This window comes from Pannonibacter sp. XCT-53 (assembly GCF_009915765.1).
GTDB lineage: Bacteria > Pseudomonadota > Alphaproteobacteria > Rhizobiales > Stappiaceae > Pannonibacter > Pannonibacter tanglangensis.
This window is the reverse complement of sequence record NZ_JAABLQ010000001.1, coordinates 1,815,012-1,871,068: the sequence shown is the minus strand read 5'-3', so window position 1 is coordinate 1,871,068 and position 56,057 is coordinate 1,815,012. Positions and strand designations below refer to the sequence as shown.

At 67.4% G+C, this 56,057-nt stretch carries 53 protein-coding genes (2 of these 53 cut by a window edge); 30 read left to right on the top strand and 23 right to left on the bottom strand.

The window, feature by feature from the left end:
* The 7 genes from pcaF to pcaD form a co-directional block, all read right to left on the bottom strand.
* Positions 1-799, bottom strand: partial view of a 3-oxoadipyl-CoA thiolase gene (gene pcaF / locus GWI72_RS08380; RefSeq protein WP_161673735.1) — the 5' portion only. Its footprint begins 407 nt before the window's first position; only the first 799 of its 1,206 coding nucleotides appear in the window; its start codon is at positions 797-799; its stop codon lies off the left edge, out of view.
* Complete coding sequence (locus GWI72_RS08375; RefSeq protein ID WP_161673733.1) at positions 792-1,571, bottom strand: CoA-transferase subunit beta; 780 nt, start codon at positions 1,569-1,571, stop codon at positions 792-794. The genes pcaF and GWI72_RS08375 overlap by 8 nt, the downstream gene beginning before the upstream one ends.
* Before the next feature lies 1 nt (position 1,572).
* Positions 1,573-2,436: a CoA transferase subunit A gene (locus tag GWI72_RS08370; protein WP_161708350.1), complete on the bottom strand. Its 864-nt coding sequence runs from the start codon at positions 2,434-2,436 to the stop codon at positions 1,573-1,575.
* Between the two features lie 87 nt (positions 2,437-2,523).
* Positions 2,524-3,150, bottom strand: coding sequence for a protocatechuate 3,4-dioxygenase subunit alpha (gene pcaG, locus GWI72_RS08365; protein WP_161708349.1), 627 nt, complete (start codon positions 3,148-3,150; stop codon positions 2,524-2,526).
* 2 nt (positions 3,151-3,152) lie between these two features.
* The gene (pcaH, locus tag GWI72_RS08360; protein ID WP_161708348.1) at positions 3,153-3,908 is read right to left on the bottom strand and encodes a protocatechuate 3,4-dioxygenase subunit beta; all 756 of its coding nucleotides are present in this window, start codon (positions 3,906-3,908) and stop codon (positions 3,153-3,155) included.
* Positions 3,905-4,318, bottom strand: a complete 414-nt coding sequence (pcaC, locus tag GWI72_RS08355; protein ID WP_244314303.1) for a 4-carboxymuconolactone decarboxylase — start codon at positions 4,316-4,318, stop codon at positions 3,905-3,907. The genes pcaH and pcaC overlap by 4 nt, the downstream gene beginning before the upstream one ends.
* 55 nt (positions 4,319-4,373) lie before the next feature.
* Positions 4,374-5,168, bottom strand: coding sequence for a 3-oxoadipate enol-lactonase (gene pcaD / locus GWI72_RS08350; RefSeq protein WP_179956039.1), 795 nt, complete (start codon positions 5,166-5,168; stop codon positions 4,374-4,376).
* A gap of 133 nt (positions 5,169-5,301) precedes the next feature.
* On the opposite strand from pcaD, the gene pcaQ reads away from it, so the two are divergent.
* The 6 genes from pcaQ to cysN all read left to right on the top strand — a co-directional run bounded on the left by pcaQ (position 5,302) and on the right by cysN (position 12,586).
* On the top strand, positions 5,302-6,228 hold the full coding sequence (pcaQ, locus tag GWI72_RS08345; RefSeq protein ID WP_161708346.1) for a pca operon transcription factor PcaQ: 927 nt from the start codon (positions 5,302-5,304) through the stop codon (positions 6,226-6,228).
* A 187-nt stretch (positions 6,229-6,415) separates the two neighbouring features.
* The gene (locus GWI72_RS08340) at positions 6,416-7,444 is read left to right on the top strand and encodes a TRAP transporter substrate-binding protein (protein ID WP_161708345.1); all 1,029 of its coding nucleotides are present in this window, start codon (positions 6,416-6,418) and stop codon (positions 7,442-7,444) included.
* 95 nt (positions 7,445-7,539) lie between these two features.
* Positions 7,540-8,037, top strand: a complete 498-nt coding sequence (locus GWI72_RS08335; RefSeq protein WP_161673717.1) for a TRAP transporter small permease — start codon at positions 7,540-7,542, stop codon at positions 8,035-8,037.
* Entirely contained in the window at positions 8,030-9,418 is a 1,389-nt protein-coding gene (locus tag GWI72_RS08330) for a TRAP transporter large permease (RefSeq protein ID WP_161708344.1), read from the top strand. The genes GWI72_RS08335 and GWI72_RS08330 overlap by 8 nt, the downstream gene beginning before the upstream one ends.
* 322 nt (positions 9,419-9,740) lie before the next feature.
* Positions 9,741-10,646: a sulfate adenylyltransferase subunit CysD gene (gene cysD, locus GWI72_RS08325; RefSeq protein ID WP_161673713.1), complete on the top strand. Its 906-nt coding sequence runs from the start codon at positions 9,741-9,743 to the stop codon at positions 10,644-10,646.
* Positions 10,647-10,648: 2 nt separating this feature from the next.
* On the top strand, positions 10,649-12,586 hold the full coding sequence (cysN, locus tag GWI72_RS08320) for a sulfate adenylyltransferase subunit CysN (protein WP_161708343.1): 1,938 nt from the start codon (positions 10,649-10,651) through the stop codon (positions 12,584-12,586).
* Positions 12,587-12,928: 342 nt separating this feature from the next.
* Here cysN and znuA read toward each other — a convergent pair whose 3' ends face one another.
* Positions 12,929-13,954 (bottom strand): zinc ABC transporter substrate-binding protein ZnuA, encoded by a 1,026-nt coding sequence (gene znuA / locus GWI72_RS08315; RefSeq protein ID WP_390806604.1) that lies wholly within the window; start codon positions 13,952-13,954, stop codon positions 12,929-12,931.
* Positions 13,955-14,102: 148 nt separating this feature from the next.
* Here znuA and GWI72_RS08310 point away from each other — a divergent pair, with 148 nt between their 5' ends.
* The 4 genes from GWI72_RS08310 (at position 14,103) to GWI72_RS08295 (ending at position 18,129) form a co-directional block, all read left to right on the top strand.
* Entirely contained in the window at positions 14,103-15,068 is a 966-nt protein-coding gene (locus tag GWI72_RS08310; RefSeq protein WP_209000073.1) for an ATP-binding cassette domain-containing protein, read from the top strand.
* Complete coding sequence (locus tag GWI72_RS08305) at positions 15,058-15,882, top strand: metal ABC transporter permease (RefSeq protein WP_161673707.1); 825 nt, start codon at positions 15,058-15,060, stop codon at positions 15,880-15,882. Before GWI72_RS08310 ends, GWI72_RS08305 begins: the two co-directional genes overlap by 11 nt.
* A gap of 15 nt (positions 15,883-15,897) precedes the next feature.
* The gene (locus GWI72_RS08300) at positions 15,898-16,380 is read left to right on the top strand and encodes a Fur family transcriptional regulator (RefSeq protein ID WP_161708341.1); all 483 of its coding nucleotides are present in this window, start codon (positions 15,898-15,900) and stop codon (positions 16,378-16,380) included.
* Between the two features lie 126 nt (positions 16,381-16,506).
* Complete coding sequence (locus GWI72_RS08295) at positions 16,507-18,129, top strand: MBL fold metallo-hydrolase RNA specificity domain-containing protein (protein WP_161708340.1); 1,623 nt, start codon at positions 16,507-16,509, stop codon at positions 18,127-18,129.
* On the opposite strand, the gene GWI72_RS08290 is transcribed toward GWI72_RS08295, so the two are convergent.
* From GWI72_RS08290 to GWI72_RS08270, 5 genes are read right to left on the bottom strand one after another with little or no spacing between them, the layout of a single operon-like run.
* Positions 18,126-18,896, bottom strand: coding sequence for a polysaccharide deacetylase family protein (locus GWI72_RS08290; protein WP_161708339.1), 771 nt, complete (start codon positions 18,894-18,896; stop codon positions 18,126-18,128). The genes GWI72_RS08295 and GWI72_RS08290 overlap by 4 nt on opposite strands.
* Positions 18,893-20,047 (bottom strand): glycosyltransferase family protein, encoded by a 1,155-nt coding sequence (locus tag GWI72_RS08285; RefSeq protein WP_161708338.1) that lies wholly within the window; start codon positions 20,045-20,047, stop codon positions 18,893-18,895. Before GWI72_RS08285 ends, GWI72_RS08290 begins: the two co-directional genes overlap by 4 nt.
* Positions 20,044-21,174 carry a glycosyltransferase family 4 protein gene (locus GWI72_RS08280; RefSeq protein ID WP_348272653.1) on the bottom strand — a complete coding sequence of 377 codons (1,131 nt, stop codon included), beginning with the start codon at positions 21,172-21,174 and terminating at the stop codon, positions 20,044-20,046. The genes GWI72_RS08285 and GWI72_RS08280 overlap by 4 nt, the downstream gene beginning before the upstream one ends.
* On the bottom strand, positions 21,171-22,391 hold the full coding sequence (locus GWI72_RS08275) for a glycosyltransferase family 4 protein (protein ID WP_161708337.1): 1,221 nt from the start codon (positions 22,389-22,391) through the stop codon (positions 21,171-21,173). Before GWI72_RS08275 ends, GWI72_RS08280 begins: the two co-directional genes overlap by 4 nt.
* 15 nt (positions 22,392-22,406) lie before the next feature.
* Entirely contained in the window at positions 22,407-23,621 is a 1,215-nt protein-coding gene (locus GWI72_RS08270; RefSeq protein ID WP_161673694.1) for a glycosyltransferase family protein, read from the bottom strand.
* Positions 23,622-23,810: 189 nt separating this feature from the next.
* Here GWI72_RS08270 and GWI72_RS08265 point away from each other — a divergent pair, with 189 nt between their 5' ends.
* From GWI72_RS08265 to GWI72_RS08250, 4 genes are all read left to right on the top strand, one after another.
* A complete protein-coding gene (locus GWI72_RS08265) occupies positions 23,811-26,426 on the top strand; it encodes an ATP-binding cassette domain-containing protein (RefSeq protein ID WP_161673692.1) in 2,616 nt (871 codons plus the stop codon).
* Between the two features lie 35 nt (positions 26,427-26,461).
* Positions 26,462-26,920, top strand: coding sequence for a cyclic nucleotide-binding domain-containing protein (locus tag GWI72_RS08260; protein ID WP_161673690.1), 459 nt, complete (start codon positions 26,462-26,464; stop codon positions 26,918-26,920).
* Between the two features lie 12 nt (positions 26,921-26,932).
* Complete coding sequence (locus GWI72_RS08255; RefSeq protein ID WP_161708336.1) at positions 26,933-27,757, top strand: MBL fold metallo-hydrolase; 825 nt, start codon at positions 26,933-26,935, stop codon at positions 27,755-27,757.
* Positions 27,758-28,095: 338 nt separating this feature from the next.
* A complete protein-coding gene (locus GWI72_RS08250; RefSeq protein WP_161708335.1) occupies positions 28,096-28,863 on the top strand; it encodes an SDR family NAD(P)-dependent oxidoreductase in 768 nt (255 codons plus the stop codon).
* Positions 28,864-29,066: 203 nt separating this feature from the next.
* Here the strand turns inward: GWI72_RS08250 and GWI72_RS08245 are convergent, their stop codons facing one another.
* Both GWI72_RS08245 and GWI72_RS08240 read right to left on the bottom strand, forming a co-directional pair.
* Positions 29,067-30,323, bottom strand: a complete 1,257-nt coding sequence (locus tag GWI72_RS08245) for a lytic murein transglycosylase (RefSeq protein WP_161708334.1) — start codon at positions 30,321-30,323, stop codon at positions 29,067-29,069.
* 113 nt (positions 30,324-30,436) lie between these two features.
* Positions 30,437-30,862 carry an organic hydroperoxide resistance protein gene (locus GWI72_RS08240; RefSeq protein WP_161673682.1) on the bottom strand — a complete coding sequence of 142 codons (426 nt, stop codon included), beginning with the start codon at positions 30,860-30,862 and terminating at the stop codon, positions 30,437-30,439.
* Positions 30,863-30,996: 134 nt separating this feature from the next.
* Between GWI72_RS08240 and GWI72_RS08235 the strand changes: the two genes are divergently transcribed.
* On the top strand, positions 30,997-31,524 hold the full coding sequence (locus GWI72_RS08235; RefSeq protein WP_161708333.1) for a MarR family winged helix-turn-helix transcriptional regulator: 528 nt from the start codon (positions 30,997-30,999) through the stop codon (positions 31,522-31,524).
* A gap of 87 nt (positions 31,525-31,611) precedes the next feature.
* Here GWI72_RS08235 and GWI72_RS08230 read toward each other — a convergent pair whose 3' ends face one another.
* Together GWI72_RS08230 and GWI72_RS08225 are read right to left on the bottom strand one after the other, a co-directional pair.
* Positions 31,612-32,136: a hypothetical protein gene (locus tag GWI72_RS08230; protein ID WP_161708332.1), complete on the bottom strand. Its 525-nt coding sequence runs from the start codon at positions 32,134-32,136 to the stop codon at positions 31,612-31,614.
* A 61-nt stretch (positions 32,137-32,197) separates the two neighbouring features.
* Positions 32,198-33,226, bottom strand: a complete 1,029-nt coding sequence (locus GWI72_RS08225) for an LLM class flavin-dependent oxidoreductase (RefSeq protein WP_161708331.1) — start codon at positions 33,224-33,226, stop codon at positions 32,198-32,200.
* A gap of 199 nt (positions 33,227-33,425) precedes the next feature.
* Between GWI72_RS08225 and GWI72_RS08220 the strand changes: the two genes are divergently transcribed.
* From GWI72_RS08220 to ilvD, 3 genes are all read left to right on the top strand, one after another.
* Entirely contained in the window at positions 33,426-34,040 is a 615-nt protein-coding gene (locus tag GWI72_RS08220) for a TetR/AcrR family transcriptional regulator (RefSeq protein WP_161708330.1), read from the top strand.
* Positions 34,041-34,113: 73 nt separating this feature from the next.
* Positions 34,114-35,214: an alkene reductase gene (locus GWI72_RS08215; RefSeq protein ID WP_161708329.1), complete on the top strand. Its 1,101-nt coding sequence runs from the start codon at positions 34,114-34,116 to the stop codon at positions 35,212-35,214.
* A 395-nt stretch (positions 35,215-35,609) separates the two neighbouring features.
* Entirely contained in the window at positions 35,610-37,445 is a 1,836-nt protein-coding gene (gene ilvD, locus GWI72_RS08210) for a dihydroxy-acid dehydratase (RefSeq protein WP_161673670.1), read from the top strand.
* Between the two features lie 123 nt (positions 37,446-37,568).
* Here ilvD and GWI72_RS08205 read toward each other — a convergent pair whose 3' ends face one another.
* Together GWI72_RS08205 and gstA are read right to left on the bottom strand one after the other, a co-directional pair.
* The gene (locus GWI72_RS08205; protein ID WP_161708328.1) at positions 37,569-37,943 is read right to left on the bottom strand and encodes a nuclear transport factor 2 family protein; all 375 of its coding nucleotides are present in this window, start codon (positions 37,941-37,943) and stop codon (positions 37,569-37,571) included.
* Positions 37,944-38,018: 75 nt separating this feature from the next.
* The gene (gene gstA / locus GWI72_RS08200) at positions 38,019-38,630 is read right to left on the bottom strand and encodes a glutathione transferase GstA (protein WP_161673666.1); all 612 of its coding nucleotides are present in this window, start codon (positions 38,628-38,630) and stop codon (positions 38,019-38,021) included.
* Positions 38,631-38,912: 282 nt separating this feature from the next.
* Here gstA and GWI72_RS08195 point away from each other — a divergent pair, with 282 nt between their 5' ends.
* Positions 38,913-39,419 (top strand): winged helix-turn-helix transcriptional regulator, encoded by a 507-nt coding sequence (locus GWI72_RS08195; RefSeq protein ID WP_161708327.1) that lies wholly within the window; start codon positions 38,913-38,915, stop codon positions 39,417-39,419.
* Positions 39,420-39,527: 108 nt separating this feature from the next.
* Here the strand turns inward: GWI72_RS08195 and GWI72_RS08190 are convergent, their stop codons facing one another.
* Both GWI72_RS08190 and rocF read right to left on the bottom strand, forming a co-directional pair.
* Complete coding sequence (locus tag GWI72_RS08190) at positions 39,528-40,598, bottom strand: ornithine cyclodeaminase (protein WP_161708326.1); 1,071 nt, start codon at positions 40,596-40,598, stop codon at positions 39,528-39,530.
* 2 nt (positions 40,599-40,600) lie between these two features.
* The gene (gene rocF / locus GWI72_RS08185) at positions 40,601-41,530 is read right to left on the bottom strand and encodes an arginase (RefSeq protein ID WP_280116581.1); all 930 of its coding nucleotides are present in this window, start codon (positions 41,528-41,530) and stop codon (positions 40,601-40,603) included.
* 136 nt (positions 41,531-41,666) lie between these two features.
* Between rocF and GWI72_RS08180 the strand changes: the two genes are divergently transcribed.
* On the top strand, positions 41,667-42,101 hold the full coding sequence (locus GWI72_RS08180) for an Lrp/AsnC family transcriptional regulator (RefSeq protein WP_161708324.1): 435 nt from the start codon (positions 41,667-41,669) through the stop codon (positions 42,099-42,101).
* A gap of 49 nt (positions 42,102-42,150) precedes the next feature.
* Here the strand turns inward: GWI72_RS08180 and GWI72_RS08175 are convergent, their stop codons facing one another.
* Positions 42,151-43,353 carry a trypsin-like serine peptidase gene (locus GWI72_RS08175; protein WP_161708323.1) on the bottom strand — a complete coding sequence of 401 codons (1,203 nt, stop codon included), beginning with the start codon at positions 43,351-43,353 and terminating at the stop codon, positions 42,151-42,153.
* A gap of 415 nt (positions 43,354-43,768) precedes the next feature.
* On the opposite strand from GWI72_RS08175, the gene GWI72_RS08170 reads away from it, so the two are divergent.
* Positions 43,769-44,800 (top strand): hypothetical protein, encoded by a 1,032-nt coding sequence (locus GWI72_RS08170; RefSeq protein ID WP_161708322.1) that lies wholly within the window; start codon positions 43,769-43,771, stop codon positions 44,798-44,800.
* A 147-nt stretch (positions 44,801-44,947) separates the two neighbouring features.
* The gene (locus tag GWI72_RS08165) at positions 44,948-46,042 is read left to right on the top strand and encodes a metal-dependent hydrolase (protein WP_161708321.1); all 1,095 of its coding nucleotides are present in this window, start codon (positions 44,948-44,950) and stop codon (positions 46,040-46,042) included.
* Positions 46,043-46,093: 51 nt separating this feature from the next.
* Here the strand turns inward: GWI72_RS08165 and GWI72_RS08160 are convergent, their stop codons facing one another.
* Positions 46,094-48,262, bottom strand: coding sequence for an anthranilate synthase component I (locus tag GWI72_RS08160; RefSeq protein ID WP_161708320.1), 2,169 nt, complete (start codon positions 48,260-48,262; stop codon positions 46,094-46,096).
* 574 nt (positions 48,263-48,836) lie between these two features.
* Here GWI72_RS08160 and GWI72_RS08155 point away from each other — a divergent pair.
* The 8 genes from GWI72_RS08155 to GWI72_RS08120 all read left to right on the top strand — a co-directional run.
* Positions 48,837-51,122 (top strand): bifunctional salicylyl-CoA 5-hydroxylase/oxidoreductase, encoded by a 2,286-nt coding sequence (locus GWI72_RS08155; protein ID WP_161673648.1) that lies wholly within the window; start codon positions 48,837-48,839, stop codon positions 51,120-51,122.
* The gene (locus GWI72_RS08150) at positions 51,119-51,871 is read left to right on the top strand and encodes an SDR family NAD(P)-dependent oxidoreductase (protein WP_161708319.1); all 753 of its coding nucleotides are present in this window, start codon (positions 51,119-51,121) and stop codon (positions 51,869-51,871) included. The genes GWI72_RS08155 and GWI72_RS08150 overlap by 4 nt, the downstream gene beginning before the upstream one ends.
* The gene (locus GWI72_RS08145; RefSeq protein ID WP_161673644.1) at positions 51,868-52,341 is read left to right on the top strand and encodes a MarR family winged helix-turn-helix transcriptional regulator; all 474 of its coding nucleotides are present in this window, start codon (positions 51,868-51,870) and stop codon (positions 52,339-52,341) included. Before GWI72_RS08150 ends, GWI72_RS08145 begins: the two co-directional genes overlap by 4 nt.
* Positions 52,338-53,150: an enoyl-CoA hydratase family protein gene (locus GWI72_RS08140; protein WP_161673642.1), complete on the top strand. Its 813-nt coding sequence runs from the start codon at positions 52,338-52,340 to the stop codon at positions 53,148-53,150. Before GWI72_RS08145 ends, GWI72_RS08140 begins: the two co-directional genes overlap by 4 nt.
* A gap of 1 nt (position 53,151) precedes the next feature.
* On the top strand, positions 53,152-54,300 hold the full coding sequence (locus GWI72_RS08135) for an acyl-CoA dehydrogenase family protein (protein WP_161708318.1): 1,149 nt from the start codon (positions 53,152-53,154) through the stop codon (positions 54,298-54,300).
* The gene (locus GWI72_RS08130) at positions 54,297-54,716 is read left to right on the top strand and encodes an acyl-CoA thioesterase (RefSeq protein WP_161673638.1); all 420 of its coding nucleotides are present in this window, start codon (positions 54,297-54,299) and stop codon (positions 54,714-54,716) included. The genes GWI72_RS08135 and GWI72_RS08130 overlap by 4 nt, the downstream gene beginning before the upstream one ends.
* A complete protein-coding gene (locus tag GWI72_RS08125; RefSeq protein ID WP_161708317.1) occupies positions 54,713-55,165 on the top strand; it encodes a RidA family protein in 453 nt (150 codons plus the stop codon). The genes GWI72_RS08130 and GWI72_RS08125 overlap by 4 nt, the downstream gene beginning before the upstream one ends.
* Positions 55,166-55,290: 125 nt before the next feature.
* Positions 55,291-56,057: the start of an AMP-binding protein gene (locus GWI72_RS08120; RefSeq protein ID WP_161708316.1), read on the top strand. Its footprint extends 868 nt past the window's final position; 767 of the gene's 1,635 nt are visible here — the first part of the coding sequence; its start codon is at positions 55,291-55,293; the stop codon falls past the right edge of the window.

Here is a 56,057-nt window from a genome sequence, read left to right as displayed (position 1 = left end):
AGGCGAGGATCAGCGCCGCCGAGCCGTCGTTGACGCCGGACGCATTGCCGGCCGTCACCGAGCCGCCCTCGCGGAACGGCGCCTTCAGCTTGGCAAGGCCGTCCAGCGTGGTGTCGGCGCGCGGGTGCTCGTCCTTGTCGATCAGGATCGGATCGCCCTTGCGCTGGCTGATCGAGACGGGGACGATTTCCCTGGCGAGGCGGCCGTTCTCCTGGGCGGCGACGGCCTTCTGCTGGCTCCGGAGCGCAAAGGCGTCCTGGTCGGCGCGGGAGATGTTGAATTCGGTGGCGACGTTCTCGGCCGTCTCGGGCATCGAGTCGATGCCATACTGCTTCTTCATCAAGGGGTTGACGAAGCGCCAGCCGATCGTGGTGTCGTGGATCTCGGCATGGCGCGAAAAGGCGGTGTCGGCCTTCGGCATGACGAAGGGCGCGCGCGACATGCTTTCCACGCCGCCGGCGATCATGATCTCCGCCTCGCCGCACTTGATGGCGCGGGCCGCGGTGATCACCGCATCCATGCCGGAGCCGCAGAGCCGGTTCATGGTGGTGCCCGGCACGGTGTCGGGCAGGCCAGCGAGCAGGGCGGCCATGCGGGCGACGTTGCGGTTGTCCTCGCCCGCCTGGTTGGCGCAGCCGTAGATCACCTCGTCCAGCACCGCCCAGTCCACATCCGGATTGCGCGCCATCAGCGCGGCGATCGGCACGGCCGCCAGATCGTCGGCACGCACGCCGGACAGGCTGCCGCCAAACCGGCCGATCGGGCTGCGCACATAGTCGCAGATGAAGACATCACGCATCAGAACCTCCTCCATGGGCAGCCTTGGTGCGCGCATGCAGGTCGCGCAGCACTTCAAGCTCCTCTTGCGTTGGGGCAGGGGTCTCGCCCACCTCCGCCGCGAATCTGGCTTTCCAGCCGACCGTATCCGCGACCATGTCGCGGGTCACGCCCGGATGAAGCGAGGTGACGGTGAATTCTTTCGTTTCGGCGTCCGGTTGCCAGATGGCCAAATCGGTGATCAGCCGGGTCGGGCCCTTGGTGGTCACGCCATGGTCGGCCCGGTCGCTGCCGCCCTTGCCGTGGCCCAGCGAGGTGACGAAGTCGAGCTTCTCGACGAAGCCCCGGTTCGACTGTTTCATGGTGATGAAGATCTCGCGGCAGGAGATCGCGATCTCCGGCGCCCCGCCGCCACCGGGCAGGCGCACCTTCGGCTTCTCGTAGCTGCCGACGACGGTGGTGTTGAGGTTGCCGAAGCGGTCGATCTGCGCCCCGCCGAGGAAGCCGATGGTGATCCGCCCGCCCTGCAGCCAGTAGCGGAACATCTCCGGCACCGACACGGTGCAGAGCGCCGTCTCGCAGAGTTCGCCGTCGCCGATGGACAGGGGCAGCACGTTCGGCGCGGTGCCGATGGTGCCGCTCTCGTAGATGAGGGTGATGTCCGGCGCATGGGTCAGCCGGGCAAGGTTGCAGGCGGCCGAGGGCGCACCGATGCCGACGAAGCAGACGTCGTCATTGCGGAGCGCGCGGGCAGCGGCGATGGTCATCATCTCGGTCGGGGTAAAGCTGGTCATCTCACGCGGCTCCCTTGGTCTTGAGCGGCGCGACCCGGCCGGCGAACACGTCAGGGCTGACAGTGGTCACGTTTTGGGCCATCCAGGTCAGGAAACTGTCGCGGTCTGACGCGATCCTGTCCCATTCGATATAGGCGGCGTTGTCGCGCGGATAGACGCCCTGCACATAGGAGGGATGCGCCCCGCCGGGCACCTTCGCCACCGAGGTGACCGTCCAGGACGGCAGGATGCAGGCATTGGGGCTGCGGCTTGCGAGGTCGTCGACGATCTCCTCGACGGTCACGATGGCGCGCCTGGCCGCCAGAACGGCTTCCTTCTGCACCCCGACAATTCCCTCCAGCAGCACGTTGCCCTTCCGGTCGGCCCGCTGGGCATGGATCACGGTCACGTCCGGACGGAGTGCCGGAACGGCGGCCAGTTCCTCGCCAGTGAAGGGGCACCTGATGAAGCGGATGTTGGGGTTGACCCGCGTCAGCTCCGCGCCGCGATAGCCGCGGAAGATGGCGCAGGGCAGGCCCGAGGCACCCGCCTCATAGGCATTGGCCATGGCCGCGTGGCTGTGCTCCTCGATCTCGATCGGGTGCGGCCAGCCGTTCTCCACCGCATCGCGCAGGCGGCGCAGGAGGCCGACGCCCGGGTTGCCGGCAAAGGAGAAGATCAGCTTCTTCACGCAGCCCATGCCGATCAGCTGGTCGTAGATCATGTCCGGCGTCATCCGGATCACGGTCAGATCCTTGCGCCCCTGACGGATCACCTCATGCGCGGCCGCATGCGGGATGAGATGGGTAAAGCCTTCAAATGCAACGGAATCTCCGTCGTGGATGTTCTCCGCAACGGCGTCGTGCAGCGACTGGATTTTCGCCATGGCTGTTCGCTCTGCGCTCTTCAGCTTGTGTGGACGGGACAGGAAAACGGGGACGGGCCGGTGGGCGGCCCGGCCCCGACAGGGCGGTCAGATGTCGAAGAAGACGGTTTCCCGATCGCCCTGGAGATGGATGTCGAAGCGGTAGACAAGGCCCTCCGGCGTCTCCTGCCGCTCCGCGATCAGCGTCTTGCGCCGGACCTCCTGCTCGATCAGGCGCAGCACCGGATCGGTGGCGTTGGCGGCTTCCTCGTCGGAGAAGTAAAGCCTTGTGTTCAAACCGATATTGATGCCGCGCGCGACGATCCAGAGGCTGATGTGCGGCGCCTGCGGCCGGCCGTCGCGCCAGGGCACCGAACCTGGCTTGATGGTGTCGAGGAGGAAGACGCCGGTGTCGAAATCCGAGCAGGAGCGGCCCCAGCCGCGAAAGTCCGGGTCGAGCGCCTTGGCCTGGGTGTCGTCCGGATGGTTGAACCGGCCCTCGCTGTTGGCCTGCCAGCTCTCGACCAGCACGTCGCGCACCGGCGTGCCCGTGCCATCCAGCACGCGGCCCTCGATGCGGATGCGGGTGCCGCGTGTCTGAGGTCCTGCAATCACATGCGAGAAATTCTTCTCGAAGATGTCGAAGCCGGCGGCGGCCGGTGCGAGGCCGATATGGACATAAGGGCCAGCCGTCTGGCTGGTCGTCTCGGAGAGATAGTTGAGCGGCTGCACCATGGTCAGTTTCCTTCCAGCCGGTTCTCGAACAGGGTGGACCGCCGCCCGCGCAGGACGATGTCGAACTTGTAGGCGCGGCAGTCGAGCGGCACGGTGGCGCGCAGGTCCAGCGGCGCGATCAGGCGCTTGACCGCCTCGGGATCCGGGATCGTCTTGACGATCGGGCAGACGTCGATGAGCGGATCGCCCTCGAAATACATCTGCGTGATCAGGCGCTGGGTGAAGGAGCGGCCGAAGATCGAGAAGTGGATATGGGCCGGGCGCCAGCTGTTGACATAGTTGCGCCAGGGATAGGGGCCCGGCTTGATCGTGCGGAAGGAGTAATAGCCGTTCTCGTCTGTCAGGCAGCGGCCGCAGCCGCCGAAGTTCGGGTCGATCGGCGCGAGATAGGTGTCCTTCTTGTGCCGGTAGCGGCCGCCGGCATTGGCCTGCCAGAACTCGACCAGCGTGTGCGGCACCCCGCGCCCGTTCTCGTCCAGCACCCGGCCATACACGATGATGCGCTCGCCGATGGGCTCGCCGGTCTTGGCGTAATTGAGGATCAGATCATTGTCGAGCGGGCCGAGGTCATCGGCGGTGAACACCGGCCCGGTGATCTCGCCGATGCCCTGCTCCAGCGACAGGAGGGCCTTCTGCGGCGAGCGCGTGACCGAGGTCTTGTAGATCGGGGTGAAGGCCGGCGGATGCAGGGTCAGGTCGCGCTGGTAATAGTCGCCCTCGCGCGGCCCCGAGGGGCGGTTGGTGCCGAAGCTGCTCACGGCTGCTCTCCCTTGTGGCGAACGGCGTCGCCGTCCTCAGGTTCCCTCATTTCGTCCTCCAGCCGACCTGCCGCAGCCAGCGCGTCCCGGGCGATGCGGAAGGCCGTGTTGGCAGCCGGAACCCCGGCATAGATGGCCACATGCATCAGGGCCTCGCGGATGTCGCGGGCCGAGGCGCCGGTGTTGATGCTGGCCCTGACATGCATCGCCAGTTCCTCATGATGGCCGAGCCCGGCCAGAAGCGCGATGGTCACGAGGCTGCGTTCGCGCCGGGTCAGCGTGTCATCGCTCCACACCGTCCCCCAGGCGCTCTCCACGATCAGGGTCTGGAAGTCGGCGTCGAAGGGGGTCATGCTGGCAATCGAGCGGTCGACATGGGCGTCGCCCAGCACGGCACGTCGCGTGGTCATGCCGGTGGCATGGCGCGACCCGGGCGAGCGGACCTTGGGGACAGCGGGCACGGGGTCAGACAACGGCGGTCTCCTCAAGAAAGGCATCCAGGGCAGCGCAGAAGGCATCCGGGGTCTCGATGCATGGCAGGTGGCCTGCGCCCTCGATCAGCGTGTAACGGGCATCCCGGATCAGCCGGGCCGTGGCCTCGACGAGGGCCGGCGGCGTGGCACCGTCCTCGCTGCCTGCAATCACCAGCGTCGGCATCGGCAGCTGCGATGTGCTGTGGGTCAGGTCGGCGGCGGCAAGGGCGGCACAGGTGGCGAGATAGCCTTGGCGCGGCGTGCGCGTCAGCATGGCGCGCCAGCCGGCAAGCGCGACGGGCTCCGCGCCGCGGAAGGCGGCCGAGAACCAGCGCTCGAGGATCGGTTCGGCGATGGCCTCTATCCCGCCCGCCTCGATCAGGCGGATCCGCTCCTGCCAGGTCTCGGCCGTGCCGATGCGGGCGGCGGTGTTGCTGAGGACGAGCGCCGGCACCTTTTCCGGATGGCGGGCCGCAAAGCCCTGCGCCACCAGCCCGCCGACCGAAAGACCCACGGGCACGCAGCGCTCCACTCCGAGATGGCCGAGCAGGGCGCTCAGGTCGTCCACGAGATCGGCAATCGCGTAAGGCCCTGCCGGACACTCCGAGAGGCCATGGCCGCGTGCATCGTGGCGAATGATCCGGACCCGCCCGCGCAGCTGCCCGGCCACCGCATCCCAGCTTCGCAGGTCCGTGCCAAGCGAGTTGCAGAAGGCCAGGGCAGGGAGATGCGGTTCGCCGCTGTCCTCGACATGCAAGGCAACACCGTTGACCGCTATCATGCGCATGGTCGGTTTCCTGGGGCTTCCGGCTGATGCGGCGTCCGATCAGCCTGTTCTTGTGCTTGCCCCATATTTCATCCATGCTTCGGTTATGTAAAATGAGAAATCAGGCATTTTTCATAACCAGAAGGAATGTTTGGTGATCGATCCCAGGGTCAAGTACCGGCACATCCAGTGTTTCCTCGAGGTGGCGCGGCTGCGCAGCGTCGTGAAGGCGGCGGAGGAGCTGTCGATCACCCAGCCGGCCGTGTCCAAGACCCTGCGCGAGCTGGAGGACATCCTCGAGGTGCGGCTGTTCGACCGCTCCCGCAGGGGTGTGGTGCTGACGCAATTCGGCGAGGTGCTGCTGCATTACGCCGGGGCGAGCCTGGCCGCGCTGAAGCAGGGGCTGGACAGCGTCGCCCAGGCGCGGATGTCGGGCGAATCCTATCTCAACATCGGCGTGCTGCCGAGCGTCGCGGCCCGGATCGTGCCGACGGCCGTGCAGCGTTTCCTGTCCGAGCGGGTCGAGACCACGCTCACCCTGATCACCGGCCCCAACACGTTCCTGCTGAGCCGTCTGAGGCTTGGCGAGCTGGACCTCGTCGTCGGTCGACTGGCGGACCCCGAGCAGATGGCCGGCCTGTCCTTCACCCATCTCTATTCGGAAAGCGTGTCCTTCGTGGTGCGCCGGGGTCACCCGCTGCTGCGCCAGGGTCGGCTCGACATCCGCCGCATTGCCGACCACGTGGTGCTCTATCCGACCCAGGAGGCAATCATCCGTCCCTACGTCGAGCGCCTGCTGATCGCCGCCGGCGTCACCCGCCTGCCGCGCCGCGTGGAGACGATCTCCAACACCTTCGGCCGCAGCTTCACGCTCGACACGGATGCGGTCTGGATCATTTCCTCCGGCGTGGTGTCGCGCGATGTCGCGGCCGGCGACCTGGTGGAACTGCCCATCGAGACCGCCGAGACGACCGGCCCGGTGGGGCTCACCACCCGGGCGGACACGCCGCCGACGCCGGCGCTGGTGATGTTGCAGGCCTGCCTGCGGCACGCAGCGGACAAGGCGGACTTGCATCTGTAACCAGAGATTGAATATGCATAACCCTCGGTTATGCTGGGGCTACGACAGTTCATTTTACATAACGAAAGCGGATGGCTAGCGTCATCTGTCGTGCCATCCCGGCGGGAGGAGCGGTTCGGGAGGATCGAGCGCCGGGAGGTGCGGGACGGGGTGTGGACCGGCACCCCTCGACCAGGGAGGAACACACATGAAGCGCATTCTCGCAGTGGCGACGGGGCTGGTGACCGCCTCGATGATGATCGCCAGCGCCTCGGCGCAAGAGGTCAATCTGACCCTGCATCATTTCCTCGGACCGAAGGCCCCGGCCCAGACCCAGATGCTGGAGCCCTGGGCCAGGAGCGTTGAAGAGGCCTCGGGCGGGCGGATCAAGGTCGAGATCTTCCCGGCCATGTCGCTCGGCGGCAAGCCGCCGGAACTCTACCGCCAGGTGCGCGACGGCGTCGTCGACATCGTCTGGACGGTTCTGGGCTACACGCCGGGCACCTTCCCGCGCAGCGAGGTGTTCGAGCTGCCGACCGTGCATCAGGGCTCGGCCAAGCAGACCACCATCGCCTTCACCGAAGCCTTCGACATGGTGGCCGAGGACTTCAAGGACGTGAAGCCGATCCTGCTGCACACCCACGGCGGCCAGGCGTTTCACATGGTGAACAAGCCTGTGCGCAAGCCCGAGGATCTGGCCGGACTGAAGATCCGCACGCCGTCGCGGACCGGTGGCTGGACCATCGAGGCCTATGGTGCCGAGCCGGTGGGCATGCCGGTGCCGGAAGTGCCGGAAGCCCTGTCGAAGGGGGTGCTCGACGGCACGATGGTTCCCTTCGAGATCTTCCCGGCCCTGAAGCTGCAGGAGCTGACGCAGTACTCGACCGAAGGGGCCGGCGGCACGCGTTTCGGCACCTCGACCTTCATGATCGCCATGAACAAGGACCGCTACGACAGCCTGCCGGATGACCTCAAGAAGGTCATCGACGATCATTCCATGGCCAACATTGCGGCCACCTACGGGGCGGTCTGGGACGGGATCGAGAACGGCGGCAAGGACCTGCGCAAGTCCAGGGGCGAGCTGATCGAGCTCACGGCCGAGGAAACCCGGGCCTTTGACGCTCGCGGCCAGGCGGTTGTCGACCGCTGGATCAAGGAAGCAGCCGAGCTTGGCCTCGACGGGGCCGCCATGGTCGAGAATGCCCGCGCGCTTGTCGCCAAGGCGCCGGCCAGGTAAGGCCCGCCCGCACGGCAGATGGCCGGGGACGCGTCCGTGTCTCCGGCCCCTTTCCAGGGCGGCATCGCAGCCGCAGTCACCGACAGGGAGGCAGCATGGCATCGCTGCTGCGCAAGGCGATCACCGCCTGGGCGCTCTTCGGAGCGTTGTTCATCCTCGCCATCGTGCTGGTCACGACGCTCAACGTGTCCGCATTCGCGGCCAATCGCGTCGCGGCGCTGTTCGGCGGCACCGTGGCGGGACTGTCAGGCTACGAGGATTTCGTCCGGCTCGCCGTCAGCGTGACGGCCCTGTCCTTCATTCCCTACTGCCAGCTCAAGCGCGGTCATGTGGTGGTGGACCTGTTTGTCCAGTCCATGCCGAAAGCCGTTCGCGCCGGGCTCGACAAGCTCTGGCTGGCGACCACCGCCGGTCTTGCGCTGTTTCTGGCCTACTGGATGTGGGTCGGGCTGAACGAGACCATGGCCGACCAGACGCGCACGGCCATTCTCGGCTGGCAGGAGTGGCCCTGGTACGGGCCGGGTGTGGTGTCGATGATCCTGTGGGCGCTGGTGTGCCTCCTGCAGCTGGTGGAAGGGGAACCCCATGGGTGAGGCGGAACTCATCGGCCTGATCGGCCTTGGCCTGCTGTTCGGGCTCCTGATCCTGCGCGTGCCGGTCGGTCTGGCCATGACGCTGGTCGGGATCGGCGGCATGTTCGCCCTGTCGCTGGCGCTGCCGCACGTGCGGTTCGGGCCGTATCTGATGCAGTTCAAGTCTCTGCTGTGGACCAACATGGCGAGCTACGACCTCTCGGTCGTGCCGCTGTTCGTGTTCATGGGCTATCTCGCCAGCCACGCCAATCTCAGCCGCGACCTGTTCCAGGGCATGAATGCGCTGATGGGGCGGGTGAAGGGCGGCGTCGCGATCTCGGCCATCGGGGCCTGCGCCGGCTTTGGCGCGGTCTGCGGCTCGTCACTGGCCACGGCCTCCACCATGGGCCGTGTCGCGCTGCCCGAACTCCGGCGGCTCAACTATTCGCCGCGACTGGCCACCGGCACGCTGGCGGCCGGCGGCACGCTCGGCATCCTCATCCCGCCCTCGGTGGCGCTGGTGATCTATGCCGTCATCGTCGAGGCCTCGATCATCGAGATGTTCCGGGCCGCCGTCATCCCCGGCCTGATTGCCGTGGCCGCCTTCATTGCGGTGATCGCGATCCAGGTCCGCCTCAATCCCGCGCTTGCCCCGGCAACGGCCAGCCTGCCGAAAGAGGAGCGCAACCGCGCGCTGCTGCGCCTCATTCCGGTGATCCTGATCTTCGGCGCGATCATCCTTGGCCTCGGCATCGGCCTGTTCACCCCGACGCCGGCAGCCGCCATCGGCGTCTTCGTCATCCTCGTCTACGGCTTTGCCCAGAGGTTGTGGGGGGCGGAGGGGCTGACGCTCGGCAAGACCAAGGATGCGCTCCTGGAAACGGCCGTCACCAGCGGCATGATCTATTTCATCCTGTTCGGGGCCGAGGTGGTGAAGGGCTTCTTCACCCGTGCCGGACTTCCCTCGGGTCTCGCGGACTGGGCGGGCAGCAGCGGCCTCGACCCCTGGGTCGTGCTGATTGCCATGCTGATCATCCTGATCATCCTCGGCTGCTTCATGGAAAGCCTGGCGATGATCCTGGTCATGGTGCCCTTCTTCTGGCCGGTGCTGGTCGACCTCAACGGCGGCGACTATGTGACGGCCGCAACCGCCGCCTATGGCCTGTCGGCGGACGAGCTGAAGATCTGGTTCGGCATCCTGACATTGATCGTGGTGGAGCTGGGGCTGATCACACCGCCGGTCGGGCTCAATGTCTTCATCATCAACGCGCTCGCCAAGGACGTGCCAATGGTCGAGACCTTCAAGGGCGTGATGCCCTTCTTCGGCATGGAGATCCTGCGGGTGGGGCTGTTGCTGCTGTTCCCGGCGATCGTGCTGTTCATTCCAAGGTTCTTCGGCTAGCCCCCGCCCGCGAGACAGGCCGCTCCGCCTCCGTCAGTGCCCCGGGGCCGGCAGGCCATCCGGGGTGGTGACGCATTGATCCAAATGCGGTCGCGGGCGTGGGCCGGATTCCCGGCCATGCCGCGCGCCGGAAAGGGCGATTGATCCCCTGCCGAAGGGATTTCTCCGCTTGGCGAGAAAAACGAACCGGAAAAGCCGTTCCTCCGGAAAGCCCGCAAAACCGTTTCTTATGCGGACAGGCCCGCTTTTGTAGGGTTGCGCCACGATCGCCCCGCCGCCGACACGCGGCCCGGACAAGGGGGCGCGAGGGAAGAAGTGGCGCATGTCTGATCGGCTCAGCAATCTCCGGCGGCTTGAAGCGGAGAGCATTCACATCATCCGCGAGGTGGCGGCCGAGTTCCGCAACCCGGTGATGCTCTATTCCATCGGCAAGGACTCGTCGGTCATGCTGCATCTGGCGATGAAGGCCTTCTATCCCTCGAAGCCGCCTTTCCCGCTCCTGCACGTGGACACCGGCTGGAAGTTCCGCGAGATGATCTCCTTCCGCAACGAGACGGTGAAGCGGCTCGGGCTGGACCTGATCGTCCATACCAACCCGGAAGGGCTGGCCCAGGGCATCAACCCCTTTGACCACGGCTCCTCGGTCCACACCCACATCATGAAGACCGAGGCGCTGAAGCAGGCGCTGACCAAATACGGCTTCGATGCAGCCTTCGGCGGCGCGCGCCGCGACGAGGAGAAGAGCCGCGCCAAGGAGCGTGTCTTCTCCTTCCGCACCGCTTCGCACACCTGGGACCCGAAGAACCAGCGCCCGGAACTGTGGAACCTCTACAACGCCCGGGTGGCCAGGGGGGAATCCATCCGCGCCTTCCCGCTGTCCAACTGGACCGAGCTGGACATCTGGCAGTACATCCTGGCGGAGAACATCCCCATGGTGCCGCTCTATTATGCTGCCCCGCGTCCGGTGGTCGAGCGCGACGGCATGCTGATCATGGTCGACGATGACCGGATGAAGATCCGCCCCGGCGAGACCGTCGAGGAGAAGATGGTCCGCTTCCGCACGCTTGGCTGCTACCCGCTCACCGGTGCCATCGAATCCGATGCCGCGACCCTGCCGGCCATCCTGCGCGAGATGCTGATTGCCCGCACCTCGGAACGCTCCGGCCGCCTCATCGACCACGACGACGCCGCCTCGATGGAAAAGAAGAAGCGCGAAGGATACTTCTGATCATGGACTTCACGGATCATCTCACCTCCGAAGCGGCCGTGCTCGACTACATCCGCGCGCAGGAGAACAAGGACCAGCTCCGCTTTCTGACGTGCGGCAGCGTCGATGACGGCAAGTCGACCCTGATCGGCCGGCTGCTCTATGACACCAAGCTGATCTTCGAGGACCAGCTGGCAGCCCTTGAGCGCGACAGCCGCCGGCATGGCACGGTTGGCGAGGACATTGACCTGGCGCTGCTGGTCGATGGCCTTGAGGCCGAGCGCGAGCAGGGCATCACCATCGACGTCGCCTATCGCTTCTTTGCGACCGACAAGCGCAAGTTCATCGTCGCCGACACGCCCGGCCACGAGCAGTACACCCGCAACATGGCGACCGGTGCCTCCACCGCCGATCTCGCCGTGCTGCTGGTCGATGCCCGCCACGGCCTGATGACCCAGACGCGCCGCCATGCCTTCATCGCCTCGCTGCTCGGCATCCGCCACATCGTCCTGGCGGTGAACAAGATCGACCTCGTCGATTTCTCGCAGGAGCGCTTCGACGAGATCGAGCGCGACTTTGCGGCGCTGGGCGGCAACTTCCGCTTCGAGACCGTCGTGTCCGTGCCGATCTCGGCGCGCTATGGCGACAACGTCACCAGCCGCTCGGGCCGCATGCCCTGGTATCAGGGACCGACGCTGCTCGAGCATCTGGAAACCGTCGATGTCGGCGAGAAGGAAACGGCGGCCGACTTCCGCTTCCCCGTCCAGTGGGTCAACCGCCCGAACCTCGACTTCCGCGGTTACTCCGGCACGGTTGCCAGCGGGCGCATTGCCATCGGCAGCAATGTGACGGTCGCAGCCTCGGGCAAGAGTTCGACGGTCACCCGCATCGTCAACGGCTTCGATGACGTGGACAGCGCGCGGGCAGGGGAGGCGGTGACGCTGGTCCTGCGCGACGAAATCGACATTTCCCGCGGCGACGTGCTGTCGCGCTCCGACGAGCGCCCGGCCGTGGCGGACAGCCTGTCGGCGCATGTGATCTGGATGGCCGAGGCAGCCCTTTTGCCGGGCCGCTCCTATCTCCTGAAGATCGGCACGCGGACCGTGACGGCCACGCTGACGGCGCTGGCGCACAAGATCAATGTCAACACCTTCGAGGAAGCCCCGGCCGAGACGCTCGGGCTGAACGAGATCGCGCTGGCCGAGTTCAGCCTGTCCGCGCCCATCGCCATCGACGCCTATGCCGCCAACCGCACCACGGGCGCCTTCATCCTGATCGACCGCATGAGCAATGCGACCGTCGGCGCCGGCATGGTGGTGAAGGCGGAGCGGCGGGCCAGCAACATCCACTGGCAGGCGCTGGACGTCGACAAGGCAGCCCGGGCCGAGAGCCTCAGGCAGAAGCCGGCGGTGCTGTGGTTCACCGGCCTGTCCGGCTCCGGCAAGTCGACCATCGCCTCCATCGTGGAGAAGAAGCTGCATCTGGAAGGCCGCCACACCTATGTGCTCGACGGCGACAACATCCGCCACGGCCTCAACAGGGATCTTGGCTTCTCCGACGCCGACCGGGTGGAGAACATCCGCCGTGTCGCGGAGGTCTCGCGGCTCTTCGTGGATGCCGGCCTGATCGTGCTGGTGTCCTTCATCTCGCCGTTCCGCGCCGAGCGGCAGCTGGCGCGCGACCTGCTGGGCGAGGGCGAGTTCGTCGAGATCTTTGTCGACACGCCCATCGACGAGTGCCGCAAGCGCGACCCGAAGGGCCTCTATGCCAAGGCCGATGCTGGCGAGATCGCCAACTTCACCGGCATCGACAGCCCCTACGAGGCGCCCGAGACGCCGGAACTGCGGGTGGCCACCGTCGGCCGCGATCCGGAAGCGGCGGCCGAGGATGTGCTCAACCACCTGCGCCGCGCCGGCATCATCGCCGCCAACGGCTATGTCTTCGGCGGCGAGGGCATCTGACCGCTTGTCGAATGTTGAAAGGCACCGCCCGGCTGTGAGGCCGGGCGGTGCGTTGACTGCTAAGAAATCCACTGATGTCGCCCCGGGCGTAGCGCAGCGAAGACCCGGGGCCTACTCGTTTGCAGAGCAGCAGAGTTTGGCACGGTGGCACCACAGGCTGCGGCGAAGTTTGGATGCCTGTCGCAGCGCTGCGGCGCTCGCCGCTCCGCTCTGGAAGCGAGTAGGCCCCGGCGCTCGCGTTGCTCGGCCGGGGTGACACGGAGCGGGGTTGGGGTGGCAAGCGGGTGTCACCTCACACACCACCGCCCGGCATGACGCCATGCGCTGGTGTTTCAGGGGCACTTACTTGACGAGACACCCCTTCAACGACCCGGCCAGATCGCGCAGGAGCTGCTCGTAGAGGCCGGGGCCGTTGGGCAAGGAGGCGCCGAGGGGATCAAGGACGCCGGTGCCGACGGACGTGCCTTCGACCAGCATGCCGACCAGCTTCGGCTCGAACTGCGGCTCGGAGAAGACGCAGCCGGCCTTGAGGCCCGTGATCTTGCCACGCAGCTCGCTGACCCGCTCCGCCCCCGGAAGCACCTCCGGGCTCAGCGTGATCGAGCCGGCCGCCTGGATGCCGAAGCGTTTCTCGAAATACTGGTAGGCATCGTGGAAGACGATGAAGGGCTTGCCCTTGACCGGCTCCAGCTCCTTGGCCAGCTCGGCCTCAAGCGCGGTCAGTCGTGCGCTGAGCGCCTCGGCATTGGCCTTGTAGGTTGCCGCGTTGGCCGGATCGGCCTCGGACAGGTGCTCCTCGATCTCCGCGACCATCGCGCGGGCATTGGCCGGATCGAGCCAGATATGGGCGTCGAAGGCGCCGTGGGCGTGGTCGTGGCCATGGTCATGGCCGTGATCATGGCCTGCCTTGGCGGCAGTCTTGCCGTGGCTGTGCCCGTGGTCGTGCCCATGGCTGTGCCCGTGATCGTGGCCATGGGCCTCGTCGCCGTGATCATGGGCGTCGAAATCCCCGCCTTCGCGGACAGGCAGCAGCGTGACGCCATGGGCTTCTGAAAGCTCCACGGCCTCCGCCTTTTCGCCGAGCGTGCCGATCGGTTTCTCGAGGAAGGCCTCCAGGTCCGGCCCGACCCAGAAGACCAGGTCTGCCCCGGCAATCACCCGGGCCGTTGACGGCTTCAGGGCAAAGGTGTGCGGCGAGGCCGCACCATCGACGATGATGTCCGGTTCGCCGACGCCCTGCATCACGGCGGCCACGAGAGAGTGGACCGGCTTGATCGAGGCGACGACCTTGGGGGCCGCGACGGCAAGGCCGGTCGACATGGGCAAGAGCAGGGCCGCACCTGCCAAAAGGGCGACCATGCGGGGCAAACGGCGGCGGCGCGCAGCGGCGGGGGAGGACACGCGGGTCATCGGATGCTCCTTCGGTTTGGTTATGTTATAACACGAATTGCGTAACCCTATAACGTGTGACATAAGCAAAGGCAATCCGCTCTTTCACAGGGCCAGGAATCAGGTGTTGCAGTCAGCCCCCCCGTCTCTTGTCCGCCTGTCCGGCGCCGGTGTCCTGAAGGAGGACCGCTGGCTGGTCCGGGGCGTCGACCTGTCCGTGGCACCAGCCGAAATCGTCACCCTGATCGGGCCGAACGGCTCGGGCAAGTCGACCACCGCCAAGATGGCGCTCGGGATCCTGCGCCCGACCGAGGGGACCTCGGAGCGGCGCGACGGGCTCACCGTCGGCTATGTGCCGCAAAAGCTCGCCATTGACTGGACACTGCCGCTCACCGTGGCCCGTTTCATGCGGCTGACGGGGCCGCTCGACGAGGCCGACAGCCGCCGCGCCCTCGCCATGACCGGGGTCGCGCATCTTGGCCGGGCGGAAATGCGCAACCTGTCGGGCGGCGAGATGCAGCGGGTCCTGATCGCCCGCGCGATCGCGCGCAAGCCCGATCTGCTCGTGCTGGACGAGCCGGTGCAGGGCGTCGATTTCAACGGCGAGATCGTCCTCTACGACCTGATCCGCTCTGTCCGGGACGAGCTTGGCTGCGGGATCCTGATGATCTCCCATGACCTGCATGTGGTGATGGCGGCCACAGACCAGGTCGTCTGCCTCAATGGCCATGTCTGCTGCCGCGGCACGCCGGTCAGCGTCGCCCGGTCGGCGGCCTACCGCGACCTGTTCGGCCCCCGGGCCGCTGGCGCGCTGGCCGTCTATGAGCACAGCCACGACCACGAGCACCTGCCCGACGGACGTGTCCGCCATCAGGACGGGTCGATCACCGACCACTGCCATCCGGGCGACGGGCACCATCATGATCACGCGGGATCAGGTCACTCCGGCCCTGGTCCCGCGCATTCCCACGATCATGATCACGGCCATAACCACGGCCACGGCCATGGGCACGACCACGACCACGACCATCATGCCCACCACCACGGGCATGACCACACGGCCCGGCGCGGGGACACCACCGATGCTCGATGACTTCTTCGTTCGTGCGGTTCTCGCCGGCCTTGGCGTGGCGCTGGTGGCCGGTCCGCTCGGCTGTTTCATCGTCTGGCGTCGCCTCGCCTATTTCGGTGACACGCTCTCCCATGCCGCCCTGCTCGGCGTGGCGCTGGCGTTCCTGCTGGAAATCAACATCACGCTGGCGGTCTTTGCCGTCTGCACGATCATCTCGCTGCTGCTGCTGGCCTTGCAGAAGCGCGGCGGACTGTCGTCCGACGCGCTGCTCGGGCTGCTCGCCCATTCCTCGCTGGCGCTTGGCCTTGTCTGCCTCGCCTTCATGACCTGGGTGCGGATGGACCTGATGGGCTTCCTGTTCGGCGACATCCTGTCGGTGTCGCGGATGGACATCGGCCTGATCTATGCCGGCGGCGCGGTCGTCCTTGCCGTTCTGGTGATGATCTGGCGGCCCCTGTTTGCCGCGACCGTCAGCGCGGATCTGGCCGAGGCCGAGGGCTTGAAACCCGCCCGGGCGAACCTGATCTTCATGGTCCTGATGGCCACGGTCATCGCCATCGCGATGAAGATCGTCGGCGTGCTGCTCATCACCGCCTTGCTGATCATCCCGGCCGCCACCGCCCGGCGGCTGGCGTCGGGTCCGGAGCAGATGGCGGTTCTGGCGGCTCTGGCCGGGGCCATTGCCGTGCTGGCCGGCCTGTTCGGCTCGCTGGAATTCGACACGCCGTCCGGTCCCTCCATCGTGGTGGCGGCCATGCTGCTTTTTGGTGTAAGCCTGACGCCGGTTGCAGGCGGCGTGGCCAGCCTCATGCGCCGGATCGGCAGGGAGGCCTGACAGGGGACCGAGGACATGGCAGAGCACTCGCATGATCACGCAGCCTCCGGTCCTGGCCATGCTCATGACCATGACCACGCGCATGAGCACGGCCACGGCCATGCGCCGGCCAAGCTGACGCGCAACCAGACGCTGGTCTACGGCGCCCTGTCGCGGGCCGGCGGCCCGCTCACGGCCTACACGATCCTCGACCAGCTGCGCGACGACGGCTTCCGCGCCCCGCTTCAGGTCTACCGGGCGCTGGAAAAGCTGGTCGAGTTCGGCATGGTGCACCGGCTGGAGAGCCTCAACGCCTTCGTCGCCTGCAGCCATCCGCAATGCGTCGACCACGAGACCATGGCCTTCGCCATCTGCGAGGCCTGCGGTTCTGTCAGCGAATTTGCCGATGCGGCGATCACGCGCCAGCTCAAGGGCTGGGCCAGCGACAACGGCTTTGCCCTCGCCAAGACCACGATCGAGCTGCGCGGCACCTGCCGCACCTGCCAGGCGGCCGTCTGACCCGGCACGCAGCCTGCCGTAACGCGATCCGCATCCTTGCGACTTGACGGCGCTTTCCGTGCCTTGCCGCTGGTCACGGGCTGACAAGCCGCTATGCTCGCCGTCCAAAGGATCGAGGAGAGAGCAATGGCGGTTCGACTGACCTTCTGTGGCGCAGCCCGCATGGTGACGGGCTCGGCCTACCTGCTGGACATCGCCGGGCAGCGCCTTCTCATCGACTGCGGCCTGTTCCAGGGCTCCAAGGCCGTGAAGGAGCTGAACTACCGCCCCTTTCCCTTTGCCGCCGACAGCCTTGATGCGGTGATCCTCACCCATGCCCACATCGACCATGCGGGGCTGATCCCGAAGCTCTGGAAGGCCGGATATCGCGGGCCGGTGCACATGACCGAAGGCACCCGCGATCTCCTGACCTTCATGCTGCCGGACAGCGGCCATATCCAGGAAATGGAGGTCGAGAACCTCAACCGGCGCAACCTCAGGCGCGGCAAGGACACGGTCACCCCGATCTACAGCCAGGCCGACGCCATCGCCTGCCAGGCGATGTTTGCCGCCCATGACTATGACATCTGGCTCGACCTGGTGCCGGGCGTGCGGGCGCGGTTCTGGAATGCCGGGCATATCCTCGGCTCGGCCTCTGTCGAGCTGGAGATCGCGGCAGCCCATGTGGACGACAGCCTTGATCCGTCCGCACCGCCGATGCGGCTCCTGTTCTCCGGCGACATCGGCCCGGACAACAAGGCTTTCCATCCGGATCCGGATGCGGTGAGCGGGGTGGATCATCTCATTTGCGAATCCACCTATGGCGGACGCGAGCGGCCGCAGCTTGACGAGGAGCAGCGGCTTGCGGTGCTGGCCGGCGAGGTGCGCCATGCGCTGGACCGGGGCGGCGTGCTGCTGGTGCCCGCCTTTGCCGTGGAACGCACGCAGGAGCTGATCGTCGACCTGATGCGCCTGATGGAAAGCGGCAGCATCGGCCATGCGCCGATCTTCCTGGATTCGCCGCTGGCCATTGCCGCAACCGAGGTCTTCAACCGGCATGCGGCGGATCTCGAGCAGCTCAGCACGCATCCGCATCTGCTCGACAACCGCTGGATCAGCCTGTGCGAGAGCGTGGAGGACAGCAAGGCGCTGAACCGCATCTCCGGGGGCGCGATCATCATCGCCGCCAGCGGCATGTGCGATGCCGGCCGCATCCGCCACCACCTCAAGAACCGGCTGTGGAAGCCGGCGACCACCGTGCTGCTCGTCGGCTATCAGGCGCCGGGCACGCTGGGCGCGCAGCTGCTGGACGGCCAGCGCAACGTGCGCCTGATGGGCGAGGACATCACCGTGCGCGCCGACATCCGCTCGGTCGACATCTACTCCGGCCATGCCGCCCGCAGCGACCTGATCGAATGGATCCTCGAGCGGCGGCCGGTGCACGGGACCCTGTTCCTCACCCACGGCGAGGAGGGGCAGGCACTGGCGCTCTGCGAGAGCCTGGTGGCAAAGGGCTTTGCCGATGGCCATGTGGTCGTGCCGGCGCTGGATGCGATCTACGACCTGATGCCGGGCCGGGCGGTGCTGCGGCGCGACGGTCCGCCGCCGCGCGCGGAGGCCGGCATTGCCGAGCGGCGCGACTGGACCGCCGACTATCCGAAGCTGCTCCTCGACATCCAGGCAGCCCTTGAGGGCGCGGCGGACGAGAAGAGCCGCTCGGTCCTCCTGCGCCGGCTGAGACGGGCGCTGGAGGAGGAAAAGGCCGGTTAGGCGGCCGCCACCTCGGCAAAGAGATCGGCGATGCGTGGCCAGGCCGCACCCGGATGATGGGCGGCGATGGCAAGGAATTCCTCGACGAAGGCCTCGCAGCCCGCATCGTGGTCGAGGTGATGGGTCAGGATGCCGAGCGGCTCGCCGCCGGTGTTGCGGCGGCGCAGGAACTGCAGCTCCAGCCGCTCGCTCACGGATGCCCAGCCGATGAAGCGGCGGTCCTTCTTCCACTTGATGATGTCGAGATGCGTCTGCACCTGCGCCGGGATCAGGGTCTCCCAGGTGAAGGTCGACAGGCCCTTCAGCCCTGCCTCCGCCAGCTGGCGGGCGACCGGCGGGGCGATCCGGTTCCAGGGCGGCACGAAGGCGGGCACGAAGGCCGCCGGGAACAGGGCCTCGAGCCTTTCGCGGCCGGCCACCAGCTCGGCAAGGGCCTCGCCTAGCGCGCGGCGGTCGCCGAATTCGGCCGCCTTCTCGCCCAGGTCCTTGCGCTGATGGTTGAGATGCTGCCAGCCATGCTGCAGCACGACGGCATGGGGCTCGTTGCGCAGCCGGTCGGCGAGGGCCTCAGTCGCGGTCTTGGGGATCACGGCCAGCCCGACATCGACGTCATGGGCGTTGGCCGCAGCCAGCAACCGCTCCAGAGCCGGCGTCGGCGCGGTGGCGTCATCGTCGCGCCACCAGAAGCGGACCTGGGTGCCGCGCTCGGCGAACCAGTCGAGATGGCCAGTCAGATGCGCACGAAAGGCGGCAAGATCGGACGTCACCGGCGGATCTCCTCAAGATCGGTCAGGAGCTGGCGGGCGCTTTCGGCAGCGCCGTTCATGGCAACATCGGCATGCGCGACGGGCCGCGACAGGGCGGCATCGACGGCAGCGGCCAGGCCCTGTGCGGTCAGCCCGGCTTCCGGCACCATGACCGCCCGGCCATGGCGGGCCAGCGCCTCGGCGCGCTGCGTCTGCTCGGTCTCGTCGCCCTGGGCAAAGGGCACCAGCACGGCCCGAACCCCGGCAGCCAGCACGTCGAGAACGGTGTTGTAGCCGGCCTGGCTCACCGACAGGCGCGCGCGGGGCAAAAGGCCCGGGAAATCGCGCCGCGCCCGCTCCACCAGAACCCCGGCAGGCGCGGCAGCAACCAGCGCTGAAAACTCTGAATCCGGCAGGTCGTGACCCACCAGCAATCGCCAGCGGCAGTCGCCGGCCTGCTGCGAAAGGTCCCGCGCGCCAAGGGCTGCCTCAAGCAGGGCCCGCGCCACCGCGCCGCCACCGCAGGAGACGATCACCTCGTCCGCACCGTCACCGGCCGGCGGTTCCGGCCGGGCCCCGCCACCGACATAGCCGGTGTAGCGCACCAGATGCGCAACCCGGTCGGCAAAGGGGAAACTGTCCTCAAGCCGCGTGAAGGCGGGATCGGAATGCACCAGCACCCGGTCATAGTGGGCGAGCGCCCGCTGGGCCATCCAGGCTTCCTTGGCGGGATCCTTCTTGCGCACGAGGATGTCGCGGATCGAGGCGGCGATCAGCGGCCGCCTTGGCAGCGCGCGCGCCGTCTCCAGCAGCGGCTCCAGCTCATGGGCAAATTGCCGCCGTCCGAAAGGGTAGGTCTCGGTGAGAAGCAGGTCGACAGGTTCGGCCAGGAAGGCCGCCAGCGTCGCCTGCCGCCGCATCTCCTCGAAGCCGGCGGGCAGGGGTCTGCCGTCCGGCGACACGAGCGTGCGGAAGCTGGCGTCGAGGGCGCGCACCGGCGGCAGCGCGATCACCTCGAGGCCTGAAGTGTCCAGCGTCGGCGGCAGCAGGTTGCCGGTCGCAAGCCGTACTGTGACGCCCTCGCGGGCGAGCGCCTTGCCGATGGCCACCGCCCGCACCGCATGGCCGGTGCCCAGCAGATGCTGCACATGGATGAAGGCACGACGGGTCATGAGGCGCGTGCTCCGGCCTTGCTGCGGGTGGCGATGGCGGCGTCCAGAAAGGCCGTCAACCGGGCGGCTCCGGCCTCCAGCGTGTGCCGCTCGCGGATGTGGCGGCTGGCGGCGACGCCCATCTGCTGGCGCAGGGCGGCATCCGAAAGAAGGCGCTGCAGGGCGGTTGCGAAGCCTTCGACGTCGCCTTCCGGTGCGAGCAGACCGGTCTCCCCGTCCGCAACCACGTCCGGAACGCCGAAGGTCGCCCCGCCGACTACCGGCAGGCCGCTGGCCTGCGCCTCGAGGAACACGAAGCCGAAGGCCTCGCGGATCGCCGGCCAGACGAACAGGTCATGGTCGGCATAGACCGCCGGCAGATCCTCGGGCGGCAGTGCCCCCAGGAAGCTGCAGCGGTGCGGCGGAAACAGCGCCTCGATCTCCGCCCGCGCGGGGCCGTCACCGACGATGGTGAGATGCCAGTTGCGCGTGCTCAGCCGGCCGAGGGCTTCGGCCAGCACCCGATAGGAGCGCTCCTTGTCGCCATGCCGCATCATGCCGACGCTCAGCAGGCGCACCGGCACCCCGTAGCCCGCATCCCGCTGGATCCGGTGCTGCGCCTGGAACGGCGTGGCATCGAGGAACGGGGGCAGGAGATAAAGCCGATCCGGGGGCAAGGCGGCCGCAAGGCAGCCCATGTCGGCCCGGTGAATGGCGCCAACGGCATCGGCTTGGCCCAGAGCGGCATCGGCCGCGGCAAAGCCGAAGGCCCAGTCGCCCGTGGCCCGCTTGGGCGCGCGGCTTGCTTCCATCACGGCGTAAGGAATGTCGAAGGCGTTCGACAGGGCCGGGCCGATCCAGTCCGGCGCCTTGTGATAGAGGTGATAGGTCAGGAAGACGTCCGGCCGGTAGCCCTCCGCCCGCCAGTCCGCCTCGACCCGTGCCGCCTCGGCCAGCGCTGCCACCTTGGCCTCGGGCAGCTCGCTCCCCGCCTGGCGCCACGAGGCAAAGCGCGAGGCAACGCGGACGGTGTGGCCGGCGGATTCGAGCGCGCGCACGATCAGCCGCGCAAAGGTCCTGTCACCGGACGGACGCGGATCGTCCAGCGGCTTCATCGGCGCGGTGAAGGCGATCCTGAGGCCGCTCACAGCACGGGCCGGAACTTGGCGGCAAGCCGGTCGATGCCGGGCTCGGTCGAGAAGTCGCGCCGCACCTTGGCCGCCGCCGCCAGGCCAAGCGCGATGCGGCGGTCGGGATTGCCGACCAGCTCTGCCAGGGCGTCGGCCAGTGCCTGCGGATTGCCGGGCTCGACGAGGACGCCGGTCTGCTGGTCGTCGATCAGCTCGGGGATCGCCGACACGCGCGTCGACAGGCAGCACAGGCCCATGGACTGCGCCTCCATCAGCACGTTCGGCAGCCCGTCGCGGTCACCGCTTTTCGCCAGTTTCGACGGCAGGATGAAGAGATCGGCGCGGCGGCAGGTCTCGATCACCGCCTCGCGCGGCTGCGCCCCGCGCCAGACGATGCGGTCGCTGACGCCAAGCTTGACGGCCATGTCCTTGAGACGGTTCGACAGCTCGCCGCCGCCGATGTGGGTGAACTGCCAGTTGAGACCCAACGGCAGGCGTGCCAGCGCCTTCAGAAGGTCATCGTAGCCCTTCTTCTCGACCGCCCGGCCGACCGACACGAGCCGCACCGGCGCGCCCGATCCGTCGCGCTTCTCTTCCGGAGCCGCAGGCGCCGGGAACGGGGAGAAATCGAGGCCATGGTAGACAAGCTCGACCTTGTCCGGCGCGGCGCTGAGGCTGCGCAGATGGTCGACATTGGTCCGCGTGCAGGTGACACCCCAGGCCGCATCATCCAGCTTCGTGCGCAGATCCCACTCAGGGCTGGTCCAGATGTCCTTGGCATGGGCCGAGAAGGACCAGCCACGGCCCGACAGATGCGCCGCATAGCGGGCGACCGAGCAGGGCGTGTGCAGATAGTGGGTGTGGATCCAGGTCACGTCCTCGGGCAGCTCATGCGCGAAGACACAGGCCTGACCCCAGCGCCGATGCCGGCCGATGTTGTTCTCCCGTGCCAGATCGGCCTCGAACAGGGCCCGGGCGGCGGCGTAGGTCGGCTGCCTTTCGGCCCAGCGACGGGCCCGCGCCACCCGCTTGGGGTCGTCCTTCAGGTATTCAGGCAGGTAGAGGACATCGGCCGTGATCTGCCGGTGCAGGTCATGGATATAGGGGTCGTAGGGCTGGCGCAGGGCGACGATCAGCTGGCCGATGCCGCGCTTCTGCAGGCCGAGGATTTCCTGGGCGATGAAGGTTTCCGACAGGCGGGGATAGCCCTTCACCACGACGGCGATGCGCGACATGGGCAACCGGGCTCCCTAGCGTGCCATGCGGCGCAGGACGCGAGTCCGGTCCGGCCGGGCAAGGATCTCTCCGACGCGCCGTTCGATGACATCGAGGCCGCCGAGCAGGTTGTCGATCCCGGCATGCGAGGGCGGGGCCGCCTGCGGCAGGACCGAGAGCGCATCCAGCATCTGGTCGGGATCCGGATAGCGGTCGATGGGCAGCACGGTGAGAAGTCCGGCTTCTGCGGCCCGGTCCGCCCGGATCGCCTGTTCGCGGCGCGGGATGATGCGCGGAACCAGCAGCGTCGGCTTGTCGAAGGAGAGGATCTCGCAGAACGTGTTGTAGCCGCCCATGCCGACGATGGCGGTCGCCGCCTGCAGGTAGGGCTCCATCTGCGGCGTGAAGCGCATGATGTGCACGTCGCGCAGGTTCTCCGCCCGCGCCATGAAGTCGCTGACCGACGCTGCCGGCATGAAGGGCCCCAGCACGATCAGCGCCGGGAACAGCGGCTTGGCGTGGGACTCATAGGCCCGCATCACCCAGTCAACCATCTCGACGCCGTCGCCGCCGCCACCGGGCGTCACCAGGATGAAAGGCTCGTCGCCGAAGGGCAGCGGTTCCGAGAGGCGCGCGCCCTTGGGCATGTCACGGCGCAGGAAGCCGGTGTAGAGCCGCTTGTCATGGACGCTCCGGGGCAGGTCGATACCGGCCAGCGGATCGCACATGCCCTCCGGCCCGTAGACCCAGATCTCGTCGTAAAGCTCCTCCAGCGCGGGGCGGACATTCTTGCGGTCCCACTCCTGCTGCAGCACCTGCGGATCATCGAGGACATCCCGCAGGCCGAGGATCAGGCGCGTGCCGGCCCGCTTCAGCTGCTCCAGCGTCGGCAGCACCTCGCCGCGCAGGCCAAGTGGTTCCTTGTCCACAATAAAGATGTCCGGCGCAAAAACCTGCGCCGTGTGTTCGATGATCGAGGACCGGATTTCGAGCGTATGGTCGATGTTGAGATGCAGCGACAGGGGCGTGTACTCGCCGTCGCGCAGCTTGATCACGCCGGGAATGCGCACGAAATCGACGCGGGAGCGGAACTCGAAGCTGCCGATGATCGGCGAGCCGGAGAGGATCAGCACGGAAAGCGTGTCGAAGGCTCCGACCAGCGCCTGGGCGATGGCACGACAGCGGCGCAGGTGCCCGAGTCCGAAGGAATCGTGGCTGTAGATCAGGATGCGCGGCGATTCGGATCGCATGGTGCCCCGTTTGATGCCCCTAGGGTCGTGTCTCGGGGTGGGGCCCCGGGGCAACAACCGAAAATCTCGACGACGAATGCGACCTTGACGGTCGTCTTTCCCTCTCTATGGCACATCCGGCGTTGCGAGTTAATACGCAACGTCCTACGACTACAGCCTTGGCGTGACGAGGGTCGACTGGACCAGGTGATGGAAAAGAGCCTTTTTCGATTTATCTGGAAGTTCAGCGCCCGCCAGCAGCTCACGATCCTTTTCATCACCGTGCTGTCCTATCCGGTCAGCTACATCCTGCTCGAGCTGCCCAAGCTGATCGTCAACGACGCCGTTCAGGGCGACGGATTTCCGAGGGACGTCTTCGGCTTCGAGTTCGACCAGATCTCCTACCTGTTCCTGCTGTGCCTCACCTTTCTGTTCCTGGTGATCGTCAGCAACGGCATCAAGCTCGGGCTCAACGTCTACAAGGGCCGGCTCGGCGAGCGCATGCTGCGCCGCCTGCGCTTCGAGCTGTTCCAGCGGGTTCTGCGCTTCCGCCTGCCGCATTTCCGCAAGGTCAGCTCCGGCGAGATCATCCCGATGATCACGGCGGAAGTGGAGGACGTCGGCGGCTTCATTGGCGAGGCCGTCGCGCTGCCCGCCTACCAGGGCGGCCTGCTTGCCGTGCAGCTCGGCTTCATCTTCATGCAGGATCCGCTGCTGGGCCTGGCCGCCATCAGCTCCTATCCGGTGCAGGCCTACATCATCCCGAAGCTGCAGCGGAAGGTGGTGCTTCTGTCGCGCGAGCGGGTGAAGAACGTTCGCGTGATTTCCGACAAGGTTGGCGAGGCGATCGGCGCGGTCCCGGAAATCCATGCCAACGATGCCTCGGCCTGGCATTCGGCCGATGTGGCCGACCGGCTCTATGCGAATTTCAAGATCCGCTACGAGATCTACAATCGAAAGTATTTCATCAAGTTCCTGAACAACTTCATGAACCAGCTCACGCCGTTCTTCTTCTACATGATCGGCGGCTATCTGGTGATCGAAGGCAGTCTCAGCATCGGTGCACTTCTGGCGGTGATTGCGGCCTACAAGGACCTTGCCGGCCCCTGGAAGGAGCTGCTCGACTACTATCAGCTCGTGTCCGATGTCGATGTGAAGTACCAGACGGTGGTCGAGAACTTCGATCCGGCCGACATCTATCCGGTCGAGCGCCTGACCGGGGACGAGCGTGTCTCCCTCGACGGCACCATCGTCATGTCCGGTGTCAGCTTTTCCGGCGGCGCGGCCGGGCAGGAGGTGTTTTCGGTCAATCTGGAGGTGCCGCGCGGCCAGGCGGTTGCCGTCGTGGGGGCAGACGGGTCGGGGCGGGCGGAGCTGCTGCAGCTCGCCGCCGGTCTCATCAGCCCGACCGCCGGCCGCGTCGAGATTGCCGGCCATGACCTCGACCGCCTGACCGAGTCCACCCTGGGCCGCGAGATTGCCTATGTCGGGGCCTCGGTGCATGTCTGGACCGGGACCATCCGCGACAATCTCTACTACGGCCTCAGGCATCGGCCCATGACCGAGGTCGAGCGCAAGGGCGCCGAGGCGGAAGCCCGCCGCAGGGCGCTGCGCGAGGCGAAGGAGACCCGCAACCCGACCTTCGACATCCGCGCGGTCTGGGAGGATCTCGCGTCGGCCGGCGTCAGCTCGCAGGCGCAGCTGGACGAGCTGGCCCTGCAGCTCCTGACCGTCGTCGGGCTGGATTCGGACATCTACCGGCTGGGTCTGCAGTCCCGCTTCGACCCGAGCGCCGATGCGGCCTTCGCCGGACGCATCCTCGCCGTGCGACGCAAGCTTGCCGACCGCATCGCCGGTGACCCCAAGCTCGCCGGTCTCGTCGAGATGTGGGACCTGGAGACGTTCAACCAGAGCGCCACCCTGGCAGAAAACCTGTTCTTCGCCGTGCCGACCGATCCGGCCGTCACCATGGAGCAGATGGTCACCCTGCCGGAAGTGCGCGCCTTCCTGACCCGGACCGGCCTCAACGCCGAGCTGCAGGGCATCGGCCTCAAGATCGCCGAGACCATGGTCGAGCTGTTTGCCAATGTCTCCAGCGATTCCGGCCTGCTTGGCACCTATTCCTTCATCACGCCGGATGATCTGCCCGATTTTGACCGCATCATCCGCCAGGCGCGCTCCACCAGCCAGAAGGCAGGCCTCAGCGATGCCGACAAGGAGCGGCTGATCTCGCTTGCCTTCAAGCTGATCCCCGCCCGCCACCGACTGGGCCTTCCCGACGAGGCGATGCGCGAGCGGCTGATCGAGGCGCGGCAGGCCTTCCGCAAGGATGTGCTGACCGGCAGCTCGGCCTTCATCGCCGTCGATCCGGACGCCTATCTGCCGCCGCTCAGCATCGAGGACAACCTGCTGTTCGGCCGCGCGCGCGTCGACCGGCGCGATGCGCGCCAGCGGATCGATGCGCTGATCCGGACCGTTGTCGAGGAAGAGGCCCTGCGCGAGCCGATCATCTTCACCGGCTTCGGCTATCACGTCGGCGTCAGCGGATCGAAGCTGTCGGCCCATCAGCGGCGCAAGGTGGCGCTGGTGCGCGCGCTCCTGAAAAATGCGTCTGTCACAATCCTCGACGATGTTGCGGCGGGAACCGGAGACGACGATGTGGCGCTGCGCCGGCGGATGATGATCCTGCTGGACGGGCGCACGGTTCTCTTCGGCACGTCGCATTTGGCTGTTGCCGGGGAATTCACCCATAGTGTTCAAATGGAGCAGGGACGTGTCGTCCGTCAGGACGGCCACGAACCGGTCACCGGACAGGAAAACACATAATCAAACGGTCCGGACGAGAGGCTCAGGAGGATATCGTGTCTTTGGAAGTTGAGGTCGACGCCCTGCGAAAGGTGCCGCTGTTCCGCGGGATCGACGAAACGAAGCTTCGGCTGCTCGCCTTCATCAGCGACCGGATGCAATATCAGACCGGCGAGCACCTGTGCGAACAGGGCGAGGAAGGCGACACCGCCTTCATCATCCTCAAGGGCGAGGCGGACGTGCGCGTGCGCACGCGCGACGGCGACCGCTCGGTGGCGACCGTGCGCGAGCACTCGATCGTCGGCGAGATCGCCATCCTCTGCGACGTGCCGCGCACCGCCACGCTGGTGGCGCGCACCGACATGGACGTGCTCACCGTGAGCAAGGATGACTTCCTGAAACTTTTGAAAGAATTTCCTGATATGTCGCTTGAGGTGATGCGGACGCTGGCGCAGCGTCTCGAGCGCACCACCCGCGATCTGGCTGCGGCCCGGTCGGGTGGCGCAGCCGCTTGAAGGAGATGCCGTTTGGCAGATGATTTCTGGCTCCGGTGCTGGGGCGTGCGCGGATCGACACCGACACCGGGCGTGGACACCCTGCGCTACGGCGGCGAGACGACCTGCTTCGAGATCCGGGCCGGTGACGCGCTCGTTCTCGTCGACTGCGGCTCGGGCGCCAGAAATCTGGGAACGCGGCTGGTGACGGAAGGCCCGCGCGCCTTCGACCTGCTGTTCACCCACACCCATCTCGACCACATCTGCGGCCTGCCGTTCTTCAAGCCGGCCTACGACCCCCGCTTCACCATCAATGCCTATGCCGGTCATTTCACCGGTGATGCGGACCTGGTCGACATCATCTGCCGCATCATGTCGCCGCCGATCTTTCCGGTGGCCGCGACCACGCTGAAGGCGGTCACCTTCCGCAGCTTTTCCGCCGGGCAGCCGATCCCCCGCGACGACGGGCTCGAGATCCGCACGATCCGCCTCAATCACCCGGGCGGGGCCTGCGGCTACCGCTTCACCTTCGGCGGGCGTTCGATCTGCATCATCACCGACCACGAGCACGGCGATCCGGAGATCGACGCCAGTCTCGTCGCCTTCGTCGCCGGGGCCGAGGTGATGATCTACGACGCCATGTTCACCGACGCCGAGTACGAGACCTACCGGGGCTGGGGCCATTCGACCTGGCAGAAGGCGGTGGAACTGGCGCGACAGGCCGGCGTGCGCACCCCCGTGCTGTTCCACCACGACCCGCGCCGCAGCGACGACGAGCTGGACGAGATCGGCATGGCAGCCGCCGCCGCCTGGCCGGGCACGCTGGTGGCAACCGAGGGCATGGTGCTGCGACCCTGACGGCCGACGCGCCGCGATGCCGCGTATCCCCCACATCTCCCCATCCCGACGGCTCCCGATCCCGCGGCCTCGTCATTCCGGCATGCCCTGACCCTGGCCGGCGCCCAGGGCGGCGGCGCAGCCGCTGCCGCAAGCGGGGCAACAGGTGCGGCGGCGCTCCGGGCCGGGTCCGGCCACGTCTGATCCCCGATATCCGCTCTTTCGCCGAGCTGCGGCCCCTTGACCGGGGCTGACTTTCGTCGCAGTGTCCCGGTTGACTGACGTTCTCGTCAACCGAAACGTCAATTACGGTTATAAAACATTGGCTTGAAAGGCCTTTCGCTCTCTGGGAGACCACCATGGAACTGTCTGCTGGCATTGCGGCTGTCGTCACCGGCGGCGCCTCGGGTCTTGGAGCGGCGACAGCGCGCCTGCTGGCGTCAGCCGGCGTGAAGGTGGCGTTGTTTGATCGCAACGCCGAACAGGGCGTTGCCGTGGCGGCGGAGATCGGCGGACTGTTCGTCGATGTGGACGTGACCAGCGAGGACAGTGTCGTCGCGGGCTTTGCCAAGGCCCGCGCCGCGCATGGCGCGGAACGCATCCTGGTAAACTGTGCCGGCATCGCCCCGGCTGCCAAGACCACCTCGCGCGGCGAGCCGCATTCGCTCGCCCTGTTCGAGAAGGTGATCGCGGTCAATCTGGTCGGCTCGTTCCGCTGCATTGCCCATGCGGCAACGTCCATGTCGACGCTGGACCCGGTGACGGCGGATGGCGAGCGCGGCGTGATCGTCTCGACCGCCTCGGTCGCCGCCTTTGACGGCCAGATCGGCCAGGTCGCCTATGCCGCCTCCAAGGCGGGCGTGGCCGGCATGACCCTGCCGATTGCGCGCGACCTGTCGAAGTCCGGCATCCGCGTCATGACCATCGCCCCGGGCATTTTCGAGACGCCGATGCTGCTCGGCTTGCCGGAGGACGTGCAGAAGTCGCTGGGCGAGCAGGTGCCGTTCCCCTCGCGTCTCGGCAAGGCCACGGAATACGCCCAGCTGGTCCGTGCCATTGTCGAGAACGGCATGCTCAACGGCGAAACCATCCGCCTCGACGGCGCCATCCGCATGGCCCCGCGGTAAGCCCTTGAGGTCAACCTTCTGGCCGATACTGACACTCATGCGTCATCCCGGCCGGGCGAGAGCTCGAGCCGGGACCGGCGAGCCGAGGTATCGATACTTCATTGTGTCAGGACTGGAAGGACCATGGCTCACCGGTCCCGGGTCTCCGCTTCGCTGCGTCCTGAATGGCGATGCAGGCGCATCCGCAATCTGGTCCTGTCACCTCACAGCCGCCCCAGAAGCGCTGCCGTCGGCCAGCCGTCGGCGGGCAGGCCGAGGCGGGACTGTTCGGCCTGAACTGCCTGACGCGTGCCGGAGCCGAGGATCCCGTCGACCTTGCCGACGTCATGTCCAAGCGCGGCGAGCTTCTTCTGCAGCGCCTTCATCTCGTCCACGGAAAGGCCCGTCTCCGGTGAGCCCGGCGTGAGCTTGGGGGCGCCGGCGAGGCGCGTTGCGAAATACGCGGCGCTGGTCGTGTAGACGAAGGACTGGTTCCAGCGCAGGTAGATCGAGAAATTCGGGAAGACGAGGAAGGCCGGACCCTTGCGGCCCTGCGGCAGGATCAGGCTGGCGGGCAGGGTGGCGGCCGGCAGCGCGCCCGAACGGGCGGTGACGCCAAGGCGGGCCCAGCCGTCGACGGTCTTTTCCCGGCCAAGCCCCGTCTCCGCCCAGGGCATCTCCGCCGGCACGGCCACCTCCATGAGCCACGGCTCGCCCTTGCGCCATCCCAGCGCCCGGATGAAGTTGGCAGCCGTGAGGATTGCATCCGCCGACGAGGTCTTGAGGGTGACGTGACCGTCCCCGTCGCCGTCGACGCCGTAGCGGATGATATCTTCGGGCAGCATCTGCACCTGGCCGATCTCGCCGGCCCAGGCCCCGGTCGTCGTGGCCGGATCCAGATCGCCATGCGCGATCATGTGCAGCGCGGCGATGAGCTGGGGGCGGAACAGCTGCGGCCTGCGGCAGTCATGCGCGAGCGTTACGAGGGCGTTGAAGGTGTTGAAGTCGCCCTGGACCGCGCCGAAGTCGGTTTCCAGTCCCCAGAAGGCGGTGATGACCGGCGCCGGCACGCCGTAGTCCTTCTCAGCCCGCTCGAACACCCTGGCGAACTTCGCCATGTTGTTGGCCCCATGCTTCAGCCGGGCCGAGGAGACGGAGCGGTCGGAGAATTCGAGAAAGGTCTGGCGGAAGACCCCCTGGCCGCGATCGCGGGAAATGACCTGCTTGTCGAGGCGCGCCTGTGCCAGCGCCTTCTCCGCGACAGGTGCCGGCACGCCATCGGCCACGGCCTCGGCCTTCACGCCATCAAGGAATGCCTTGAAGTCACCGCCGCAGGGCCCGTTGGCTTCCACCGGGGCGGAGGACAGAAGCAGGGCCGACAGGCCAGCAACCAGAAGGCCGGTGTTGCGTCCAGCGGGGCGCCTGGAAGCGAGCGTGAGGGGCAAACTGCACTTGGAAATGAGGCGACGTGAAAAAGGCATGGCGGGCACCGTCAATCGCGCGAAAGTCAAGCGCAGTTGACGGCACCCGGCCACACCCTGTCAACCGCAGCCGGCGGGGGAGACGGCTGCGGCTTTGACCCGAGGGCGCGGCCTCAGGCGACGGTCAGCTTGACGTCGATGTTGTTGCGGGTGGCGTTGGAGTAGGGGCAGACTTCATGCGCCTTGGCGACCAGATCCTGGGCGGCGGCGGTGTCCATGCCCGGCAGGCTGACATGAAGCGCCACTTCCAGGCCGAAGCCGCCTTCCGAGCGCGGGCCGATGCCGACGGTGGCCTGAACCGACGTGTCGGCCGGGATCTTCACGCCCGACTGGCCGGCGACGAACTTCATGGCACCGAGGAAACAGGCCGAATAGCCGGAGGCAAACAGCTGCTCCGGATTGGCGCCTTCGCCGCCGGCGCCGCCCAGTTCCTTCGGCGTGGCCAGCTTGACCTTGAAGGTGCCGTCCAGGGTTTCGGCTGCGCCATCGCGGCCGCCGGTGGCGCGGGCGGAGGTGGTGTAGAGAACATTCACGGGCATGACGGGCTCCTTGAGACCGAAGAAAGATCGTGTGCGATTTAATCGCAAGCGAGTTATGTCTCGTTCCCGAGCCGCTGTCAATCCATTGTCAAAGGGTCGCGTGCGATCTATTTCTCAGCGCAAAGGAGCACCGCATGACCGCACCCAAGGGTTCCAGCGATCCGACCCAGCCCGCACCGGCCGCTTGCGAGGACCTTCTGAAGCTCGGCAATTTCCTGTGCTTCTCGGTCTATTCCGCCGGCCACGCCTTCACGCGCGCCTACAAGCCGATCCTCGACAAGCTCGGCCTGACCTATCCGCAGTATCTCGTGATGGTGGCCCTGTGGGAACAGGACGGTCAGACCGTCGGGGGGCTCGGGGGCAGGCTCGGACTGGAATCCAACACGCTGACACCGCTGGTGAAGCGGCTCGAGGCCATGGACCTCGTGGCGCGCCAGCGCTGCACCGAGGACGAGCGGCAGGTCCGTGTGCGCCTCAGCGACAAGGGCCGCAGCCTCAAGAGCCGCGCGGCCGGCATTCCGCTGTGCCTGGGCGCTGCCACCGGTCTGACCGTCGAGGACGCGCGCCGCATGCAAGCCGATCTGGAACGCCTGCGCGAGGCGCTGGAGGCCGCAGCGCCGGCCCTGCCGGCCGTCTTCGAGGCCGCACGCGGCAAGGTCTGACGCGGCGTTGCCGGGGGGGCGGGCCTGATGGCGCCAGAGCCTGTCCCGGGACTACCTGACCGCAGCGCCGGCGGAAGGCTGGCCGCGTCAGCGACAGCCGGTTGCCCCGGAGCCTGCCGACAGCGTCGAGCCGCCACCTGACGACCCGACAACGCCCGCCCGCGACCGGCAGCCCTGGGCGCCAGCGCCAGTGCCGGTTGCGCCGGTGCCGGCTGCACCGCCGCCAGCGCTGACCGACGCTCCGCTTGCCGCAGACGGTCCGCCCGCCGCGCAGGTCTGGAGGGCCGTGTCATACAGCGCCTGCCAGACGCGCGGGTCCTGGGCCATGCTGCCGGAATAGGCCTTGGCCGCGCCGGTGCGCGCGCCCTTGTCGATGCCATTGGCCGAACCGAGCCAGGCTCCGCCCGCCACCGCACCGGTGATCCCGCCCTCGAGCAGTTTCGTCAGCGCGTCCCTGTCTCCGACAACGCGGTCGGCAAAGGCCCGGGCCTCGGCGGCGCAGTCGCGCTGACCCTGCAGCGGGCCGGCTGCAGCGGGGTGGTTCACGGCCGCGACCAGCAGCCCGGCTCCGGATGCCAGCAGCAAGGGGGCGAGACGACGGGCAACGCACATGCAAGGGCTCCTGAGGCGGGCAATAGGCAACGCAGTCTAGCGTCCGCAGGTGCCCGGCCCGTTAATGGCCGGCCGCCAGCCGCCGCTCCGACGGATCCTGCCGACCGAGGGCCGTAAGCGCTTCCACCGCGCGGGCGAAGGAGGCCTTGCGGGCGGCATGGTCATGGATCATGCCGGTCAGCATCACCTCATCCGGGCGGTAGCGCGTAATCAGCTCGCCAAGCTGTCTCTGCACCCGTTCGGGGCCCCCCACCGCCGAGACCGACAGGGCCATGTCGACCATGGCGAGAACGGGTGGGTCGATCACGCGGGTGATGTCCTCGACGGGGGCGGGCAGGGGGCCCGGACGTCCGGTCCGCAGATTGGCGAAGGCCTGCTGCTGCGACGAGCGCAGATAGGCCCCTTCCGCGTCGTCGGCCCCCGCATGCACGTTGATCGCCATCATCACCCAGGGACGGTCGAGATGGGCGGAAGGCTGGAAGCGCGCGCGGTAGATCGCGATGGCCTCGCCGAGCGCCTGCGGCGCGAAATGCGAGGCAAAGGCATAGGGAAGCCCCAGATGCGCGGCAAGCTGGGCGCCGTAGAGGCTGGAGCCCAGGATCCAGACCGGCACATGCGTGTCCTGTCCCGGCACCGCCCGAACCCGCTGGTCCGGGGTCGGGGTGCCGAGATAGCCCATCAGCTCCACCACGTCGGCGGGGAAATCGTCGCTGGCCTCAAGCGCGCGGCGCAGCGCCCGCGCCGTCGCCATGTCGGTGCCCGGTGCGCGCCCCAGTCCCAGATCGATGCGGCCCGGATAGAGCGTGGCCAGGGTGCCGAACTGCTCGGCGATCACCAGCGGAGCGTGGTTGGGCAGCATGATGCCGCCCGCGCCCACGCGGATGCGCCGGGTGCCGCCCGCCACATGGCCGATCACCACGGCCGTGGCCGCGCTGGCGATCCCCGCCATGTTGTGATGCTCGGCCAGCCAGTAGCGCGAGTAGCCGAGATCCTCGGCATGGCGGGCCAGATCCAGCGTGTTGGCCAGCGCATCGGCGGCGGACGCCCCCTCGGGGATCGGGGACAGGTCAAGCAGACTGTAGGGCAGCATGGGGCCTCCCGGGCCCGTCGTGTCGGGCCGCTCGGATGAAAGACAACTTGCCTCTTGAATTACGGACTGATCGGTCCATATTCAAGGCCGGTCACGCAGATCACGTCGCAAGGCGCGAGCGGTGACCAGACCACACCATGCCGCCGCACCATCACCCCCGCCGCACCACAACTGCGGCACCATCACCAGAGCACCTGCCATGACACCGCGTGCCGACACTGCCCGATCTGCCGGAGCCCAAGCCGGGCCCGGGCGACCGCGTGCCTATGACGAGGCCGAGGTGCTGATGGCGGCGCTGGAAGTGTTTCGCCGGCAGGGCTTCGAGGCGACGTCGCTCGATGACCTGACCGGTGCCATGGGCATCAGCCGGTCGTCGCTCTATGCCGCCTTCGGCTCCAAGCAGGACGTGCTGCTGGCGGCGCTGCGCACCTATTCGGCCAAGGCGCTTGCCGCGCTGCGCGACATTGCGGCGGCCGACCGGGCCGGGGCCGTGCCCGCCATGCTCACGGCCTTGGCCAATCCCTCCGGGGGGCCGCACGGCTGCCTGCTGGTCAACTGCATCACCGAACTGGCCCCCCAGAACGAGGAGGTTGCCGATCTCGGCCGCCGCCATCTGGAGGCCATCGAACGCATGGTGGCCGACAGTCTCGGGCCCGACGGGTCACCAGTCGCGCTCGACCGGGCGCGCGCCCTGACCGCGCTTGCCATCGGGACGCTCACCTTGCGCAAGTCCGGTCTGCCCGCCGGACAGATCGAGGCTGCCCTGGTCCAGGGCATTGCGGCCCTCGTCCCCCCATCCCCCCGATCATCCTGACCGGGGGTTCTCCACCCTTCCTGCATCCAAAATTGGACTGATTGGTCCAGAAGTGCCTGACGAAAGGAACATCATGTCGGACGAAAAGCTGTTTTCCCCGCTCAAGGTCGGCGCCATCGCCGTCGCCAACCGCGTGGCCATGGCCCCGCTGACCCGCAACCGCGCGCTGCCGGACGGCGACATCCCGCAGGCTCTGAACGCCGAGTATTACGCGCAGCGCGCCGGCGCCGGTCTGCTGATCACCGAAGCCTCGCAGATCTCGCCGCAGGGCAAGGGCTATGCCTGGACGCCCGGCATCTACTCCGATGCCCAGGTGGAGGGCTGGAAGAAGGTCACCGACGCGGTTCACGCAAGGGGCGGCAAGATCGTGATCCAGCTCTGGCATGTGGGCCGCATCTCGCACAACGTGCTGCAGCCGGGCGGCGCTGCCCCCGTCGCTCCCTCGGCCATTGCCGCCAGGTCCAAGACCTTTGACGGCACCGGCTTCGTCGACACGCCGCTGCCGCGCGCGCTGGAAACCGCGGAAATCGCCGGCATTGTCGCGGATTACGCAAAGGCCGCGAAGAACGCCATTGCCGCCGGCTTTGATGGGGTCGAGGTGCACGCGGCCAACGGCTATCTCATCGACCAGTTCCTGCGCACCGGCTCCAACACCCGCACGGATGCCTATGGCGGCAGCCTCGAAAACCGCACCCGCTTCCTGCGCGAGGTGATGGATGCTGTCGTCGGCGCCATCGGGGCGGACCGGGTGGGCATCCGCCTCAGCCCCTTCTCCAACGCCAACGACATTTCCGACGAGAACCCGATGGAGACCTTCGCCGCTGCCATCGATATCCTCAATGGCTACGGCCTCGCCTATCTGCACATGGTGGAAGGCCAGACCGGCGGCTCGCGCGAGCTGGCGCCCGGCCATGACATCAACGCCCTGCGGGCGCGCTTCTCCGGCGTCTACATCGCCAACAACGGCTACGACCGCGACAGCGCCCTCAAGGCGGTGGAGAGCGGCCGCGCCGACATGATCGCCTTTGGCCGTCCGTTCATCGCCAACCCGGATCTGGTCGAGCGCCTGCAGAAGAACGCGCCGCTCAACGAGCCCGACCGGGCCACCTTCTATGGCGGCGGCGCGGAAGGCTACACCGACTATCCAGTCCTCGCCGGCGGCCAGGCCGCCTGAATCGGGGCTGGGCGGCCAGGCCGCCTGAATCGGGACATGGGCGGCCAGGCCGCCTGAATCGGGACATGAGCGGCCAGGCCGCCTGAAACTGGCAGCAGGCACATGTCGCACGGGCCCCCGGCCTCCCGGGCCGGGGGCACCGTGTTTCGACAATGTCCCGGGCCTCCGACGTCGGGGCCTGTCCTAATTACCGAGGGTCGAAGGCGCCTCCGGGACCTGTGTCGTCCGGATGCGGACCACGGCAGCACCAGAACCGTACCGCAGCGTACTCTTTTTTCGGTTTCTGCCCTTTTCCCCCTTTGAAAAAGCTGGCACACCCTCAATATCATGCCAGGCAGACAGCCGGCAGCGGGATGACGCCCCCGCGACGACAAGAGGATGAGGGAGTTCCAGAGATGCCCCCGTATCGTTCCAGAACCACCACCCATGGCCGCAACATGGCCGGCGCGCGCGGCCTTTGGCGCGCCACCGGCATGAAGGACGAGGACTTCGGCAAGCCGATCATCGCCGTGGTCAACTCCTTCACCCAGTTCGTGCCCGGTCACGTGCACCTGAAGGATCTCGGCCAGCTGGTGGCCCGCGAGATCGAGAAGGCCGGCGGTGTGGCCAAGGAATTCAACACCATCGCGGTGGATGACGGCATCGCCATGGGTCACGACGGCATGCTCTATTCGCTGCCCTCGCGCGAGATCATCTCCGACTCGGTCGAGTACATGGTCAACGCGCATTGCGCCGACGCCATGGTCTGCATCTCCAACTGCGACAAGATCACCCCGGGCATGCTGAGCGCCGCCATGCGCCTGAACATTCCGGCCGTGTTCGTCTCCGGTGGCCCGATGGAAGCCGGCAAGGTGGTCCTGCAGGGCCGCAAGGTCGCCCTCGATCTGGTCGACGCCATGGTGGCGGCCGCCGACGACAAGGTGTCCGATGCCGAAGTGGCCGAAATCGAAAAGGCTGCCTGTCCGACCTGCGGCTCCTGCTCGGGCATGTTCACGGCCAACTCGATGAACTGCCTCACCGAGGCGCTCGGCCTGTCGCTGCCGGGCAACGGCTCGACGCTGGCCACCCACTCGGACCGCAAGCGCCTGTTCGTCGAGGCCGGTCACCTGATCGTCGATCTCGCCCGCCGCTACTACGAGCAGAACGACGAGAGCGTGCTGCCGCGCAGCATCGCCTCCAAGGCAGCCTTCGAGAACGCGATTGCCCTCGACATCGCCATGGGCGGTTCGACCAACACGGTGCTGCACATCCTGGCCGCGGCCCACGAGGGCGGCATCGACTTCACCATGGACGACATCGACCGCATGTCGCGCAAGGTGCCTTGCCTGTCGAAGGTCGCGCCCGCCAAGAGCGACGTGCACATGGAAGACGTGCACCGCGCCGGCGGCATCATGCGCATCCTGGGCGAGCTGGATCGCGGCGGCCTGATCCACCGCGACTGCCCGACCGTGCACACGGCAACCATCGGCGAGGCGATCGACCGCTGGGACATCACCCGCACCAGTTCGGAGAGCGTGCGCGAGTTCTTCCGCGCAGCCCCCGGCGGCGTCCGCACCACCCAGGCCTTCTCGCAGTCCTCGCGCTGGGACGAGCTGGACACCGACGGCGAGACCGGGGTCATCCGCTCGGTCGAGCACCCCTTCTCCAAGGACGGCGGTCTGGCCGTGCTGAAGGGCAACATCGCGCTGGACGGCTGCATCGTGAAGACCGCCGGCGTCGATGAATCGATCCTCAAGTTCACCGGCCCGGCCGTCGTCTACGAAAGCCAGGACGCCGCCGTGCGCGGCATCCTCGGCAACGAGGTCAAGGCAGGCGACGTGGTGGTCATCCGCTACGAAGGCCCGAAGGGCGGCCCGGGCATGCAGGAAATGCTCTATCCGACCAGCTACCTGAAGTCGAAGGGGCTCGGAAAGGCCTGCGCCCTGGTCACCGATGGCCGGTTCTCCGGCGGCACCTCGGGCCTGTCCATCGGCCACGCCTCGCCGGAAGCGGCCCAGGGCGGCGCCATCGGCCTGGTGCGCCAGGGCGACATGATCGAGATCGACATCCCGAACCGCACCATCAACCTCATGGTGTCGGACGAGGAGCTGGCCAGGCGGCGCGCCGAGCAGGACAAGCTGGGCTGGCAGCCGGCCGAGTTCCGCAAGCGCAACGTCACGACCGCGCTGAAGGCCTATGCCGCCTTTGCCTCGTCCGCGGACAAGGGCGCGGTGCGGATGCTTCCCGAGTAACCCGACCCGGCGGCGGTCACCGCTGCCGCCCGGGCGGAGGAGACATGGCAAAAGGCCGGGCATCCGCAAGGATGTCCGGCCTTTTCATGTCCAGTGACGGGATGGCGACCGGTGGCCCGCCGATCAGGCCGCCGGTGTGGAATCGAACACCTTGGCGGCGATCCGCCAGCGTCCATCCTCGCGCACGAAGGACAGGATGTCGGTGAAGTCGCGCCCGAGCAGCGTCATCTCGACAATGGCGACGGCAGCGTCCGCGCCCGCAATCGTGATCGAGACAATGCGCCCGTTGTTCACCTCGCCGCGGCTGGCCGGGGCCGGCCGTGCCGCCACGATGGGCAGGTAGTGCTCCATGGACCAGAAGCGGATGTCGCCGCCGGTGGTCGAGGCATAGAGCGCCTTGTCGTGAAAGACCGAGGCCAGCAGCGCGGCATCGCTGCGATGCAGCGCGTCCAGGTAGGACAGGATGACGGATTTGAGGTCTTCCAGCGTCTTGTCCATCTGCGCAACCTGTCGGGAAGGGGCGGGGTCGGGACGGGGAGGCACCGGACCGCACGGCCCGATGCCCCGAGGAGATCAGGCGGCGACGAGGCCTTCGGCCACCAGGGCGTCCTGCACCGCCTTGCGCGCGGCAATGCGCTCCATGTAGGCGACCAGCACCGGCCAGGCCGACAGGTCCACCTGGACGAAACGGGTCCAGCCCAGAACGGTGAAGAGGTAGGCATCGGCGACCGAGAACGTGTCCCCCAGAACGTAGGGGCGGCCATCGGCGAACAGGCGGTCGAAATGGGCGAACTTCACACCCAGCGTGTCGATGGCCGCCTTGCGGGCCTCGCCTTCCGCACCGCGGAACAGCGGCGAGAAGGACTTGTGCAGCTCGGCGGCGATGAAATTCAGCTGGCGGTGCAGCTGGGTACGCTCCCAGGTGCCCGGAGCCGGCGCCAGGTTCGCCTGCGGATGCTGGTCCGCCAGATACTGCAGGATGGCAGCGCCTTCGGTCAGGACCTCGCCATTGCCGAGCTGCAGCGCCGGAACATACCCATCGGGGTTGACGTCGTAGAAATTGGCGCCCGACGCGGTCACCTTGGTCTTGGTGTCGACGCGTTCGGTGTCGAAGCCGAGGCCCAGTTCGCGCAGGACGATATGCGTGGCAAGCGAGCAGGCGCCGGGGGAGAAGTAAAGCTTCATCGATCACTCCGTGGGGTTCGGATGCGGACGTAACCCTGTCCGCGAGGGTTATCTAGGGTTCTTAGGTTACTTTTGTAAACCAGCATACATTGCGTTACTGCGACAATGGGATTACCATTCGGTAACTGCCCGGGCACCGGTCCATCCGGGACGCCGGGACAGGCCAGGGCAAGCCAGGGCAGGCCAGGCCAAGGCAGGGCAGGACAGGCCAGGGGTGCCCTTGATGCCCCCTGATCACCTCCCTGATTGCCCCCATGTGAGCCCCGAAACGATGGACAGCCGATGGTTCTGAAGGTTCGCAAGAACAGGACGCCGCATCCGCCGGGCAATTGCCCGCTGAGCCACTGCATGGCCATCCTCGGAGGCGCCTGGACGCCCAACATTATCTGGTATCTGTCGAGCGGGCCCCGCCGCTTCAGCGAGCTGCGCGGCGACATCCCGCCGATCTCCGCCAAGGTCCTGACGGACCGGCTGCGCCAGCTCGAGGCGCAGGGCATCGTGTCCCGCGCCGTGGTTCCCTCGTCGCCGCCCTCGGTGGAATACGCGTTGACCGACCTGGGGGCGGAACTGATCCCGGCGATCGAGGCCATTGCGGACGTGTCCAAGAAGCTCCGGATGCGCCAGCCCGGATATGACCCGGCCGCCTGTGCCGCCGGGTCCGGTCGGCCGGTGCGGGGCAGGGCCCGGCGGTCTGCGGACGCGTCCGGAGGCGAGTCCCGGCCTCAGCCGGCGCCCGACACGCCGACTGTGCCCGACACCCCGACTGTGCCCGAGCCCCTGACCGCCTGAGGCCTGCGCAGAACTGCTCTCGCGCTCCTGCCAGGGGGCAGGCTCTCGAGGGAGGCCAACGAGAGCCTGGCGGCCCCTGCAGATCCGTCTACGCGCAGGTTCCGTGCCTCAGGACGCCAGATCCTTGAGTTCCACCCGGGCACGCAGCAGCATGCCGAACAGGTCACGCGGATCATCGGGGTCCGCCAGAAGATCCAGCATCTCGTAGGCCGGCACCCGGCCGATCAGCGACTTGACGTAGCGCAGCGCCGAGAAGTCCTCCACCGCGAAGCCGACGGAATCAAACAGCGTGGTCTGGCCTGCCGAGGTGCGGCCAGGGGCCTCGCCGGCGATGACCTGCCACAGCTCGGTCACCGGGTGGGTTGGCCGAAGCTGCTGGATCTCGCCCTCGATCCGGGTCTGGGGCGTGTATTCCACGAAGATGTCCGAGCGCAGCAGGATGTCGCGGTGCAACTCGGTCTTGCCCGGACAGTCGCCGCCGACGGCGTTGATGTGCTGCCCCGAGGCGACCATGTTGTCGGTCAGGATCGTGGCGAACTGCTTGTCCGCCGTGGCCGTGGTGATGATCTCCACCCCTTCGACGGCAGCTTCCGGCGACGTGCAGACCGTCACGTCGAAGCCGAAGCCGCTGAGATTGCGCGCGCAGCGCAGGCTCGCCGAGTGGTCGATGTCATAGAGCCGAAGCCGGTCGACGCCGATGAGCGTCTTGAAGGCCAGCGCCTGGAACTCGGACTGCGCCCCGTTGCCGATCAGCGCCATGGAGCGCGCCTCAGCCGGCGCAAGATATTTGGCCGCAACCGCCGACATCGCCGCCGTGCGCAGGGCCGTGAGCAGCGTCATCTCGGTGATGAGCACCGGATAGCCCGTCTCGACCTCGGCCATGACGCCGAAGGCGGTCACGGTCTGCCGGCCGGTGCGCGTGTTCTTGGGATGGCCGTTCACATATTTGAAGCCGTAGGACACGTCGTCAGCTGTCGGCATCAGCTCGATCACGCCCTCGCGGGAGTGGGAGGCGACGCGCGGGGTCTTGTCGAACAGCGGCCAGCGGCGGAAGTCGTCCTCGATGAAGCCGGCCAGCTCGGTCAGGAACGTCTCGACGCCGACCGTGTTCACCAGCCGCAGCATGTTCTCCACGCTGACGAACGGCACGAGCGCAAGGGCAGAAGGGGCGTAGGCCATGATCAGAAACTCCGGGTGGGTCGGTCCATGATGCGCCGGCCGAACAGGCTGGCGGTCAGGTCGACCATCAGCCGTGCAGTGCGGCCGCGGTCGTCCAGGAAAGGGTTGAGCTCGACGAGGTCGAGCGACGTGACGAGGCCGCTGTCATGCAGCATCTCCATCACCAGATGCGCCTCGCGGAAGGTCACGCCGCCCGGCACGGTGGTGCCGACGGCCGGCGCGATGTCCGGGTCGATGAAATCGACGTCGAGGCTGACATGCAGCAGGCCGTTGGCCGCGGCGCAGCGCTCCAGGAACGGGGCCAGCAACCGGGCGATGCCGGTCTCGTCGATGGCCCGCATGTCATGGGCCGTGACACCGAGATCCTTGATCATCTGGCGCTCGGGCGGATCAACGGAGCGAAGGCCGAGCAGGCACAGGTTGGCCGGATCCAGCCTGTGCCGGAGCGGTTCGCCCATGACCACGTCGAAGCCGGGCAGACCGCAGGCGAATGCCAGCGGCGTGCCGTGCAGGTTGCCGCTGACGGTGCTCTCGAAGGTGTTGAAGTCGGAATGGGCGTCAAGCCACAGCACGAACAGCGGCCGGCCGATTCGGGCGGCTGCGGCGGCGTGGCCGGCCAGCGTCCCGAGCGCCAGCGCATGGTCGCCGCCCATGTAGATCGGCAGCTGCGGTCCCATGGCGAGCGTTTCCGCATGCCGGGCCAGGCTGCGGGTCCAGCCGGCGACCTTGCGCAGGTGCTTCAGCTTCGGGTCGTGCTCCGGCACGTCGAGGGCCGGATCCGGCTGGGCGTCACCGAGGTCCGCCACATCGAACCCCAGCGCCTCGAGTTCCTCCCTGAGGCCTGCGGTGCGATAGGCGGCCGGTCCCATGACACAGCCGCGACGGCCGGTCCCTTCTTCGATGGGGGCGCCGAGCAGGGCGATCTGGTGCAAGTGGTCCTCCGTCCAGGTGCTTGTCGATTGCGACAGGATGGTCAACTGGACTGGCGGAAAGAACTTGGAAGAGTGACCATGTTGCGCGTAACATTGACCAGAATGCGCAGTAAAATCTGCCAGATTGGAGAGTGCCATGCTCGATGACACCGACCGGGCCCTGATTGCCGTCCTGCGCCGGGACGGGCGACGGTCGATTTCCGATCTTGCACTCGATCTCGGCCTGTCACGGGCGACGGTGCGGACGCGTCTCGACCGGCTGACCGTGTCCGGGGAGATCCAGGGCTTCACGGCGGTGCTGCGGAACGAGGCACAGGACCTGCCGATCCGGGCCGTGATGCTGCTGGCGATCGAGGGCAAGCGGACCGATGCGGTGATCCGGCGCATCACCGGCATGCCGGAAGCCCGTACCATCCATTCCACCAACGGTCGCTGGGACCTGGTGATCGAGCTGGCAACGCCCGACCTGGCCGCCTTCGATGCCGCGCTCAACCGCATCCGCCTGATCGAGGGGGTCTCGGCCACGGAGACGAGCCTGCTGCTCTCGACGCTGAAGGCGAAGCCCCGCTAGCCCGGACGCTGCCCATCGGCACAGCGCCGCCGGCTCCCCGGCCGGAGCCTCAGGCAAAGCGGGCGCGCAGGGACCGCGCCTGCGGCCCGCTCCATAGGGCGATCAGGGCATCGCGCCGCGCCGCTTGCCCTGCATCGGGGCAGGTGGCCGCTGCCAGCGCCTGGCGCAGCCGGGATGCGCGGATCCCTTCGTTGGCGATGTGGTCGACCAGCTCCGGGCTGGCCTCGTAGCGGGCCCTGCTCATGGTCTTGCCGAACCGGTCGAGGATCTCGTTGCGCCGGTTGGTCCTCGGAACCGCCTTGTGGTGCAGGGCCACGACCTGCCAGTCGCGGCTGAACACGGGGGCACCGGAGCTGCCGCGCTCCGTGTCGCCGGAATACCAGCAGAACCGGTCGTCCAGCGATCCGTCATCGACGATCAGGAAGTGGCTGTTGTGCAGGGCGATGGTTTTCGGCCGGCCCTGCGGATGCTGGATGATCGCGACAGGATGGCCCTCGAGGATCTTGCCGTCCTCCAGGAGCGGGTGCCACCCGAAGGCGCCGACAGGCAGTCCGGTGTCGCTGTGGCTCGACAGGGCGACAAGCGTGTAGTCGAACGCCGGGTCGGTGAGAAAGAACGCGCTCGGATCGGCGACGAACGTGGCGGGCGCGACCGGCGCGCCGAAGATCTGGTCCTCGTAGCCGAAGGCGATCTCGGCCGCAGCCGCCAGCGCCGGGACCGGAAACACGTGGTGGTTGGTGAGGAACAGGCCATCGCCGACCAGGAAGCCGGTGCCGAACAGGCCGGTTCCCGGGATCTGGATCCTCGCCACCGCCCGCGCGGCGAGCAGCCCGGCTTCGAGAAACTCGATCGACAGCAGGTCGCTGGCCCCGATGAGGGCTTCCAGTCCCGTTGTCCCGGTGGCGACGGCCACGCTCGCTCCTGTCGCCGTCTCTCCAGGGACCGTCTCTCTCGCAGCCGGTCTGCGGGCACCCGGTCTGGCGGCACCCGGTCTGGCGGCCGTGTCGGCTGTCGCATCGGGCCTGTCGCCGAGGGGGGCGAGGACGGCCTCCGCGAGGATTGCCCGCTCCGACGGGAGGCTGCGCGCGGTGGCCTCCCGGAACCGGTCGATCCGGGCGGGGGATTCGGTCGGCGGCACGAGGCCGCGCCGGGCATAGTGCTGGGCGCGAGCCAAGGCCGGCAGTCGGCTCCGCAGCCGCTCGGCGGCCTCCAGGGCGAGCGGATCCCCGATCTGGTCCAGCGAGATGCCCATGTCGCCCCACAACCCATGGCGTTGATGTGCATTGCCATGCACGCAATTCAGAGTTTAGAGTGTCACGTTGCGGCAGACCAGCGCCTTTTCATCTGAGGGCAGGGCCGACCGGGGTCCGGACCGCAGACGCGACCCGACCCGTGCCTCCGCCTGCCTCCTGACCGGGCCCGCGCCCCGAGCGCGGCCCGACCTTGACGTGGCCCGACCTTGACGTGGACCGGCCTTGACGTGGCCCGGCCTTGACGTGGCCTGGCCCGGAAGGTTCGGACGGGTCCGACCAGACCGCTCAGCGCGACACGCGTCGGGCTGCCCCGTCGTCCGGGCAGGCCCCATCGTCAGGGTTCGCCGTCAGGCCCCCAGGTGGGCCCCAGTGTCAGGGACGCGCAGCACGGGCGACAGGCCCAGGGAGGTCAGCATGGCAAAGAAGATCAGTTATCCGGATTATCTCGCACTCCTGTCGGACCCGGCGACGACCGACGACGAGATCCTTGCGGTGTCGGTCGTTCGCAAGGGACGTGGCGGGTTTGACTTTCACCTGCGGCCCGACCCGAAGAAGGTCGCCATGACGCCGGATCTCGAACAGCTCGAGAACGCGCTCCAGATCGGCAACACTGTCTCGCGCTGGCGCCGCCAGGTCACCTTCCGCAATCGCCTGAATTCTGGCGAGAAGCTGCCGGTCCTGGTGGAGGAGGGCGACAGCTGGCACCAGTTCCCGCTGCTGGTGAAGGATGTCATCGACCAGCTCGGCAAGGACCATCTGATCTACTCGGTGGGTGCGGCCGGCGACACGGCGCAGAACATGATCTACGGACCGAAGGGGCAGGGCGGCAATGAATACCTCGACGCCCTCGCCGGGCAGCGCAAGCAGGTGCGCGGGTTCCTGTTCTCGGCCGCCGGCAACGACATCATCGGCGAGGACCCCGAAACCGGTGTCGCCGTGCTCCATGACTTGCTGAAACCCTTCAACGGCAACCCGGCGGATGTGGTCGGCCACATCAACATGGCCGTCCTGGCGCAGAAGATCGCCTATCTCGATGACGCCTACCGGCATGTCATCGGCACCATCCGGCAGGACAAGGACTTCGCCCGGCTGCCGATCTTCATTCACGGCTACGACTATGCCTTTCCCTACCCGGATGGCCCGGATGATCCGCGCAAGCCCAAGCACGCCAAGAAGAACGAATGGCTCGGCGAACCGCTGGATGCCCGCAAGATCAAGGATCGCGACCTGCGCCGGAACATCATCAGGTTTCTGGTCGATGCGCTCTACGACATGCTCGGCAACGTGGCCGGAGATCCGAAGCAGACCCGGGTCTGGCTCGTCGACTGCCGCGGCGCGATGCCGGAGGTTACCGACTGGATCGACGAGATCCACGGCACGAGCGAGGGATTTGCCAAGGTGGCGGCGCGCTTCCGCAAGGTGCTGAAGAAGGCCGGCGTCAGCTGACACCGCCCCACCCGAACGGCGTGGGCCTGGCCGCATGCACCGGCATGGCCAGGCGGCTGATCCTGCACACGGGGCTTGACGTAAGACGAATGTCAGGTCGACTGACGGTCCCACCGAGCCCCGTGTGCGGGCAAATCTGGATGTCTGATGGATTCCCTGTCGCAGTTTGTACTCGGCGCCGCCGTCTCCGCCCTTGTCCTTGGTCCGAAGGTTGGCGCGCGCAAGGCTGCGCTGGTCGGCGGTGTGCTCGGCACGCTCCCGGACCTGGATGTCCTTATTCCCTTTGCCGACCCGGTGGACAGCTTCGTCTATCACCGTGGCTGGACCCATTCGCTGTTTGTCCATGCCCTCGCGGCCCCGATCCTCGGCGAGGCGCTGGTGCGCCTGTTCAAGGGCTTGCGCGAGGCGCGCGTGCTAGCCATGGCGGCCGTGTTCCTGTGCCTCTCGACCCATGCGCTGCTCGATGCGATGACGATCTACGGCACGCGCCTGTTCTGGCCGGTCTTCCCCGATCCCGTCGGCGTCGGCTCGATCTTCATTGTCGATCCGCTCTACACGCTGCCGCTGCTGGCCGTCACCGTGTGGGCACTCCTGCGCTCCGGCTGGAGCCGGGCGCTGGGCCGGGGTGTCGCGGTGGCCCTGGCGCTCAGCACGGCCTATCTCGGCTGGGGCGTCGTGATCCAGTCGCAGATGGAGGCGCGGGCACGTGAGGTCTTTGCCGCGAAAGGGATCGAGCCCGAGCAAGTGCTGGCGATTGCCGGTCCCTTCAACACGGTGATGTGGAAGGTCATCGCCCTGGAGGACGAGGCCTATCACAACGTCTACCTGTCGCTGCTCGACGGCCCGGACCCGGTGCCGGTCTACACGCATCCCCGCCGTCCGGACCTTGCGGCCTGCGTTGCCGGCAGCGATGCCTATGCCAAACTCGCGTGGTTCAGCCGTGGTTTCCTGAAAGCCGAAGAGCGTGACGGGCGTCTGGTCGTCTCGGACCTGCGCATGGGCATGACCCCGGACTATGTGTTCCAGTTTGCCCTGGCTGACCTCCGCGACGGCGCGGCAGCCGGCATCCCGGCCGAGCGCGATCTCAGCCACCGGCGCATGGGCGAGGGTGACGGCGGCTGGCTCTGGGCCCGCATCACCGGCCGCCCGGCCGACCGGCTGGCCGAGATGACCGGGGCGCCGCTCCCGTCGGGCGGGCCGCTGCTGTGCGCGGCCCCCCTCGCCGGGGGCACCCCGGGCTGACGCTTTGCGTCGGATAAAACCGGGCAGCCACAGGGCTGCCCGGCTCAGACATCAGGCCTTGCGCGTCTTCACCAGCCGCGTGACCACGTTCTCGATGATCTTGTGCCCGCCATCCTGATCGAGCGACATGATGCTCTCGGGATGGAACTGCACGGCCGCGATCGGCTCCAGCTCGTGCTCGATGGCCATGATGACGCCATCCTCGGTTTCCGCCGTGATGCGGAACTCCTTCGGCAGCTTGTCCTTCTTCGCATAGAGCGAGTGGTAGCGGCCGACGATCACCGGCGACTTCAGGCCCGCGAACAGCAGCGAGTTGCCGAGGATCGAGACCGGCGACGGCTTGCCGTGCATCGGCACGTCGAGCTGGCCCAGTTCCCCGCCCAGTCCCTCGGCCAGCGCCTGCAGCCCGAGGCAGACGCCGAAGATCGGCAGCGCCCGCGCCCGCGCCCGGCCGATGGTGGACGCGCAATCGAAGTCCTTCGGGCTGCCCGGTCCCGGCGACAGCACCACCAGATCCGGATTGACGTCGTGGAAGACGTGGTCGGCCACCGGCGTGCGGTAGGTGACGACATCGGCCCCGGTCTGGCGGAAGTAGTTCGCCAGCGTGTGGACGAAACTGTCCTCGTGGTCGACGAGCAGGATCTTCAGGCCCTTGCCGGGCTTCTCGGCCTTCACCGTCTCGGCCGCCTTGACGGCAAGGCCGGCCTCGCGGACGGCCGCGCGCATGGCTTCAGCCTTCAGCTCGGTCTCGGCCTCTTCCTCTTCCGGCACGCTGTCATAGAGCAGCGTCGCGCCGGCGCGGATCTGGGCGACACCGTCCTTGATGCGCACGGTGCGCAGCGTCAGGCCGGTGTTCATGTCGCCGTTGAACAGGACCGCGCCGATGGCCCCGCCATACCAGGCGCGCGGGCTCTTCTCGTTGGCCTCGATGAACTCCATCGCCCACCGCTTCGGCGCGCCGGTAACGGTGACGGCCCAGGCATGCGACAGGAAGGCGTCGAGCGCATCCATGTCCTCGCGCAGGATGCCCTCGATGTGGTCCACGGTGTGGATGAGGCGGGAGTACATCTCGATCTGGCGGCGGCCGATCACCTTGACCGAGCCGGGCACGCAGACGCGGCTCTTGTCGTTGCGGTCGACGTCCGAGCACATGGTCAGTTCGGCCTCGTCCTTGGCCGAGTTCAGGAGCTTGCGGATCTGCGCCTCGTCCTCGATGGCGTTCTTGCCGCGCCGGATGGTGCCGGAGATGGGGCAGGTCTCGACGCGCCGGCCCCCCGTGACGCGGACATACATTTCCGGTGACGCGCCAACGAGATATTCCCGGTTGCCGAGATTGAAGAAGAAGGAATAGGGCGACGGGTTGATTTGCTGCAGCCGGCGCGAGACCGCCGACGGCGGGTTGGCGCAGGGCTCGTAGAAGGTCTGGCCCGGTACCGTCTCGAAGAGGTCGCCGCGCTTGAAGTACTCCTTTGCCCGGTCGACGATCTTCGCATACTCGCCCGGCTCATGGTCGCCGCGGCCCGGATCCTCGTTGGCCGGCTGGTAATGCTGCTTCTCGCCGTCGCGCGGCAGGCCGCGGGTCGTCTGGCCGTCGACCTCGAAGTCATACTCCAGCACATAGGCGCGCTTGGCGTGATGGTCGACGATCAGGATCTCGTCGGGCAGGAACAGCACCACGTCGCGCTGGTCGTCCGGCCGCTTCAGCTTCAGCTCGATCGGCTCGAACTGGAAGGCAAGATCGTAGCCGAAGGCGCCGTAGAGGCCGAGCTGGTCGTCGTCGCAGGCAAACAGCTCCTTCAGCGCCCGCACGACCGAGAAGGTGGAGGGCTGGCGCGAGCGGTCTTCCTCGCGGAACGGCCCGTCCGGGGTCTTGACGACGAGATCGATGCGGCCGTCGCTTTCCGTAAGGGAGGCAACATCCGCATGGGCCTTCAGGACGCGGGTCACGGCGGGCATCAGGATGCGGCCGCGCGCGTTGAGCGCCCGGATCGAGATCGACCGGTCGGCAGCTTCCAGAACCAGCGGCGGATTGACCAGCGCCATGTCCCAGCGCGTGTAGCGGCCCGGATATTCATAGGACGAGGAGAGAACGGCGCCGCGCTCGGCGTCGAGCCGGTCGATCCAGGCCGAGGTCCCGGCGGCATAGTCGGACGGACGGGCGCCGCGGGTGATGGTCACCCCGCCTGCGGTCTTGAAGATCTGCTGAGCCGATGCCGGCATTCCGGTTTCCTCCACGTTGGGCCGCCGCTCCAGGCCTTGAACCTGCCCCCAGACAGACCGAAGGCCGCCTGCGGGTCTTGCCGCGGCGGCCTTTGGGTCAACTTCGATCACGTCAGGACATGAGAAATCGCAAGGCCGCTCTTATGCGTCCCGCCACCACCAGCCCTTGAGGATCATCTGCGTGTTCATGCCCGATTGCGTAGCGCAGCCAGGAGCGGCAGGCAACGGAAGAAAGGCCGCAAGACCGGTCGCGGCATCACTTCCCGTGCCCCTGTTGCAAAATGGACCAGTCGCTTCAAGCTTGAATTATTTGCGGTTTAGGCAAGGGGACCCGTTCCGGCAGCACAGGTCCGGGCCGCGCTGCCGGCCTGGGCGCCCGCTTTCAGGGGGGATCGACCCGGACCGTCGAAGATCCGTGGCTTCAGGGTGCCCGTGCCATGGTCCGTGGCAGCCTGATCATGGTCCGGGCAAACCGCCTGCGCCGAGATGTCCCAGTTAGATATTTCAAGCTTGAAATAATATCCGGCTGGTGGCAGGCTCATGCTCAACACGTCAACCGGAAGGGACTGCGGCAATGAAGATCCTGTGCTTGGGGGGTGGGCCGGCTGGCCTCTATTTCGCGATCTCGATGAAGCTGCGTGACGCCAGCCACGACATCACCGTGCTGGAGCGCAACCGCGCCAACGACACCTTCGGCTGGGGCGTTGTCCTGTCCGACGATGCCCTCGGCAAGATGCAGAAGAACGATCCGAAGAGCACGGAGGCGATCCGCTCCAACTTTGCCTACTGGGATGACATCGCCGTCATCCACAACGGCGAGCGGAATGTCTCCGGCGGTCACGGCTTTGCCGGGATCGGGCGCAAGAAGCTCCTCATCCTGCTGCAGGAGCGGGCCCGCGAGCTGGGCATCAACATGCAGTTCGAGACCGAGTTCAAGTCGGCCGAGGAGTATCGCAAGGAGTATGATCTCGTCGTCGCCACCGACGGCATCAACTCGCTGGTGCGCCGCGAGTATGCCGATGTCTTCAAGCCTGACATCGACATGCGCCTGTGCAAGTTCATCTGGCTCGGCACGCACCAGAAGTTCGACGACGCCTTCACCTTCATCTTCGAGAAGACCGAACATGGCTGGATGTGGGTCCACGCCTACCAGTTCGATGCCGACACCGCGACCGTGATCGTCGAATGCACCCAGGAGACCTGGGACAAGTTCGGCTTCGAGCACATGTCGAAGGAAGAGACCATCGAGACCTGCGAGAAGGTGTTCGCGGATCACCTCGGCGGCCACAAGCTCATGTCCAACGCCGCGCACCTGCGCGGCTCGGCCGTGTGGATGAACTTCCCCCGTGTGATCTGCGACCGCTGGTATCACGAGAACGTGGTGCTGATGGGGGATGCGGCCGCGACCGGCCATTTCTCCATCGGCTCGGGCACGCGCCTTGCCTTCGACAGCGCCATTGCGCTCGCCACCTACCTGCACTCCGAGCCGACGATGGAAGCGGCCTTCCAGCGTTACCAGGAGGAGCGCCGCATCGAGGTGCTGCGCCTGCAGTCGGCCGCGCGCAACTCGCTCGAGTGGTTCGAGCAGGTCGAGCGCTATCTCGACATGCCCCCGGTGCAGTTTGCCTATTCGCTGCTGACCCGCTCGCAGCGCATCAGCCACGAGAACCTGCGCCTGCGCGATGCGGCCTGGCTCGCCTCGGCCGAGGACTGGTTTGCCGAACAGGCGGGGGGCCAGAAGGGCCGGCGCCCGATGTTCCAGCCCTTCCGGCTGCGCAACATGGAGCTGAAGAACCGCATCGTCCTGTCGCCGATGGCCCAGTACAAGGCGGTCGACGGCTGTCCGACCGACTGGCATCTCGTCCATTACGCCGAGCGCGCCAAGGGCGGGGCAGGGCTGATCTACACCGAGATGACCTGCGTCTCGCCGGAAGGACGCATCACGCCTGGCTGCCCGGGTCTCTATGCGCCCGAGCATGAGGCCGCCTGGAAGCGTCTGGCGGACTTCGTCCATGCCGAGACGAGTGCCAAGCTCTGCATCCAGATCGGGCATTCCGGCCGCAAGGGCTCGACCAAGCTCGCCTGGGACGGCATCGACCAGCCGCTCGACGAGGGCAACTGGCCGATCCTGAGCGCCAGCGCCATTCCCTACCGGTCGCACAACCAGGTCCCCCGCGCCATGACCCGCGCCGACATGGACATGGTGCGCGACCAGTTCGTCGCCGCCACGCAGATGGCCGACCGGGCCGGTGTCGACATGGTCGAGATGCACGCCGCCCACGGCTATCTGCTGGCGAGCTTCATCTCTCCGGTCACCAACCGCCGGACGGATGAGTATGGCGGCGCGCTGGAGAACCGCATGCGCTATCCGCTGGAGGTCTTTGCCGCCATGCGCAAGGTCTGGCCGGCTGACAAGCCGATGTCGGTGCGCATCTCGGCGCACGACTGGATGGGCGAGGATGGCGTCACGCCGGAAGATGCGGTGAAGATCGCCCGCATGTTCCGTGTGGCCGGGGCCGACATCATCGACGTGTCCTCGGGCCAGACCGATCCGGGCGAGAAGCCGGTCTATGGCCGCATGTTCCAGACCCCGTTCTCGGACCGCATCCGCAACGAGGCCGGCATCCCGACCATGACGGTGGGCAACATCTCCGACTGGGACCAGGTCAACGGCATCCTGATGGCCGGACGTGCCGATCTCGTCTGTCTCGCCCGCGCGCATCTGGCGGATCCCTACTGGACGCTGCATGCGGCGGTCGAGCAGGGCGACACGGCGTCCGACTGGCCGAAGCCCTACAAGGGCGGCCGGGATCTTGCCTTCCGCCTGCGTGAGCGCCAACAGGAGACGATCCGGGCATGACGGCGGCAGGCGCGCAGCAGGGCCGCAGGGTCCTCATCACCGGAGGCGGCACCGGAACCGGTGCCGACCTCGCCCGCGGCTTTGTCGCGGCGGGGGCCGAGGTCGTCATTGCCGGGCGGCGCAAGGAACCGCTCGAGGCCGTGGCGGCGCTCCACCCCGGCGTGCGCGCCATCCAGGCCGATGTCACCGACGAGGCAAGCGTCGCCGCGCTGTTCCAGGCGGCAGGGCCGGTCGACATTGTCATCGCCAATGCGGGGGCGGCCGAAAGCGCGCCCCTCGGCCGCACCTCTCTGGAACAGTGGAACGCGATGCTCGCCGTCAATCTGACCGGCGTGTTCCTGACCTTCCGCGCCGGCCTCTCCCAGATGCGGGGCTGGGGCCGGCTGATTTCGGTCGCCTCCACCGCCGGGCTCAAGGGCTACGCCTATGTAGCCCCTTACGTTGCGGCCAAGCATGGCGTCGTCGGCCTGACCAGGGCGCTCGCCCTCGAAGTCGCGCGCAAGCCCGTGACGGTGAATGCCATCTGCCCGGGCTTTCTGGATACGGAGATGACCGAGCGCTCGATTGCCAACATCATGGACAAGACCGGCAAGAGCCGGGACGAGGCACTCGCGGCCCTGACCGCGACCAATCCGCAGGGCCGTCTTGTCCGTCCGGACGAAGTGACGGCCATGGCGCTTTACCTGTGTGGCCCCGGCTCGGAGGGCGTCAACGGTCAGGCGCTGGCGATTTCGGGGGGCGAGGTATGACCGACGAGCGGGAAACGCCCGGACAGGAGCAGCAGGTCTCCCTGTCCAAGCGCCGGTTGAAGACCTGGATCCGCCTGCTCGGCGTGACCCGGGCGGCCGAAGCGCATCTGCGCGAGTTCCTGCGCGTCGAGCATGACACGACCCTGCCGCGCTTCGACGTCATGGCCGCGCTCTACCGCCGCCGCGTGCCGATGAGCATGAGCGAGCTGTCGCGCATGCTGCTGGTCTCCAACGGCAATGCCACCACGGTCGTCGACCGTCTGGAGAGCGATGGCCTGGTGCGGCGCGTGCCCAGCGAGGCCGACCGGCGCACGGTCCATGTTTCCCTGACCGAGGCCGGACTGGCCCAGTTTGAACAGCTTGCGGCCGATCACGAGCGGGAAGTGGACATGCTGTTCGCCCGCCTGACCGATGCCGATCTCGAGACCCTGAAGGACATCCTCAAACGGATGGGGAAGGACAGCCAATGACCGAACTCGCCAGCCTGAAGCCGCAGCATTTCCTGTGGCAGGTGGAAGACCGGATCGCCCGGGTCAGCCTCAACCGGCCCGATCGCAAGAACCCGCTCACCTTCGACAGCTACGCCGAGCTGCGCGACACGTTCCGCGCGCTGGTCTATGCCACGGACGTCGACATCGTCGTCTTTGCCTCCAACGGCGGCAACTTCTGCTCCGGCGGCGACGTGCATGACATCATCGGCCCGCTGGTCGACATGGACATGAAGGGCCTGCTCGCCTTCACGCGCATGACCGGCGATCTGGTCAAGGCGATGATCGGCTGCGGCAAGCCCATCATTGCTGCCGTAGACGGCGTCTGCGTCGGGGCAGGGGCCATCGTTGCCATGGCCAGCGACCTGCGCCTGGCCACGCCCGAGGCGAAGACCGCCTTCCTCTTCACCCGCGTGGGTCTCGCCGGCTGCGACATGGGGGCCTGCGCCATGCTGCCGCGCATCATCGGCCAGGGCCGGGCGGCCGAACTCCTCTACACCGGTCGCACCATGAGCGCGGCCGAGGGCGAGCGCTGGGGCTTCTTCAACGCGCTGCATTCCGCCGAGACGCTGGAAGCCGAGGCCATGGCGCTGGCCCGGCGCCTCGCCAGCGGCCCGGTCTTTGCCCATGGCATCACCAAGACCCAGCTGAACCAGGAATGGAACATGGGGCTGGAACAGGCCATCGAGGCCGAGGCCCAGGCCCAGGCGATCTGCATGCAGACGCAGGATTTCGCCCGCGCCTATCACGCCTTCGTCAAGAAGGAAAAGCCGGTCTTCGAGGGCAACTGAGATGGCGGACCGTTCCTTCCTCGGCTGGCCCTTCTTCGAGCCGCGTCACCGCGAACTGGCCGAAGGGCTTGATGCGTGGTGCCGCGATCATCTCCACGTCGATCATGGCGACACCGACGCGGCCTGCCGCAAGCTGGTGGCCGATCTCGGGCAGGCCGGCTGGCTGACCCACTCGGGTGCTGGCGAGGGCGAGAAGCTGGATGTGCGCAGCCTCTGCCTCATCCGCGAGACGCTGGCCCGCCATGACGGCCTTGCCGACTTCGCCTTTGCCATGCAGGGGCTCGGCATGGGCGCGGTGTCGCTGTTCGGCACGCCCGGGCAGCGTGCCTGGCTCGACAGGACCCGCAAGGGGGAGGCGATCTCGGCCTTTGCCCTGACCGAGCCGGGCTCCGGCTCCGATGTCGCCAACACCCGCTCCACCGCCCGCGCGGTGCAGGGCGGCTACATCCTCTCCGGCGAGAAGACCTACATTTCCAACGGCGGCATCGCCGATGTCTACGTCGTCTTCGCCCGCACCGGCGAGGCGCCTGGCGCCAAGGGCCTGTCGGCCTTCCTCGTGCCGGCGGACGCAAAGGGGCTCGAGATCGTCGAGCGGATCGAGGTGATGGCCCCGCATCCGCTGGCGCATCTGCGCTTCAACGACATCGAGCTGCCCGACAGCGCCCTGATCGGCCGGCGGGGCGACGGCTTCAAGATCGCCATGTCCGTGCTGGACGTGTTCCGCTCCACCGTCGGCGCGGCCGCGCTCGGCTTTGCCCGCCGCGCGCTCGACGAGGCGCTGGGCCGGGTCACGACGCGCGAGCTGTTCGGTGCGCCGCTGGCCGACCTGCAGATGGTGCAGGGGCATATCGCCGACATGGCGCTCGGCGTCGACGCCTCGGCGCTCCTCATCTACCGCGCTGCCTGGACCAAGGACATGGGCGCGCCCCGCGTCAGCCGCGAGGCGGCCATGGCCAAGCTCCATGCCACGGAGACGGCGCAGAAGGTCATCGATGCCGCGCTGCAGCTGCACGGCGGTGATGGCGTGCGCAAGGGCTTCATGGTCGAAAGCCTCTACCGCGAGATCCGGGCCCTCAGGATCTACGAGGGCGCCAGCGACGTGCAGAAGATCGTCATCGCCCGTGCGGCGCTCGCGGAGCAGGTGTCATGAGCTACGAGCGGCGCTTCGACATCACCTTCGGCCTCTGCGATGCCGCCGGGATCGTCTTCTATCCGCGGTATTTCGAGATGACCAACCTGATGGTCGAGCAGTTCTTCGCCGAGGTGCTGGACTATCCCTATTCCCGCATTCACCTCGAGGAGGGCAACGCCGTCCCGACCGTCCACATCGAGGCCGACTTCCGCGCGCCGTCGCGGCTCGGCGAGACGGTGACATGGACCCTCGACCTGACCCGGATCGGCACGAGCAGCGCCGACTTCGCGCTCCAGCTCACCAAGGACGGGGACACCCGTCTCGCCGTTCGCCTGACCCTCGTCTGGGTCGGGCGGGATGGCCGGCCCGAAGCCTGGCCTGCACGCCTGCGCGAGCGGATGGCCGCCCATTGCCTGAAAGGACAAGACCAATGACCGATGCAACCCCTGAGGCCCCGGCCGCTGCCGCCGGGCAATCTCCGCACGAGTTCCTCAATCCGAAGTCCTGGAAGCCGGCCAAGGGCTATGCCAACGGCGTCGCCGCCCGTGGCCGCATGCTGTTCCTGGGCGGCCTGATCGGCTGGAACGGCCAGCAGGAATTCGAGACCGACGATTTCGTCGGCCAGGTCGACCAGACCCTGAAGAACATCGTCGAGGTGCTGGCCGAAGGCGGAGCCGGGCCGGAGCATCTGGTGCGCATGACCTGGTACGTGACCAGCAAGCGGCTCTATCTCGACAACCTGCGCGAGATCGGGGCGGTCTATCGCAAGCATCTGGGCAAGAACTTCCCGGCCATGGCGCTGGTGCAGGTCGTCGCCCTGGTCGAGGACCGCGCCCTGGTCGAGATCGAAGCCACCGCCGTTGTCCCGGACGACGCGGCCTGACCTGAAACCCAAGGAAACCAACGCGCGCAAGCAACGACACCGGCAGCACAGACGGGACGACCCGCATCCGGCACAGGAAACGCTGCCACCCGCCTCGGGCGGACGGACGAATGAGGGGATTGAGCATGACCAGCAGCCTCAACCTGGGCCCCAGCGCCCATGTCGACACTTTCACCCGGGACAACCTGCCGCCGGCCGAGATGTGGCCGGACATCCTGCTCGATGGCTTCGACTATCCGGACTACATCAACGTCGGCGTCGAGCTGACCGATCGCCTGGTCGAGAAGGGGCTCGGTGACCACATCGCCCTCATCGGCAACGGCCGCCAGCGCACCTACAAGGAGCTGACCGACTGGACCAACCGGATCGCCCATGCGCTGGTCGAGGACTATGGCGTCAAGCCCGGCAACCGGATCCTGATCCGCTCGGCCAACAACCCGGCCATGGTCGCCTGCTGGCTGGCTGCCACCAAGGCGGGCGCGGTCGTGGTCAACACCATGCCGATGCTGCGCGCGGGCGAACTGGCGAAGATTGTCGAGAAGGCCGAAATCTCTCTGGCGCTCTGCGACACGCGGCTGATGGACGAGCTGGTGGCCTGCGCCAAGGAGTCCACCCATCTGAAGAAGGTGATCGGCTTTGACGGCACCGCCAACCACGATGCCGAGCTTGACCGGGTCGCCCTGTCCAAGCCGGTGCGCTTCGAGGCGGTGAAGACGGGTCGCGATGACGTGGCGCTGCTGGGCTTCACCTCCGGCACCACCGGCGTGCCGAAGGCGACCATGCATTTCCACCGCGACATCCTGGTCATTGCCGACGGCTATGCCCGCGAGGTGCTGGGCGTGACGCCCGAGGACGTGTTCGTCGGCTCGCCGCCGCTCGCCTTCACCTTCGG

Coding starts and splice junctions, on each gene's coding strand:
- GWI72_RS08375 (WP_161673733.1), bottom strand. CDS start 1,571: ATGACCAGCTTTACCCCGACCGAGATGATGACCATCGCCGCTGCCCGC.
- GWI72_RS08370 (WP_161708350.1), bottom strand. CDS start 2,436: ATGGCGAAAATCCAGTCGCTGCACGACGCCGTTGCGGAGAACATCCAC.
- pcaG (WP_161708349.1), bottom strand. CDS start 3,150: ATGGTGCAGCCGCTCAACTATCTCTCCGAGACGACCAGCCAGACGGCT.
- pcaC (WP_244314303.1), bottom strand. CDS start 4,318: ATGACCACGCGACGTGCCGTGCTGGGCGACGCCCATGTCGACCGCTCG.
- pcaD (WP_179956039.1), bottom strand. CDS start 5,168: ATGCGCATGATAGCGGTCAACGGTGTTGCCTTGCATGTCGAGGACAGC.
- GWI72_RS08340 (WP_161708345.1), top strand. CDS start 6,416: ATGAAGCGCATTCTCGCAGTGGCGACGGGGCTGGTGACCGCCTCGATG.
- GWI72_RS08335 (WP_161673717.1), top strand. CDS start 7,540: ATGGCATCGCTGCTGCGCAAGGCGATCACCGCCTGGGCGCTCTTCGGA.
- GWI72_RS08330 (WP_161708344.1), top strand. CDS start 8,030: ATGGGTGAGGCGGAACTCATCGGCCTGATCGGCCTTGGCCTGCTGTTC.
- cysD (WP_161673713.1), top strand. CDS start 9,741: ATGTCTGATCGGCTCAGCAATCTCCGGCGGCTTGAAGCGGAGAGCATT.
- cysN (WP_161708343.1), top strand. CDS start 10,649: ATGGACTTCACGGATCATCTCACCTCCGAAGCGGCCGTGCTCGACTAC.
- GWI72_RS08305 (WP_161673707.1), top strand. CDS start 15,058: ATGCTCGATGACTTCTTCGTTCGTGCGGTTCTCGCCGGCCTTGGCGTG.
- GWI72_RS08300 (WP_161708341.1), top strand. CDS start 15,898: ATGGCAGAGCACTCGCATGATCACGCAGCCTCCGGTCCTGGCCATGCT.
- GWI72_RS08295 (WP_161708340.1), top strand. CDS start 16,507: ATGGCGGTTCGACTGACCTTCTGTGGCGCAGCCCGCATGGTGACGGGC.
- GWI72_RS08285 (WP_161708338.1), bottom strand. CDS start 20,047: ATGACCCGTCGTGCCTTCATCCATGTGCAGCATCTGCTGGGCACCGGC.
- GWI72_RS08275 (WP_161708337.1), bottom strand. CDS start 22,391: ATGTCGCGCATCGCCGTCGTGGTGAAGGGCTATCCCCGCCTGTCGGAA.
- GWI72_RS08270 (WP_161673694.1), bottom strand. CDS start 23,621: ATGCGATCCGAATCGCCGCGCATCCTGATCTACAGCCACGATTCCTTC.
- GWI72_RS08265 (WP_161673692.1), top strand. CDS start 23,811: ATGGAAAAGAGCCTTTTTCGATTTATCTGGAAGTTCAGCGCCCGCCAG.
- GWI72_RS08250 (WP_161708335.1), top strand. CDS start 28,096: ATGGAACTGTCTGCTGGCATTGCGGCTGTCGTCACCGGCGGCGCCTCG.
- GWI72_RS08245 (WP_161708334.1), bottom strand. CDS start 30,323: ATGCCTTTTTCACGTCGCCTCATTTCCAAGTGCAGTTTGCCCCTCACG.
- GWI72_RS08240 (WP_161673682.1), bottom strand. CDS start 30,862: ATGCCCGTGAATGTTCTCTACACCACCTCCGCCCGCGCCACCGGCGGC.
- GWI72_RS08235 (WP_161708333.1), top strand. CDS start 30,997: ATGACCGCACCCAAGGGTTCCAGCGATCCGACCCAGCCCGCACCGGCC.
- GWI72_RS08230 (WP_161708332.1), bottom strand. CDS start 32,136: ATGTGCGTTGCCCGTCGTCTCGCCCCCTTGCTGCTGGCATCCGGAGCC.
- GWI72_RS08225 (WP_161708331.1), bottom strand. CDS start 33,226: ATGCTGCCCTACAGTCTGCTTGACCTGTCCCCGATCCCCGAGGGGGCG.
- GWI72_RS08220 (WP_161708330.1), top strand. CDS start 33,426: ATGACACCGCGTGCCGACACTGCCCGATCTGCCGGAGCCCAAGCCGGG.
- GWI72_RS08215 (WP_161708329.1), top strand. CDS start 34,114: ATGTCGGACGAAAAGCTGTTTTCCCCGCTCAAGGTCGGCGCCATCGCC.
- ilvD (WP_161673670.1), top strand. CDS start 35,610: ATGCCCCCGTATCGTTCCAGAACCACCACCCATGGCCGCAACATGGCC.
- GWI72_RS08205 (WP_161708328.1), bottom strand. CDS start 37,943: ATGGACAAGACGCTGGAAGACCTCAAATCCGTCATCCTGTCCTACCTG.
- gstA (WP_161673666.1), bottom strand. CDS start 38,630: ATGAAGCTTTACTTCTCCCCCGGCGCCTGCTCGCTTGCCACGCATATC.
- GWI72_RS08195 (WP_161708327.1), top strand. CDS start 38,913: ATGGTTCTGAAGGTTCGCAAGAACAGGACGCCGCATCCGCCGGGCAAT.
- GWI72_RS08190 (WP_161708326.1), bottom strand. CDS start 40,598: ATGGCCTACGCCCCTTCTGCCCTTGCGCTCGTGCCGTTCGTCAGCGTG.
- GWI72_RS08180 (WP_161708324.1), top strand. CDS start 41,667: ATGCTCGATGACACCGACCGGGCCCTGATTGCCGTCCTGCGCCGGGAC.
- GWI72_RS08175 (WP_161708323.1), bottom strand. CDS start 43,353: ATGGGCATCTCGCTGGACCAGATCGGGGATCCGCTCGCCCTGGAGGCC.
- GWI72_RS08170 (WP_161708322.1), top strand. CDS start 43,769: ATGGCAAAGAAGATCAGTTATCCGGATTATCTCGCACTCCTGTCGGAC.
- GWI72_RS08165 (WP_161708321.1), top strand. CDS start 44,948: ATGGATTCCCTGTCGCAGTTTGTACTCGGCGCCGCCGTCTCCGCCCTT.
- GWI72_RS08160 (WP_161708320.1), bottom strand. CDS start 48,262: ATGCCGGCATCGGCTCAGCAGATCTTCAAGACCGCAGGCGGGGTGACC.
- GWI72_RS08155 (WP_161673648.1), top strand. CDS start 48,837: ATGAAGATCCTGTGCTTGGGGGGTGGGCCGGCTGGCCTCTATTTCGCG.
- GWI72_RS08150 (WP_161708319.1), top strand. CDS start 51,119: ATGACGGCGGCAGGCGCGCAGCAGGGCCGCAGGGTCCTCATCACCGGA.
- GWI72_RS08145 (WP_161673644.1), top strand. CDS start 51,868: ATGACCGACGAGCGGGAAACGCCCGGACAGGAGCAGCAGGTCTCCCTG.
- GWI72_RS08140 (WP_161673642.1), top strand. CDS start 52,338: ATGACCGAACTCGCCAGCCTGAAGCCGCAGCATTTCCTGTGGCAGGTG.
- GWI72_RS08135 (WP_161708318.1), top strand. CDS start 53,152: ATGGCGGACCGTTCCTTCCTCGGCTGGCCCTTCTTCGAGCCGCGTCAC.
- GWI72_RS08130 (WP_161673638.1), top strand. CDS start 54,297: ATGAGCTACGAGCGGCGCTTCGACATCACCTTCGGCCTCTGCGATGCC.
- GWI72_RS08125 (WP_161708317.1), top strand. CDS start 54,713: ATGACCGATGCAACCCCTGAGGCCCCGGCCGCTGCCGCCGGGCAATCT.